We start from the raw sequence: 57,671 nt of genomic DNA on the forward strand, positions 1-57,671 counted from the left end.
CTCCGAACTCAACGCCCGACCCCGCCAAACCCTCGACTGGCGCACCCCAGCAGAAGCACTCAACCAACTACTGTCGAACCCAACAGATCCAATCGGTGTTGCAACAACCGCGTGAATCCGCCGCCGATTTGCCGGTCAAGCCGTCCACTCGGCGAAGCCGCCGCACTTTCTGCAGATCACCGGCGGGAGTTGGTGCGGTCTGTCGGGTCGAGCCAGAAGGTAGATCGCAGCCGCCCTCGATCACCGCAACCGACCGCGTCAGCCTCGGGCCCCGGGTGTGCTTCTCGAATCCGGCCCAGCCGGCAGCACTCCAGACCCGGCTCACTCCTGGCATCACTCCGGGCCGACCCCACTCAAAGCCCCCGGCCCACCGCGCGGACCCGACCCGACCGCCGCGCCTCTCGGCCCCCGACCCGCCCGCAGCATTCGTACTCCCACCGCCGGCAGACCCTCCAACCGCGACCCACCCGCCACGCGCCTCGGACCCGCCGCACCCGCACCGACCCACCCGCCGGCAGGGACCGGGCCCGCACCTCGACTGGCGGCATCACTGGGGACCTGGCCAACCCATAGCCCCGCCCGGAACCGCGGGCCATCGGCAGCACCCGGAAGCCCGCCCCGACTCGCCCGCAGCATCCAGAACCCCGGCCCACCCGCTGCACCCGCTCGGCCGAGCCCGCCGGCCGAACGAGCATCAGCCGCACCCTTCCCACCCCCTGACCGACCCGGCACTTCCGCAGCGACACGCCGCCAGAACGCCTGCTTTTGTGCCGGGTCAGCGGGGTAGTAGTTGTTAGTGCTACTACGGTTCGGTTAAGCTCGCGCATGGACAAGTTGAATTGGGGACTGACCTTCGACGACGTACTGCTGCAGCCAGGGGAGTCGGAGGTGATTCCGTCGCAAGCGGACACCCGGTCTCAGGTGTCGCGGAACATCTCGCTCAAGGTGCCGTTGCTGAGTTCGCCGATGGACACGGTGACCGAGGCTCGGATGGCGGTGGCGATGGCGCGGGTCGGCGGGCTCGGGGTGATCCACCGCAACCTTCCGCTGGACCAGCAGGCTCGGCAGGTGGATCAGGTGAAGCGGTCCGAGGCGGGCATGATCGACGATCCGGTGACCATCTCGCCGGAGGCCAGCCTGCGCGAGGTCGAGGAGTTGTGCGCGCATTACCGGATCTCCGGCGTCCCGGTGGTCGATGCGGACGACCGGCTGGTCGGCATCGTGACCAACCGTGACCTGCGGTTCGAGACCGATCCGCTGCGCCGGGTCGGTGAGGTGATGACGCCGATGCCGTTGATCACGGGGCGGGTCGGCATCGGGCGTACGGAAGCGCTCCGGCTGCTCTCCGCGCACAAGATCGAAAAGCTGCCGCTGGTCGACGACCATGATCGACTGCGCGGGCTGATCACGGTCAAGGACTTCGTGAAGGCGGACCAGCATCCCGACGCGACCAAGGACGAGCAGGGCCGGCTCCGGGTCGCGGCCGCGGTCGGGTTCTTCGGCGACGCCTGGGAACGGGCGATGGCGCTGATCGACGCCGGGGTCGACCTGCTGATCGTCGACACCGCGCACGGACACACCCGCGCCGTGCTGGACATGATCAACAAGCTCCGGGTCGAGCCGCGAGCCGATCACGTAGACATCGTCGGCGGCAACGTCGCGACCGCAGCCGGAGCTCGGGCCCTGGTCGAGGCCGGCGTGGACGGGATCCGGGTCGGCGTCGGCCCGGGGTCGATCTGCACCACCCGGGTCGTGGCCGGGGTCGGGGTGCCACAGGTGACGGCGATCAACGACGTCGCCTCGGTGGCCGGCCCGACCGGCATCCCGGTGATCGGCGACGGCGGCCTGCAGTATTCCGGGGACATCGCCAAGGCGGTCGTGGCCGGTGCCGACACGGTGATGCTCGGGTCACTGCTGGCCGGTTGCGACGAGAGCCCGGGCGAGTTGATCTTCGTCAACGGCAAGCAGTACAAGACGTATCGCGGGATGGCCTCGCTGCCGGCGCTGTCCGGCCGGGGCCGCAGCGGCTCGTACTCGAAGGATCGCTACTTCCAGGGCGACGTGACCGCCGAGAACGATCTGGTGCCGGAGGGCATCGAGGGCCGGGTGCCGCACCGCGGGCCGGTCGCCGCCGTGGCGTACCAACTGGTCGGCGGGCTGCGCCAGTCGATGTTCTACGCGGGCACCGCGACGATCCCCGAGCTCAAGGAGCGCGGCCGCTTCGTCCGGATCACCTCGGCCGGACTCCGCGAGTCCCATCCGCACGACATCCAGCTGACCGCCGAGGCGCCGAACTACTCCGGCCGTTCCTGAGCCGCGCGGGCCAGCCGGTAGCGGGTCAGCGCCACCTCGCGTTCCTCGGCATGATCAACGATCCGTTCCGGATAGCCGTCCGCGTAACCGTCGCCGGCCCGCCACGGTTCGTGGACCGCAGCGCCGGCGAGGTGGCGCAACTCCGGCACCCAGCGCCGGACGTAGTCGCCGTCCGGGTCGAACCGCTTGGCCTGGGTGACCGGGTTGAAGATCCGGAAGTACGGCGCCGCGTCGGTCCCGGTGCCGGCCACCCACTGCCAGCCGTGGTTGTTGGAGGCCAGGTCGCCGTCCAGGAGTTGATCAAGGAAGTACCGGGCGCCGACCGGCCACCAGACGTGCAGGTCCTTGATCAGGAAGCTCGCGGTGATCATCCGCATCCGGTTGTGCATCCAGCCCTCCGCGGCCAGCTGCCGCATCGCGGCGTCGACCGCCGGAAAGCCGGTCCGGCCCTGCTTCCAGGCCGTGATCAACTCCGCGGCGTCGTCGGGATCCGCGTAGTCCATCGCGGCCAGCTCGGGGCGCAGGTCCCGCCAGGCCGACTGGGGCCGGTGCCAGAGCACGTCGGCGTAGAACTCGCGCCAGCACAGCTCGGCGACGAACTTCTCCCGGCCCGAGGTCGACGGCCCGGCAGCGACGTCGGCGAGCAGGGTGCGCGGGTGCAGTTCGCCGTACTTCAGCGGGATCGACATCCGGCTGGTCGCGTCGAGGTCCGGCCGGTCCCGCTCGGCGTCGTAGCGGTCGATCGCCTCCTCGAGATAGCGCCACCACCGCGCCAGCGCCCGCTCCTCACCGGCGTCATGGTCGGCCGGATCGGGAAGCCGACGGTGCGCCGGATCGACGTCCGAACGATGCCAGGTCGGCTCGATCCCCGGCGCGGGCGCGGGCCAGCCGTGGTCCCGCCAGGCCCGGTGGAACGGCGTGAACACCTGGTACGGCCCGCCGCTGCCGGTCCGGACCAGCCCGGGCCCGATCGCGTACGGGCTCCCGGTCATGATCAACTCCAGACCGGACTCGGCCAGCAGGTCGCCCACCCGCCGGTCCCGCCTCCGACCGTACGGGGTGCCGTCCGCGCTGACGTGGACGCGCGTCGCGCCGACCCGGCGAGCGGCGGCCCGTACCTCGACCGCGGGATCGCCGGTCCTGATCTCCAGCGCGCCGCCGGTGGCGTCGCGAAGGGCAGCGACCGAGGCGAGATAGCGGTCCCGGCGCCGGCCCGCGGTCCGCAGCAGCGCCGGGTCGAGCACCACCAGGGGCAGCACCGCACCGTCCTCGGCGGCCCGGCCCAGGGCCGGATGATCACCCAGCCGCAGGTCCCGCCGGAACCACATCACCGCAACGCTCATCCGGCCAACCTAGTCGGCGGGTCAGCGAGCAGAAGAGCCAAGGACCCTACCCGCGGCGGCGTCACGGAGACCATGATCATTGAGCGCGTCGGTGCTGTCCAGGTACTGGTCCGCGGCACCGACCCGGGGCAGGCGGCGCAGCTCCGGGTCGGCGATCGACTCGATCAGCGCGCCGCTGTACCGCCCGCCCTCCGGGACCAGGAACGGCCGGGTGTGGAACGGGACCAGGGCCGGCTCGACCGGCGCGGTCAGGCCGAGCGCGTTGTGGGCGCGCCCGATGGCCAGGTAGGCCTGGTTCAGCAGCCGCTCCCGGTCCGGCCAGTCCCGCGCGGTGAGGGCGCCGGCGAGCAGCGGCTCGACCTCCGCCGCGATCGGCAGCCGGCGGAAGGCGGTGCCCAGCCATTTCGGGTACGGCGGGTAGCGCCGCTCCATCAGCAGGCACAGCTTGATCACGTCCCGGGCCAGCCGGGCCGCGATGATCATGGAACCGACGTCGTCGCCCACCTCGGCACAGCGCCCGGGGAAGGGTTCCTCCTGGCTGATCCGCATCCACTGACAGGCCAGCAGGTACCGCCACACGTCGTCCGGATACCAGGCCAGCGCCTGCCGGACCCGGCCCAGCTCGCCGGATTCGTCGTGGAAGACGGCGCCGCCGGTCACTTCGGCCAGCAGCTGCCCTGGTGCGCCGAGCCAGTCCCGGATCCCGATCCCGGCCCGGGGATCGAACCCGAGCCGCCAGCGCAGCCAGTCGCCCAGCCCGTTGATCACGACCCGGTGATCACCTTCCGGGAACGTCGTCGGGAACCCGCGGAACTGCTCCGGCAGCCATGCCCCGACGGCCTTCCGGACCTCCGCCGTCCGGTCGGCTTGATCATCGGGGAGGAAGATCAACAACCGCGGTCCCCAGTCATGATCGGTGGACCGCTCGGTGTCGTACCCGAGCACTTCGGAACCGGGACCGATCAGTCCCGCCGCGTACGGCAGCCCTGGGAAGTCCGCGGCCAGCCCGTGGCCGACCACGTCCTCGTACAAGAGACGGGAGAGTTCGATCCCGGGCAGGAAGGCTGGCGGCACCGCCCAAGTGTGGCCAGGCTGTCACCGATCCGTCCACGGGATTTCCGGCAGGATGGCCGTTGTGAACCAGGCCGCCGAGGACACCAACCGGCGGATGCTGCGTGCCCGGGACGCGATGGACCGCGGTTACGCCGAACCGCTGGACATCCCGGCGCTGGCCCGGCTGGCGCACGTCTCGGAGGCGCACTTCATCCGTACGTTCCGGGCCACGTTCGGCGAGACGCCGCACCGCTATCTGCAGCGGCGCCGGGTGGAGCGGGCGATGCGGCTGCTCCGGGAGACCGACCGCAGCGTCACCGACATCTGCCTCGAGGTCGGGTTCAACAGCCTCGGCACGTTCAGCCGGACCTTCCGCGACATCGTCGGCGAATCGCCGACCGAGTTCCGGCGCCGGATCGTCGGGCTGCCGCCGATCGTCGCGCCGACCTGCTTCGCCAAGGCCTGGCTCCGACCGAGCAGTTTCGGATAAGCATCCGCACGGTCGCGGACCTTAGGTTCGAGGCATGTTCAACGCCATCACGATTTCCTCGATCTTCGTCCTCGACCAGGACGAGGCCCTCGCCTTCTATGTCGACAAGCTCGGCTTCGAGGTCCGGACCGACCAGGACCTCGGCTTCATGCGCTGGCTCACCGTCGGCGTCCCCGGCCAGCCGGACCGCGAGCTGCTGCTGGAGCGGCCGGGCGCCCCCGCGCACGACGACAGCACCGCCGAACAGGTCCGCGAACTCGTCACCAAGGGAGCCGGCGGTGGCTGGATCGGCCTGGCCACGGACGACATCCACAAGACGTACGAGGAGCTGACGGCCAAGGGCGTCGAGTTCACCGAGCCGCCCACCGAGCGCCCGTACGGAATCGACTGCGGACTGCGCGACCCGTTCGGCAACGCGATCCGAATCAACCAGGCGAAGTAGTGGTCCCGGGCGACCGGCGGCCGGCCACCCAGGTCAGCCAGCCGGTCGCCAGCCCGATCAGCAGCACGGTGATCACGCCGCGCGGGGCGTAGATGTGACTGTTCAGGAACGAGACCGACGCCCCGACCAGGATCAGGCCGGGGATCAGCGCCGGACCCCGGACCCGCCGGAAAACCAGCGCCGCGACCAGCAGCGCCGCCGCCAGGAACGCGATGCTGCCGACCCAGCCGAGGCTGTTGCCGACCTCCAGCAGCCAGTGATCGACATCCCCGCGGACCTGGTTCCGCTGCACCGCGATGCCGGCGCCGATCCCGGCGACCGCGTCCAGGGCGCCGTAGTAGACGACGTACAGGAAGATCAACGCCGCGAGCAGGATCCGGGCCCAGCGCGGCGCGGTCCAGCCCGGGATGAGCAGGGCCAGCCCGAGCAGCGGGAAGATCGGGACCAGCCAGACATGCAACGTGATCCAGTGGCCGGCCGTGGCGGGCGCGAGGTCGTGCGGGTGGACCAGTCCGATGCCGGCCAGGACCAGGCCGGGCAGCGCGCCGGCGATCGCCGGGACCAGGCGGGCCGTCATGTCAGAAGCTCCACCAGCTTCTGCACCGTACGCAGATTGCGCCCGGTCGCGGTGACCCCGATGGCCTTGTCACCGGCGCCGGCGAGCTTGCTCCGGCCGATCCCGTCCCGGTAGTCCACGACGACCTCGTCGCCGACCACCGCGACCGGCTCCGCGTCGGTCGCCAGCCGGGCCATCCGGTCCAGCACGTCGGGCGGCGGTGCGGTCGCGCAGAAGTTGATGATCAGCCGGGACGGGTCGGCGTCCGGGAACGGGTTCGCGGCCAGCACCGCCCGGAGTTGATCAACGGTACGGACGACGACCGGCACCTCGAAGCCGAACCGTTCGGCGATCGCGGGCTCCAGCAGCTTCCGTACCGCCTCGGCCTCGTGATCGCTCGCGATGATCAGATTGCCGCTGTTCAGGTGCGTCCGGACGTCCTCGAAACCGGCCGCCTCGGCGACCTCGCGCAGCTCGGCCATGGCGACCTTGCGCCGGCCGACGTTGATGCCGCGCAGCAGCACTGCGTAACGCGTCATGGGCCCATCGAACCACGGCCGGCCGGTCGACCCGCCGAAGTCTGGACGATCATCAAGATTTCGCTTGTACGGCAGCAAGACGGGACTAAGTTCCCCTACCGCGACGGGTCGCCGAAACCTAGAATGTAGCTCTCTCTTCTGCCGGGTATCTCCCCGGAATCCGGCAGGTCAGGAGTGTGAATCGGCGAAGCTCGTAAGACCGCACTCAACCCCACCTTCTGTGGCCCGTGTGGCCGAGCTACCCGTCCGTGCTGATCACACCCTGATTCGAGAGAGTGACGCCGGGTGGGGCCCTGGTGCCCCACCCGGCGAATCATCCTCGAACCATGTCTTCGGATCGGTTTGGCTTGCGATGGTTACCGGCGAGTAGCATACTTCTGGTTACTGGCGGGTAACTTCGGTCCTGGCGAGGAGTCCCATGGCGCACTACAAGTCCAATGTCCGCGACATCGCGTTCAACCTGTTCGAGGTGCTGCACACCGAGAAGGTGCTCGGCACCGGCTCGTACGCGGAACTCGATCAAGAGACCGCCGAGGCCATGCTGGCCGAGGTCGACCTGCTCGCGCGGACCAAGCTGGCCGAGTCGTTCGTCGACGGCGACCGCAATCCGCCCGTGTTCGACCCGGTGACCCAGACGGCGCCGCTGCCCGAGTCGTTCAAGAAGTCGTACCAGGCCTACATCGACTCGGACTGGTGGCGCGTGGTGCTGCCGGAGGAACTCGACGGCCAGCCGACGCCGCCGAGCCTGGCCTGGGGCCTGGCCGAGATGGTGCTCGGCGCGAACCCGTCGATCTACATGTACGCGGAGGGCCCGCACATGGGCTACGCGGTGTGGCGCAACGGCACCGAGCGGGACAAGAAGATCGGCAAGCACATCGTCGATCGGAAGTGGGCCGCGACGATGGTGCTGACCGAGCCGGACGCCGGCTCCGATGTCGGCGCCGGCCGGACCCGGGCGGTTCCGCAGCCGGACGGCTCGTGGCACCTCGAGGGCGTCAAGCGCTTCATCACCGGCGGCGAGCACGACCTGACCGAGAACATCATTCACCTCGTGCTGGCGCGGCCGTACGGCGTCGAGGGTGAGGGTGGGCCGGGCACCAAGGGGCTCAGCCTGTTCATCGTGCCCAAGTATCACTTCGATCATGAGACCGGCGAGCTGACCGGGGAGCGCAACGGCGTCAACGTCACGGGCCTGGAGCACAAGATGGGGCTCAAGGTCTCCAACACGTGCGAGCTCACCTTCGGCGACGGCGACACCCCGGCCAAGGGCTGGCTGCTCGGCGAGGTGCACAACGGCATCAAGCAGATGTTCGAGATCATCGAGCACGCCCGGATGCTGGTCGGCACCAAGGCCATCGCAACCCTGTCCTCCGGCTATCTCAACGCGCTCGAGTACGCGAAGACCCGGGTCCAGGGCCCCGACCTGGCCAAGGCCACCGACAAGGCCTCGCCGCGGGTGACGATCGTCAACCACCCGGACGTCCGGCGTTCGCTGATGACCCAGAAGTCCGCCGTGGAAGGGATGCGGGCCCTGGTGCTGTACGCGGCCAGCATCCAGGACCGGGTGGCGGTCGCGCGCTCCGAAGGCCGTACCGACGAATTGGCTGAGCGGCTCAACGACCTGATGCTGCCGATCGTCAAGGGCTACGGGTCGGAGCGTTCCTGGGTCCTGCTCGGCACCGAGTCGCTGCAGACCTTCGGCGGCTCCGGCTTCATCGCCGACTTCCCGCTCGAGCAGTACGTCCGCGACGCCAAGATCGACACGCTCTACGAGGGCACCACCGCGATCCAGGGTCAGGACCTGTTCTTCCGCAAGATCATCAAGGACCAGGGCAAGGCGCTCGGCGCCCTGTCCGCGGAGATCGGCGGCTTCGCGGCCGGCCACGACGAAAATGGGCAATTGAAGGAGGAGCGCGAGCTGCTCCAGAAGGGCCTCGAGGACGTCGGCTCGATCGTCGCCGCGATGATCACCCGGCTGCAGTCCTCCGCCGCCGGCGAGCCCCGCGACCTCTACCAGGTCGGCCTGAACACGACCCGCCTGCTGATGGCCGCCGGCGACCTGATCTGCGCCTGGCTGCTGCTGCGCGGCGCCGAGGTCGCCCTGCAGGCCCTGGCCGGCAACGTCTCCGACGCCGACCGTGCCTTCTACGAGGGCAAGGTCGCCGCCGCCCGCTGGTTCGCCCGGACCACGCTGCCCCGACTGACCGCCGAACGAACCATCGCCGAGCAGACCGACAACGCGGTGATGGACCTTCCCGAGTCGGCCTTCTGAGCCGACCGCCCGGACCGCACCGAGCGGGGCGATTCGTACTTCCTTCATCCCCCCGAAGTGAAGGAACCGCCCCGCTCGGTGCCCCGGTCTGAACCGATGGAGCAGTGGCGGGGCTCCTCTGTCGCTCGTATCGTCATCGCATGCGGATCGACCGACCGTCGAGTCGGCCAGAGGATTCCGGCGAGAGTCCCAGCCGGCCGCCCGAGGACGCGCGACCAGGTGCCTCGGAGTTGCTGGACGACAACGGACTGAACCCGGCCGAGTACATCGCCGCGTGGAACAGGAAGGTGGAATCCGGGGAGGCCGACAAGGAAGAGGCCACTGCGGAGCAACCTCGCCGGGATGTTGACTTACGGGATTCCAACGGCATGACTGCGGCTGAGTTGCGCTTCCTGCGCAACAAGCCGATTGACGAAGCCGAGGCCAAGACCGCCGAGGCTGACACTGGCGACGTCGAACCTCGGCGGTCCGTCGTGACCGACGCCCAGGGGCGTACAGGTGCCGAGATCCGATTCCAGGCGGCCAAGCGTGCCGAGGAGGCTGCCAAGGCGAAGGCTCTTGCTGAGGCAGCTGCCGATGAGCCGGAGACCGCTAACGAGGGGCATGATCAGGAGGAAGGGGACCTGCCGGATGCGATTCGTGCGGCCCGTGATCAGCCCAGGGAGTTCGCCGAACAGCGTGCCGCCGAACTCCAGGCGCTCCTTCCGGAGGCGCGGCGTGGACGCATCACGATGGGGGTCGGCGTCGGCACCGACACGGGCGGCGGAGCCCGAGTAGTGATCGGCACGAGCGAAGACAACGGCTACCTGCGCAAACCGCTCCAACTGGCTGCAGGCGAGGAGATCGCCGAGGGCCGAGGCCATGCAGAGACGTCGATCCTTGACCACATGGATGCAAGAGACATCCGCCCATCGCACATCGCAGCGGGTCGCCCCATCTGTCCGCCCTGCGCCGATAGGGTTGCCGCCGCCGGCGCTGAGCCTGCGAGCCCACTGAAGAACGCGAAGGAGGACCAATGACGACGCGACTCGACAGTGTCGAGGGCGACTTGGCCGATCGGATTCGGGCCGCGTCACCGGAACGGCAGCGTGCCGCGGTGGCTGCCGCTGCCGAGTTCGTGATCGGCGCTACCGGCGTCTCGGGCGACGGAGTCGCTGACGCGCTGAACGCGTTGCAGTCGGGCACGGCCGATGCGGACAGGCAACGGCGGTTGGATCAGCTTGCGGAGCGCTTGGACGATGAGGCGTTCGACTTGCAAGACGCGGGCCGAGATGAGGAGTACTCGGCCCGGTTCGCTCAGGCGCGCGCCGTGTCGGCGCTGGCCTACGCGTTCGACCCCGACGCAGAGACCGCAGCGTTGGACGGAATCTACGAGGCGCGGGCCACCGCGCCCGACGGCCAACGCGACGGGATCATTGCGGCGGCGGCGGAACAGCTCCGATAGGACCACTGCGTTTAGGACCACTGCGTTCGGCAGGCCCGACGATCAACAGCTGTCCCGTCTGGGCTCGAAGGATCCGGCTGATCCAGACCCTCGTACCGTCCGAGTGACACAAGATTGCATCTCAACGCCCCGCCGAAGCCGAGAAATCGATCTCCTCTGGCGTTGAAGTGCAATTCCGTGCCACTCGCGCTGGGCCACGGCGGCGGGACCCGGGTGCAGGTGACGTCTGCGCGAATTTCTTCGGAGTGGGTTGCGAACCGGGGCAGGTCGCGAGAGGTTGTCTCCCGGGGAATTCCGCGCCCAGTTGCGGGTGCGTTGGCGGACTCGGAGGAGAACCTAGGTGCAGGTGTCAGGTCACGGCCGCAGGATTCGGATCACGCTCTCATCGCTCTTGGCCGTGGCGCTGGCCCTGGGCCTGTTCCTGACCGCACCACCGGCCCACGCGGCCGAGCCGGTCGCGATCGCCGAGATTCAGGGCACGGGTGACGGCACCTCGCTGGGCGGGCAGGAGGTGACCACCCAGACCTCGGTCGTGACGGCGGTCTATCCCAAGGCGGACAACGGGTTCAACGGGTTCGTCATCCAGACGCCGGGCTCCGGCGGCGAGGACAAGGATCCGGCTGCGGCGTCCGACGCGATCTTCGTCTACGCGGGCAATGTCGCGTTCGACGTCAAGGTCGGTGACGCCGTGACGGTGACCGGCACCGCCGGTGAATACAAGGGGCTGACCCAGCTCGCGCTGAAGTCGGTGACGGTCGCCGAGGCCGAGGCGGAGTTGCCGCAGCCGGTGACGACGGCCTGGGCGGACACGGCGAAGAACCGCGAGAACTTCGAATCGATGCTGTACGAGAGCGACGAGGAGTTCCTGGTCAGCGACACCTACCCGCTGCTGGCGTACGGCGAGCTGGGGCTGACCGCCGGCGACGCGCTGCCGGTGCAGCCGACCGACGTCGGGGCGCCCGGGTCGGACGCCGCCGCGAAGCAGGCCGCGGCCAACCTGGCCGGCCGGGTCAACCTCGACGACGGCACCAACCGCGGCACCGCCGGGCAGACGCTGCCGTACCTGAAGACGGGCGAGGGCGTCACGGTCGGCGACACCCTGGAGCTGACCGAGCCGGTGATCATCGACTGGCGTAACGACAAGTGGAAGCTCAACCCGGCCGGACCGGTCGAGGCGGGCGACGAGCCGGCCAAGATCAACGCGGGCGAGGCGCCGGCGGCGCCGAAGCCGGAGGGCGACTTCTCGATCGCGTCGTTCAACGTGCTCAACTACTTCACCACCACCGGCCAGGGCCGGACGGACTGCGTCGGCGGCAACGAGTCGCTCGACGACACCTTCAACGTGACCTTCGACTGCGACGTCCGGGGTGCCTGGGACGCCGACGACCTGGCCCGGCAGCAGGCCAAGATCATCACCGCGATCAACGAGCTGGACGCGTCGGTGGTCGGGCTGATGGAGATCGAGAATTCGGCCAAGCTCGGCGAGGACGTGGACGAGGCGACCGCCACGCTGGTCGACGCGCTGAACGAGGCCGCCGGCACCGACAAGTGGGCCTTCGTACCGTCCTCGACCCAGCTGCAGCCGGTCGCCGACCAGGACTTCATCACCAACGCGATGATCTACCAGCCGGCCGAGGTGAAGCTCAACGGCAAGGCGTACGCGCTCGGCTCGGCGGCCGGCGACGACGGCGCGTTCGGCAATGCCCGGACCCCGATCGCGGCCAGCTTCACCGCGGCCACGGGCGGCGAGCCGACCCTGGTGGTGGTGAACCACTTCAAGTCCAAGAGCGGTTCCGGCGCGACCGGCGACAACGCGGACACCGGCGACGGGCAGGGCGCCTACAACGGCGACCGGGTCCGGCAGGCCGAGGCGCTGGTGGACTGGCTGCCGACGCTGCGCCGGACGACCCGGGCGAACTCAGTCGCGCTGGTCGGCGACTTCAACTCCTACACGCAGGAGGACCCGATGCGGGTCCTCTACGAGGCCGGGTTCGCCGGGGCGGCGCCGGCCGACCAGTACTCTTACAACTTCTCCGGGCTGGCCGGCTCGCTCGATCACATCCTGGTCAACCGGGCGCTGGCGCAGCGGAAGACCACGGCGGCGGTCTGGAACATCAACGCCGGCGAGTCGACCGCGCTGGAGTACTCGGAATACCGCGCGACCAAGATCGACTACTACACCGACGACGCCCGCCGGGCCAGTGATCATGATCCGGTGATCATGGGAGTTACGTCGGCCCGCGGGGCCACCCCGAAGGTCGCGGCCGCCGGTGAGCTGACCCTGCTCAACCTGAACGACTTCCACGGCCGGATCGCCGAGGAGTCGCCCAACACGGTCGCCCTGTTCGGTACGGTCGAGCAGCAGCGCGAGCAGGCCGGCGAGGACAACACGCTGTTCCTGACCGCCGGCGACAACATCGGCGCCTCGCTGTTCGCATCGTCGATCCAGAAGGACCAGCCGACGATCGACGTCCTGAACGCGGCCGAGCTGGCCGCCGCTGCGGTCGGCAACCACGAGTTCGACCGCGGCTTCGCGGACCTGACCGACCGGGTGATCAAGAACGCCGACTGGACCTACCTCGGCGCGAACGTCTACCGCAAGGGCACCACGACGCCGGCGCTGCCGGAGTACGCGACGTTCGAGAAGGCCGGCCGGACGGTCGCGGTGATCGGCGCGGTCACCGCGGAGACCCGGTCCCTGGTGTCGCCGGACGGCATCGCCGACCTCGACTTCGGGGATCCGGTGGACGCGGTGAACCGGGTCGCGAAGAAGCTCAGCGACGGCGACGAGTCCAACGGCGAGGCGGACGTGATCATCGCCGAGTACCACGAAGGGGCCGTCGAAGGCGAGCCGAACGGGACCCTCGAGGACGAGGTGTCCAAGGGCGGCGCGTTCGCCAAGATCGTCAACGAGACCTCGGCGAAGGTGGCCGCGATCTTCACCGCGCACACCCACCAGGCCTACGCCTGGGACGGTCCGATCCCGGGTGTCGCGGGCAAGACCCGGCCGATCCTGCAGTCGGAGTCGTACGGCGCTCTGCTCGGCAAGGTCACACTGCGCTTCGACGACGCCGGCGCGGTCGCCTCGTACACGGCGGAGAACCTGGAGATCACCGAGACGCCGAACGACGAGTTGATCACCAAGTACCCGCGAGTCGCGAAGATCAACGAGATCGTCACCGACGCCCTGGCGAAGGCCGACGAACTGGGCAGCAAGGTGATCGGCGAGGCCACCGCGCCGATCACCCGCGGCACCGTGGCCACCGACGAGGGACCGCTGGAGGACCGGGCGGCCGAGTCGACGATCAGCGACCTGGTCGCCACCATGTTCCGCGAGCAGCTCGCCGATCCGCAGCGCGGCGGCGCCCAGATCGGGATCCAGAACGCGGGCGGCAACCGGGCCGATCTGGACCAGGGCGACATCACCTACTCCGAGGCGGCGGCCGTGCTGCCGTTCGCCAACACGCTGGTGACGCTGGACCTGACCGGTGAGCAGTTCAAGACGCTGCTGGAGCAGCAGTGGCAGACCAACGCGGACGGTTCGCCGTTCACCGGGTCGAGGCCGTACCTGCAGCTCGGACTCTCCGACAACGTCAGCTACACCTACGACGAGTCGCAGGCGTGGGGCAAGCGGATCACGACGATCATGATCGACGGGAAGCCGTACGACCCCGCCGCGACGTACCGGATCGGCACGGCCAGCTTCCTGGCCGCCGGCGGCGACAACTTCCACGTCCTGGCCGACGCCGCGGACAAGCGCGACTCCGGGCTGATCGATCTTGATTCCTGGACCGAGTACGTGCAGCAGGCCTCGCCGCTGACCCCGTCGTACGCCAAGCGCGGCGTCGCCCTCGGCGGCATCCTGCAGCAGCTCAGCCGGGCCGACTACTCGGTCCTGCAGGTCGGCAGCGCCGACCGGACCACCGGCGGGCCGCTGAACACGCTCGACTTCACCGGGCCCGAGGCACCGAAGAACACCAAGCTGACTGCCAAGATCAACGGCAGCACGGTCGGCACCGCCACGGTCCTGGACGGAGTGGCGAAACTTCGGATGGACATCCCGGCCGACTTCCCGATCGGCGCGTCGACGCTGGTGATCACGGCCGAGCCGACCGGGACGACGATCAGCTATCCGGTCACGATCTACAACAATCCGGACGAGTTCGACCCGAAGATCAAGATGCCGGCCGAGGCCTCCCCCGGCGAGCGGATCAAGCTCGAGTTGTATCAGTTCGAGCTGAATGGCGACACGATCAAGATCAGCCTGGTCCGTGGTGACGCCCCGAACGACAGCGAAGCGGTGCCGCTCGGCTCCGTCGATCCGGACGAGAAGGGCAAGGCGACCGCCTGGGTGACGATCCCGGAGGACACCGAGCTCGGCCCGTACGTGATGGTCGGGTCGGACGGCAAGTCGCAGGCCCGGACCAGGTTCATGATCGTCAAGGGCTCCGACGAGCCCGGCCCGGGCAACGGCGGCGAGAACCCCGGCGACCCCGGCGAGGACCCGGGTGACGGCGGTGAGCTGCCGGACACCGGTTCCGACATCGGCGTCTGGCTGTTGATCGTGGCCGGGATCGCGGTCGTCGGCGGCGGCACGTTGTTGATCATCTCGCTGGTCCGGAAGCGGGTCGCCGCGAACAAGTCGGCGTCCTAGCCACGGAGAAGTAAACAAGAGATAGTTGGGGACATGTCACAACAGCCAGGAGACCCGAACGACCAGGGCCGGACCGAGAACGGGCCGGCGAACGAGCCGGGTCCGGCGCCCTTCGGCCAGTCCAGCGAGACGCCGAGCCGGCCCGATCCCGGACCCGCCGCCGCGCCGAGGCACGCGTTCGAGCAGCCGGACGACAGCCCGGCTCCCGGCTTTGGCTCCGATTCCAGCTCCGGCTTCGGGTCCGCTTCCGGCTCCGGCTCCGGCTTCGGGTCCGATTCCGGCTCCGGGCAGGGTTCGGGTCAGGGATCCGGCTCCGGGCCGGGCCCGGATCAGGGATCCGGCTCCGACCGGCCCCAGTTCGGATCGTCGTCCGGCTCGGCCGCCGACCCGGACGCGACCGTTCTGTCGACGCCGATGCCGGTGCCGCCGAGCGCTGCCGTACCTCCGGTGCCGTCGAACCCGCCGCAGTCGTCCTCGGCGCCGTCGGCCTCCTCGCAGTCCAGCGCGCCGAGCCAGTCCCCGTGGGGCTCGCCGGCCGGTTCCCCGGTCTCCAGCTCGGTGCCCGAGGAGACCCAGCAGCTCGGCGGCCCGGGCCAGTTCGGCTGGGGCGACCAGCAGCAGCAGTACGGCGGTCAGCAGCAGTACGGCGGCCAGCAGTACGGCCAGCAGCAGGGTCAGCCGCAGTACGGCCAGGCGCAGCCCCAGTACGGGCAGGCCCAGCAGCAGTACGGCGACCAACAGCAGCAGAATCAGCCGCCGCAACAGCAGCAGTACGGTGATCAACAGCAGCAGCAGTACGGGCAGGGACAGCCGCAGTACGGGCAGCAGCAGTACGGCCAGCAACAGCAGCAGTACCCGCCGCAGCAACAGCAGCAGGGCTTCGGCTATCAGCCGGTTCCGCAGGACGGCCAGCAGAAGGACCGGCCGGCCGACGCGAACCCGATCGCGGCGCTGTTCGACATGTCGTTCGGCAAGTACGCGACGCCCGGCCTGGCCAAGATCGTGTTCGGCGTGGCGATCGCCGCCGGCGTCGCCTACTGGCTGATCGCGGTGATCGGCAACTTCATGGACAACGGGGTGACCGGCGTCCTGACCCTGTTGCTCGGCCTGATCCCGCTGGTGTTCTGGATCCTCATCGTCCGGGTCGCGCTGGAGGCCGCCGTCGCCAACATCCGGTCGGCGACGGACCTTCGGGACATCCGGGAGAAGCTCGCCGAGAACGACGACGACGAGGACAAGGACAAGACCGACTGACGGTCCCCGACACTAAGTGTTGCGACGGATGATCTCCGGCGGCTCCGGGACACCGGGGCCGCCGATCCGTTTCTGCTCCTCGGCGTCGATCAGGCCCAACTCGTAGAGGATTCGGGCCGATTCGCGGTGCTCGGCCGCGGCCCGTTCGGCGTCGCCGAGATCCCGGTGGGCCCGGCCGATCCCCCAGCGGATCTCGGCATCCAGGAAGGTCTGGGTCCGCTCCGAACGCCGGCTCGCGTCCAGCGCCCGGGCGAACACGGCGAGGGCCTCGGCCGGGTGACCCACCCGGCGGGTCGCCTCACCGAGGTTCGCCAGCACGTTGGCCAGCCAGTTCCGCTCCGGCAGCCGCTCGGCGATCGAAGCCGCCTCGGCGTGGACGGCGAGTTCGGCGTCCGGGTCCCCCATCCGGCGGTACGTCAGCCCGAGGCTGGTCAGGCAGTCGACCAGGGCGGTCCGCCGGGCGATCCGGCGGTTGATCTCGATCGCCCGGGTGGAGTGCGCGACCGCCTCCGGAAGCCGGCCGAGCAACCGGTACGCGGTCGCCATCGCCGCCAGCTGCACGGCCGCCCCGGCCGGATTCCCGGACCGTTCGAAGCCGTCGCAGGCCGACTGCAGATGGTCCAGCGCCTGCTCGGGGTCACCACAGCGCAGCAGGGCCGAGCCGAGGCAGTCGTGTGCGATCGCCCGCAGTTCGTCGTCGTGGTCGGCCGCCGCCAGCACGAGCCGGCCCAGCTGCAGCTTGTCCTGCGCCCGGCCGCGCAGGGTCAGCACCAGGCCGATCGAGGCGCAGAGCGCGCCGGCCAGGTGCGGCCCGTCCCCGGGCAAGGCGGTCGCCTGCCGGAACACGCCGGGCAGGTTGGCCGACTCGGCCCGCAGCCAGGCGTACGCCTCGTCCCGGTCGCGCAGCCCGAGCCCGGCCCGGCGCGGCACCTCCGGCCCGAATCCGGTCCGCCAGGTCGCGTCGGCGTTGAGCAGCAGGCAGGCGGTGCGCGCGGTGGCCAGATAGAAGTGCACGGCCCGCCGGGTCAGCCCGTCCCGCTCGGCCGAGGTCGTACCGGCTTCGAGGTGTTCCCGGGCGTAGAGCCGGATCAGGTCGTGCAGCCGGTATCGGCCGGGCGCCGGACTGTCCACCAGTTGTACGTCGACCAGGCCCTCCAGCTGGGCCTCGGTGGGTTCCGGGCCGGACCCGGCCAGCGCGGCCGCGGTGGGGACCCCGATGTCGACGCACTCGAGCAGGCTGAGCAGCCCGAAGGTCCGCCGCTGCCGCGGGTCCAGTTGGCAGTGGCTGGCCTCGAAGCCGATCCGGACCGCCCGGTCGGCTGTGGCCAGCTCGTCCAGCCGCTGGGCCTCGTCGCGGAGCCGTTCGGCCAGGTCCCGCAGCGTCCAGGCCGGCCGGGAGTTGAGCCGGGCCGCCGCGATGGAGATGGCCAGCGGCAGCCCGCCGCACCAGCGCAGCATCTCGGTCGCCGCGGCGCGGTCCCAGCGGGCCGGGTCGACCAGCGCCTGCGCCATCGCCAGCGCCTCGGCCTCGGCCAGCACGGCCACCGGAAGATGGGTCACGCCGGCCAGCCCGACCAGTGGGGTCCGGGCGGTGATCACGACCCGGCAGGTCCGGCTGGCCGGGATCAACGGCGCGACCTGGGCGGCGTCGCGGGCGTTGTCGAGCACGATCAGCAGCCGGCGCCCCTCGGTCAGCGAGCGGAACCGGGCCGCCGCCTCGTCCGGGTCCGCCGGCACGGACCGTTCGTCGGCGCCGAGCGAGCGCATCATCCTGGTCAGGGCCGCCAACGGCGCGATCGGTTCGACACCCGGCGTCGAGCCGCAGAGGTCGACGTAGAGCCGGCCGTCGGGCAGCTCCGCGGCCGCCCGGTGCGCGGCCTGGACGGCGAGCTCGGACTTCCCGATCCCGCCCGGCCCGGACACCGCCACGACCACGGTCTGGTCCGCCTCGGGGCAGCGCAGGAGCGCGGTCAGGCGGTCCAGTTCGGCGGCCCGGCCGCTGAACCCGGGGCTGGCACGCGGCAGTTCGGACGGCACCACCGACGGGCTCGACCGCGGCGGCTCCGGTTCCGGCTCGGGTTCGGGTTCGGGCTCGGCGAGGATCCGCTGGTGCAGACGGTGCAGTACGGAGCCGGGCTCGACGCCGAGTTCCTCGACCACCGCCGCCCGGCCGTCACGGAAGCAGGCCAGGGCCTCGGCCCGCCGCCCGGTCCGCCAGAGCGCGGTCATCAGCAGGGCGCGCAGTCCTTCCCGGATCGGCGCCGCGGCGACCAGCCGGGCCAGTTCGTCGATCAGCCCGTGGGCGCGGCCGAGCGCCAGTTCGAGGCCGTACAGGCGTTCCGCGATCCGCAGCCGGAGGTCCTCCAGCCGGTGGGCGACCGGTTCCAGGATGTCCAGCTCGACGTCGCCGTACGGCCTGCCACGCCACAGGCCGAGCGCCGACCGGAGCAACCGGACCGCCTCCTCCCGGTCCGCGGCGGCGGCGTCCCGCAGGGCGCGTTCGGCGAGCCGGGCATCGATCCGTACCGCCTCGGGGTCGAGCCGGTAGCCGACGTCGGTCGTCTGAATCGCCTCGGCCGGTGCGCCGGCGCCGGCGAACGCCCGGCGCAGGCCGGACACCTGGATCGACACCTGGGTCCGCGCCGACACCGGCGGGGCAGGGCCCCAGACGGCGTCGATCAACCTGTCGGTCGACACCACATCTCCGGCCTCCGCAGCGAGCACTGCCAGCACTTGGCGCGAACGCCTGCCGGTCAGTGTGACGAGTGCGCCCGACTCCACCGCTTCGAGAGGCCCCAGCACTCGTAGGTCCACCCGGTCAGGCTAAGCAGCGGTCCGGTCAGTGTGGCCGGTCGGACCCATGCCGAGAACCGAATGGCCCGGTTCGGGTCGGTTATAGCCGCTCGATAATCCGCCGATAACGGCCCGGCCTACGCTGCGGAACCTGCTTCGCGCACAGCCTGACTGACGGGAGACTGTGATGAGCCGGACCTCCGCCGGACGATCGCCGCTGCTCGCCGCCGTGCTCACTGCGGCGCTCGTTCTGTTCGGCACCGTGGTCACTACCGGGCCGGCCGCGGCCGAACCGAGAGCGGCCGACTGCGCGCAGACCGGGGCGATCTTCAACCATCCGCACTCCGACCCGCGCCGGATCCACGAGCACCTCGAGTGCCTGATCGACGGGACCCCGGAGGGCGCCGAGATCAGGATGGCCAGCTACCGGTTCGCCGACGGCGAGGTGGTGGCCGCCCTGGACCGCGCCATCGAGCGCGGCGTCAAGCTCAAGATCATCGTCGATCATCGCTTCGTCGCCGACGACGAGCATCCCGACTTCGCCCTGTTCTGGGGCCTGCAGAAGAAGATCGGCAGCGACAAGACCAAGGACTCCTGGGCCGCGCCGTGCCCGGGCGAGGGTGACGACGGGGCCTGCATCGGCAGTTTCAAGATGCACAACAAACAATTCACGTTCTCGGAGACCCATGGCGTTCCGGACGTCACGTTCATCACGTCCTCCAACCTCGAGGACAAGGAGATCCCGGTCGCGGACAATGACGGGATCTTCATGTGGAACAGCGGCTATACGGCCGCGAACGACGCACCCCTCTATGACTGGTTCGCGAATCGCTATTTCACCGATCTCGCCGCCGAACATCCCGCGAACGACGACTATTTCGAGGAACGGAAGCTGCCCGCCGAGGACGGCCTCGGGAATTACAAGGTGTATCACTCGCCGAGGAAGTCCGGGAACACGGTGCTGGACATCCTGGACAAGATCAACTGCCACGGCAGCACCACGGGCGGTACGGACCCGGGGAACCGCACCATCGTCCGGGTCGCGGTCTGGGCGATCAGCGGCAATGAACTGAGCGACCCGGGCGTCAAGATCGCGAAGCGGTTGTGGGATCTCGACAACGAGGGTTGTTACGTCGACATCGTCGCGGACCGCATCGACGCCGATACCGACGGTCCGCTGCGGACCCTGTTGCGCAAGCCGGAACGCACCGAGATCGGGAAGCAGCAGAACTACCACGGCCCGGAGGTCCGGGAGTTCAACAACAAGCAGGACTTCGGCACCCACCAGAAGAACCTGCTGATCGAGGGAACCTACGACGGCCAGAAGAATCAGAAGATCGTCTTCACCGGCAGCGTCAACTTCACCTACCGGTCGGTCCGGGTGAACGACGAGACCTGGCTGCAGATCAACGACGGCGGGGTTTACGACCGGTTCGCCGAGAACTTCGCCGACGTACGCCAGGCCGCACACTCCTGTTGGCAGAGCAGCCGGGACACCAGCTGCACCGGCGAACGCGACCACCCGAAGCCGACGAAGCCGTACACCTGCCACGAGACGGCCGACGAGTACGGCGACTCGGGGAACCTCTACCTCTACCGCGGGGAGACCTGCGCCGGCGACAACGACGCCAAGGATGCCGACAACGACCAGGACTACGGCGACGACAAGGGCGACATCAAGGACTTCGACAACCGGACCGTATCGATCGTCAACACGACCAAGCGGCACGTGAAGTTCTACAACTATCCGCGCTACAACGAGGGACACCCGGAAGGGGACAGCTTCTGCGTACGCCCGGGGCAGTGGGTGAACCGCCTCGCCCCGTACGGCGACGACGACTCCAGTTGGAGCGGCAGCATCAGTTCCCACGAACTCGTCGACGCAGGCGACTGCGACCGTTGGTTCGGCGGCTATCACGAGCCGAATCGATGATCATCTCTTAACCGGAATCACTCCCCATAATCACCGAATTGCCGGGCCGGAGCGGGCCCGGCAATTCGGCCTGTCCGGATCATTTCCGCGCAATTGATCATGGTCCAGAATGCATATCGAACGTGACCCTCTCGTGTGCCAACTTTGTGCGGGAAATGTACTCGGAAATGCCAATGTTGATCACGGTTACGAAATCCGTGATCAGGGGTAAGGAGAGGGAATCAGCATGATCAACAACGACATCGAGAACCGCTCGCGGAGCGGCCGGACTCGGCGCGTTCTGACCCGCGTCCTGGCCGGCGCGGCCGGGGTGGCCGCGACGGCGACGATGCTCTCGATCGGACCGGCGCCCGCCACCGCGGACACCCGGGCGAACTGCGGCAGCGACAGCGGCGGGAAGAACGTCACGGCCAAGTTCGGCAGCAATTACGTCGCCAAGTTCTGCGCCCGCGGGGAGATGCTGCACGTCAGCGACGGGGTGACCGACGGCAAGGCGGCCTACGCCTACGTCCGGGTCCTGCGGCCCGACCCGCACTCGCCGGACGGCTGGATCCACTACGACTCGGACTCGTTCAAGGTGCCGTGGCAGGCCAGCTACGGCCTCGACTCGCCGGACAGCGCCAGTGGGACCCCCGAGGGCTATCCGGTCGGGGTCCAGGTCTGCAAGGGCGCCAAGAAGAAGGATGAGAGCAACTGCTCCAAGATGGTCTGGGGCCGCGCCTGATCCACTGACCCTGGCCCCCGGTCAGCCGGTGCTGGAACGCCGAGTGATCAACTCGGGTTTGATCAGCCGGCGGACCGGGGGCCCGGTCTCGCCCGCGATCCGCTGCAGCAGCAGGGAAACGGCCAGTTCGCCGATCAGCCGGGCCGGGATCCGGACCGAGGTCAGCGCCGGGTTCAGCCAGGCCGAGTACGGGTGGTCGCCATAGCCGGCCAGCCGGACGTCCTCCGGCACCCGTACCCCGCGCTCGGTCAGCGCAGCCAGGGCACCGAGGGCGAAGTAGTCGTCGCCGGCCACGATCGCGTCGTAGTCGAGCCTGCGATCCAGCAGGGCCAGGCCGGCCCGGTGCGCCTCGGTGGCCCGCCAGCGCGGCTCGGCCGTCTCGAACCGCCGGGTCGGCACCAGGATCGTGTGGGCCACGGCGTCCGGCACCTCGGCCATCGCCCGGGCGTACCCCTCGCGGCGATGGTCGATGGTGCTGATCCCGAGGTCCTCCTCGAACTGGACGATGGTCCGGCAGCCCTGGGCCAGCAGATGCCGGACCGCCGCGTACGCCCCTGCGGTGTTGTCGACCGTCACGAAGTCGCACGGCAGTGCGGGCACCTCGCGGGAGGCGAGCACCAGCGGGATGCCGGCGGCCAGGACCTCGGCCCACGGTTCGGTGCGGTTCCGGACCGGGATGACGATCGCCCCGGCCAGGTCGTTGTCGATCATGCGGCGGGCGGCCGCCTGTTCCTGCTCCCCGCTCTCCTCGGTCGTGAAGACGTCGAGCGAGTAGCCGGCCGCACGGGCACCGGCCTCGATCGCACCGATCAGCTCCGACGAGAACAAGTGCGTCGCGGACGGGATCGTCACGGCGACGGTACGGGAGCGCACCCGCTCCGGTGCCGGCGGCTCGGCGGCCGCGACGTAGCCGACCCGGCGGGCCTCGTCCAGCACCAGGGCCCGGGTTCGTTCGCTGACCCCGTCCTTGCCGGCCAGGGCCCGCGACACCGTGTTGACCGACAGGCCGAGCCGTGTCGCAAGATCACCCAGCGTGGTCCGCCGTCCGCCAGTCATCGGCCCTTCCTTGTCCGCCCCGTCCGCAGGATGCAGGCTATTCCTTCAGGGCAAGATAGACCCGCGTCAGGGGCGCCGTCGCACCGCCGGTACGCCGCAGCTCGAGCCGCACCCAGTGACCGAAGTCTCGCAGGGGCAGGGTGACCAGGCCCTCGGCGGGTACGGTGAGCGGCGCCGTCTCGTGATCGATCCAGGCCAGCCCGTCCGGCGAGATCTGGGCCGTGATCGTGATCTCGGAGCCCGGGTCCGGCTGCAGGAACTGGACGTACCAGCGGGCCTCTCCGGCCCAGGCCGTCTCGAACGGCTCCGTCACGAGTTGATCATGGAGCTCAACGCCGCGTTCCAGCACGGCGGTCTGTGATTCGCGCATCGTCGTTGCCTACCAATCCACCGAGATGAGGACCGAGTCCAGGAAGAGGAAGTTGCGCCGGCCGGAGAGCGTACGCACCGAGAAGTAGAAGTTCAGCAGGTTCTCCAGCGAGCCGTACCGGTCCTCGTAGGGCGGCACCGGAACCCCGCGCCAGTCCATCACCCGGTCGTTCAGCTGCAGCTCGACGTTGCTCCGGGTCTCGGTGTTGATCAAGAACCGCAGGTAGTGCCAGTTCACCTTGGTCGGCACCTCGTTGACGCACAGCTCCTGCGGCTCGCCGAAGACCCGCCAGTCGTTCGGGTCCGGCGCGGTGAAGTCGGCCGCGTACGGATAGTCGACCCGGCCCTGGTGATGATCACGGGGCGTCGGCTCGGGCACCACCGGGTAGCGCCACTCCCGGACCAGCCGGCCGTCCTCGTCGGCGTTCTGGTAGCGGGCGACGTTGTGGTAGCGCAGGCCGCCGTCGCCGCAGAGGTCCGTCGCGACCGTGAAGGCGCCGAACTGGGACTCCGACGGATGCTGGTTGCCGTCCCAGGCCATGTCGCCGAAGCTGTTCTCCGACTCGTCGCCGCCGACGTTGGCCTCGGTCTTGAAGGCCAGATAGGCCTCGATCTGGAGCAGGCCGCGGCCGCTCATGGTCAGCCGGCGGATCGCCGTCGCCGTGTGCCCGGGGTGCGGCCGGGTGGCCAGCTTCATCGCGTAGGTGCCGGACATCGCGCCGTGGGTGCCGACGTCGAAGAAGTCGCAGGACGACAGCTGCGGCGGCCGGAAGTCACGGAAGTGACGGTCCAGCGAGTCGTAGTCGCCGCGGCCGTTGTAGTTGCCGCCGAGCTCGACCCAGCCGTGCAGGCCGGTGTTGAAGTCGTCGTGGCACAGGATGCGGGACAGGGGATTGAACCTGGACAAGGCCGGGTCGGCGCCGCGTACGGCGTCCCGGAGCGCGTTCGCGTCCGTTGCGGTAACCATGGCGTCACGTTAGCGATCACGTGATAGAACTGCAAAATTCTTGACTCTTGTGGTGGACCGGACGTAGCTTGATCGGCGACTTGGACCCGAACCGGAGGCAGTGATGGCTCAGCGGAGCAGACCGATCAAATTCCCGACGCTGGCGGCGACCGTCGGCACGGCCCTGGAGTGGTACGACTTCTCCCTGTACGGCACCGCCGCAGCGCTCGTCCTGCCCAAGATCTTCTTCCCCACCGGGGATCCGACGATCGCCGTGCTCTCCTCGCTGGCCACCTTCGCGGTCGGCTTCTTCGCCCGGCCGATCGGTGGCGTGATCATCGGCCTGCTCGGTGACCGGTTCGGCCGGCGGCAGATGCTGCTGGTCACCCTGCTGCTGATGTCGATCTCGTCGCTGCTGATCGGCCTGCTGCCGACGTACGCCTCGATCGGCCTGCTGGCCCCCGCCCTGCTCGTGGTCCTGCGGGTGTTCCAGGGGCTCGGCGCCGGCGGTGAGTACGCCGGCGCGATGCTGTTGTCCGCCGAGCACGCGCAACCGCAGCACCGCGGCCTGAACGCGTCGATCGCCAGCGTCGGCAACGCGGTCGGCTCGGTGGTCGCGACCGCGGTGTTCTTCGGCGTCCAGGCGCTGATGTCGGAGGAGGCCTTCCTCAGTTGGGGTTGGCGGGTCCCGTTCCTGCTCAGCATCGGGGTCGCGGTGGCCGGCGTGCTGATCCGGCTGCGGGTCACCGACAGCCCGGAGTTCACCGGCGCCGTCACCGAGCACGGCGTGGTCCGCTCCCGGTTCCTCGACATGTTCCGCGCCGGCGGCCGGCGGATCCCGCTGGCCATGCTGATGAGCATCGGCCCGAACGTGCTCAGCTACCTGCCTTCCGTGTACGCGCTCAGCTACCTGGCCACCTCGGTGCAGGCGCCGACCTGGATCGGCCTGGTCGGCATCATCATCGCCAACCTGCTCAAGGTGGTCACCATCCCGACTGCGGGCTGGCTGTCCGACCGGTTCGGTGGCAAGCCGATCATGATCATCGGATCGGTCGCCGGCGCCGTCCTGTTCTATCCGTTCTTCTTCATGCTCGACACCGGGACTCCGGTGATCATCTGGGCCGCCCTGGTGATGATCTTCACCCTGTGCTGCGACATGACGCTGGCCTCGCAGGCGGCGATGATGTCCAGTCTGTTCGAGGTGCGGGTCCGCTACACCTCGGTGACGTTCAGCCGGGAGATCACCGGTGCCCTGGTGGGCGGCACCCTGCCGTTGCTGGCGACCTGGCTGACCGGGCTCGGCGGCGGCACCCCGTGGCTGGTCAGCGTCTACTGCGGCGTGCTCTGCCTGATCTGTGCCGCCGGCACCGCCTTCCTCCCGCGCACCGGTCCCGGCCACCCCGCGAATCCGGCCCCGGTCACCCGTCCGGTTCTTCGGTGATCAGGATGACCGACGTGAACCACGGATACTTCGATCCGCTGCCGCGGATCCTGGTCGCGGACGACTTCGATCGCGGCCCGTCCGGCTGGCTCGACCTCCGTCCCAACTTCGTCCGGCCCGGCTTCGCGGTGCACGACGACATCGTGGACCTGCAGCACTGGGGTTCGGTCATGATCAGCAGCGCCACCTTCCCGTTCTCCGGCAGCCACGGCTCGGCCTCCGGGACCTACTCGCTGCGCCTGGCCACCCGGTCCCCGGCGGCGGGTTCGGACCAGCCGCCGGCGGCCGGCAGCATGAGTCTGGCGATCAAGCGGCTGTCCCGGCCGCCACGGGCCCGGCGGCTCCGGGTCGAGGCCCTGTTCGCGTACACCACCGATCAGGACCGGCCCGGCTTCGCCATCGACGCCATGCGGGCCTTCGGCCTGATGATCGATCTGCAGGACGATGATCACCGCTTCATGCCCGGGGTCCGCTACGTCAACGCCACCGGCGGCGAGCCGCGGCGACGCTGGCAGTACTACACCCGGACCGAGGCGGACGACCGGGAGTGGAACTACGGCGAGCCGGGCTGGCACCGCGCCGGCATCGATCCGCAGTGGTTCGGCCGGCGCAGCCCGGACGGCAGTACCGCCGCATCCGCCTGGTTCGACGGCGGTCCGCAGCAGCTGATCTACAACGAGACCGACGACAAGATCAACTGGATGCCGCTGTCGCTGACCGTCGACCTGGCTCGGCGCCGCTACGACAGCTTCCGGTGCGGCCCGCGCGAGTACGTCTTCCCGGACGATGCCGGCCCGACCCTCGCCGATCCGTACGAGAACATCGGCCAGTTGATCAACCCGGTGTTCTTCGTCGAGGCCGACACCGACCGCCGGGTCAACCTCTACCTCGATTCGATCATGATCTCCTACGACTCAGAAGTTGATCACTGATGCGCACCTTTGCGACCAGCGTCACCGACCTGCGCCAGGAGTTCCGCGACTCCTTCGACACCTACCCGTACGAATGTGGCTGGGCGGACGAGGCGATCTACGTCGTCACCGCCGAGGACCAGACCCCCGCCGACGCCCGGATCGACCTCCGGGTCCAGCTCAGCGCCGACGGCATCCGCTGGCTGGACGAGGGCACCACCCTGTCCCTGACCGGCCCCGGCAGCACCTTCGTCCGGCTCACCCACTTCGGCGGCTTCCTCCGCCTCGCCGGCACCACGACCACCTGCACCCTCACCATCCGCCTCATCCTGAAAGGCTGACCGCCCCTCCCCCTCCCCCTCCTCCCAGCCCGCTGACTGGGCACAAAAGCAGGCGTTCTGGCGGCGTGTCGCTGCACAGCTGCCCAGTCAGTGGTAGCCGCGGGACTGGAGCCGGTAGAGCTCCGCGTAGTGGCCGTCGCGGCTGATCAACGCCTCGTGGGTGCCCTGCTCGATCAGCCGCCCGTGGTCCAGCACCAGCACCAGATCGGCGTCGCGGACGGTCGCGAACCGGTGCGTCACCAGCAGCGTGATCGCGCCCCGGTCCGTACCCTCCCGGGCCTGCTCGATGTAGCGCTCGAACAGCTCGTGCTCGGTCTGCGCGTCGAGCGCCGCGGTCGGCTCGTCGAAGACCCGCAGCAGCGGTGATTCCCGGACCATGGCCCGGGCCAGCGCGAGCCGCTGCCACTGGCCGCCGGAGAGATCAACACCGCCGTGCCACTGCGCCCCGAGTTGGGTGTCCAGACCGTCCGGCAGCGCCTTCCGGACGCCGTCGGCGGCGGCCAGCCGGAGCGCGCGCCGGGCGGCGTCGGGGTCGTCGATCCGCTCCGGGTCACCGAAGCCCACGGCCTGCTGAGCGGTCAGCTCGAGCCTGAGATGATCTTGGAAGGCCGCGGTCGCATGCCGCCGCCAGTCGTCGATGTCGAGGTCGGCGAGGTCGACTCCGTCGACGAGGATCCGGCCGCTGCCGGGCCGGTACAGGCCGGCCAGCAGCTTCACCAGGGTCGACTTGCCGGCCCCGTTCTCGCCGACGACCGCGACCACGGAGCCGGCCGGAAGGTGTACTTCGAGATCGGCCAGGGAAGGCCGATCGGCTCCGTGGTACGTGAAGCCGACGCCGTCCAGGGTGATCCCGTGGCGCAGCCGATCCGGTGTCGGCCGGCGGCCGGCGAAGTCGTGGCCGACCGTCGCGGCATGATCATCGAGCCAGATCATCCGGCGCACGTTGCGCAGGATGTCGGCCATCGAGCCGAACTGGCCGACCAGGCCGAACACCGCCCCCTGGATCTGCCGGGCCGCGACCACCGCGACGGCGATGGCCGGCGCTCCCGTACCGGAGCGCAGTTGCAGGATCAGCCAGAGCAGGACCGCCACCAGGACGGCGACGAAGATGATCTCCTCCACGGCCGTGGTGATCGCCCCGCGGCGGGTGGACCAGAGCGTGGGACGGCGCCAGCGCTCCAGATCGGCCACCAGCCACCGGCCCAGGGTCGCCCGGACGCCGAAGGCGCGCAGTTCGCTGCCGGTACTCGGCCGCAGCACCACGCCGCCGAGCTGCCGGGCCCGACGGCCGGGCAGCGCCGCTTCCTCTTCGGCCCGGGCCTTCCAGCGGTTGCGGAGCCGGGTGCCGATGATCGCCGGGATCGCGCTGAGCGTGATCAACAACAGCCGCGGGTCGATCACCGCAGCGATGCTGATCGAGGCGGCGGCCATCGCGATCACGTTGACCGACCAGAGCAGGGAGGCGACCCCGCTGCCGATCAGCCCGCGGGTGGACCGCAGGATCTCCAGTTGATCAAGGTAGTCCGACCGCTCCAGGTGTTCGATGCTGGGGATCGACGCGTTCAGCTTCGCGATCCGGCGATCGAAGGCGAAGCCGAGTTTCTCGGACAGGGTCACCCGTGCTTCGGCTCCGGTCAGGCCGAGCGCCCAGCCGACGGCGATCGTGATCACCATCGCCACCAGCCCGAACCAGATCCGGTCCGGCTGGCGCCGGATCACGCCGTCCACGATGGTCCCGATCCACAGCGCCGTGAAGATCTCGGCGACCGAGCCCAGCACCTCGAGCAGGACCAGCAGGCTCCGTCCCGGCGCAACCCGGACGCTGGTGCTGATCAACAGCCCGAGCGCCCGCAGGGTGTCACGCATCCCGATCACCCTCCTCGGCGGTGACGAAGCGCCGGGCCTGCAGCCGGAACATCCGCGCGTAGGCGCCGTCGGCGGCCAGCAGCGACGCATGATCACCGTCCTCGGTGATCCGTCCGCCGTCGATCACCACGATCCGGTCGGCGTGCCGGACGCTGTTCAGCCGGTGCGACACCAGGATGGAGGTACGGCCTCGGCTGACCTCGAGCAACCGCTCGAACAGCTCGGTCTCGGCCCGGACGTCGAGCGCCGCCGTCGGCTCGTCCAAGATCAACACCTCGGCGCCGCGGTCGAGGGCGTACAGGGCGCGGGCCAGCGCGACCCGTTGCCACTGGCCGCCGGACAACTCGGTGCCGTCCGGATAGCCGGCAGCCAGGACGGTGTCGAGCTTCAGCCGGGACATCAGGTCCTCGGCGCCGGCCGCCGCCAGGGCCGCCTCGATCGCCCGATCATCGTCGGCGTCGTCGCGGAAGGCCACGTTCTGCCGCAGCGTGAGTTCGTACCGGCCGAAGTCCTGGAAGATCACCGCGGCCCGGCGACGCCCCTCCAGTGGCGAGCGGCCGCCGATCGTCACCCGGCCCGCGTTCGGTGTGTGGAGGCCGGCGAGCAGCTTGATGCAGGTCGACTTGCCGGCTCCGTTCTCGCCGACGATCGCCAACGCCTGCCCCTCGGGTACGTCCAGCGAGAAGTCGCGCAGCGTCGGTTCCGTACGACCGGGATAGCGGAAGCTGACCGCCTCGAACGCCGCCGCCGCCGCCGATCGCCCGCCGGGATGATCATGGACCGGCTCGTCCTCCGCCGGCGGGCCGAGGTCCCGCCCCAGGGCGTCCAGCTGCCGCAACGCGGACCCGGCCCGGCTCAGCTGGGCCCCGACGTCGCCGTAACTGCTCAGGCTCTCCAGCCCTTGCGAGGCTTGGATGATCACCACGACCGTGCCCGCGCCCAGCGCGCCGGCGATCGCGGCCCAGCCCAGCCAGCCGAACACCGCCGCGTAGGCGATCAGCAGCGCGAGGATCCCCAGCATCAGCGGTCCGGCCGCACGTCCGCGGCGCCGCCACAAGCCGGCCATGACGGTCTGCCACGACTCGCCGTACCGGGCGTCCAGCCAGGGCACCGCGGCGAAGATCCGCAACTCCTTCGCGCCTGCCGGCTCCATCAGCAGCTTGCGCAGATACTCGGGGCGGCGGCGCTGATCCGCCACCGCCTCGTCAAGATCGGCATAGATCGTGGCCAGCCAGCGCCGGAACATCCCGGTGAAGATCAGATAGCCCGTCACCAGCACCGGCGCGATCCACCAGGAGAACTGGAGCAGCAGGATCGCCGCCGCGACCCCGGAGACCCGCCAGCGCAGCACGGTGAACACGGCGGTCACCGCCACCAGTTGCGCCCCCTCGCGGTGCGCCTCGGCCACGCCGTCGATCCGGCCCTTGAGCCGAGGGTCCTCCAGGTGCCCGATCGTCGACGGCGCCAGCGCCGCCGCGGCCAGGGCACGCTCGGTCTCGACGACGAACCGCCGGGACAGCTCGGCCTGGGCGACGTTGTGGATCCCGGCCAGAACCGGAGTGATCACCGAGAGCCCGCCGAACCAGGCGAGCGCCGTCAACGCCGCGATCACGTCCGCGGCCGCCACCGCGTCGACCAGGCGGCCGGACGTGATCATGACGAACACCGGCAGCACGCCGAGGACCAGCGTGGTCGCCGTACAGGTCAGCGTCGGCCCCGGAGCCACCCGAAGGAAGGCGCGGCCGAGCGTCGCGAGATTCTGCGGCCGCAGCCTGCCGAGCCGGGCCCGCCACCGATCGGTGCCGCCGCTCATGGCGCCTACTGTGCCAGAACGTCTCCGCGCTGTCGGCCGATCGCTCCGGACGGCTCACAACTCGACCCGGCAGCGGGGTGCCGAGCGCTCCCACGACGTGGGGTGCCGCACCTCGCGACCAACCACCGCCGACCGACCGGGCACACGTGCAGCGACACGCCGCTCCTTCGACAGGCTCAGGACAGGCGCCACGCCTGCTTTTGTGCCCGGTCGGCGAGGCGGTTGGGGAGGGTCGGGGCGGGTTAGAAGAGGAGGGCTTGGGCGGGGTCGGTGAGGACGCGGGCTACGTCGGCGAGGAAGCGGGAGCCCTGTTCGCCGTCGACCAGGCGGTGGTCGAAGCTGACGGCGAGGGTGGTCACCCACCGCGGTTCGATGCGTTCGTCCGCACCCGTGCCGACGACCCAGGGGCGGCGCTGGATCGCTCCCATGCAAAGGATTCCGGCTTCCCCGGGGTTGAGGATCGGGGTGCCCCCGTCGATGCCGAAGACGCCGATGTTGGTGATCGTGAACGTACCGCCGCTGGTGTCGGCCGGCTGCGTCTTGCCCTCCTTGGCGACCTTGACCAGCTTGTCGATCCGGCCGGCCAGGGTGACCAGGTCGTCGGCGTGGGCGCCCTTGAGGTTCGGCACCAGCAGGCCGCGCGGGGTTGCCGCGGCGATGCCGAGGTTGACGCCGCGGCGGAGCACGATCTCGCGGTTCGCCTCGTCCCAGGACGAGTGCAGCTCCGGGGTACGGCCGAGCGCGAGCAGGACCGCCTTGGCAACCAGGACCAGCGGCGTCCAGCGGACCTCGCCGAGATCGCGGCGCTGCTTCAGCCGGTCCAGCAGCTCCATCGTCGCGGTCACGTCGCAGGTCAACCACTCGCTGACGTGCGGCGCCGTGAACGCCGACGCGGTGACGGCCGCGGCGGTCGCCTTGCGGACACCCTTGATCGGGATCCGCTCCTCGAGGACCGGGGCATAGGCGTACCAGCCGAACTGCGAGTCGTCCGTGGCTTGCCCTTCGACAGGCTCAGGGGACGTTGTTGTTGCGGCTTGCTCGACGTCGGCGCGGGTGATCACGCCGCCCTCGCCGGTGCCGTTGATCGTGGCCAGGTCGAGACCCAGATCCTTGGCCAGCTTGCGTACCGGGGGCTTGGCCAGGACGGCGCCGCCGGTCGGGGCGGGTTCGGCCGGGGCCGGGCCGGGCTCGGGCAGCGGGCTGCCGCTCGGCTCGGCGGGGGCGGGGCGCAGCGGGGCCTGCTCGTCGGCGCGCCGGGACACCGGGGCCGCGGTCTGGAAGGCCGCCGCGAACTGATCATGGGCCTGGACCGGGCCGGGCTCGGCGGCGGCCGCACCCTTGCGCGGCCGGCGCTTGGTCTCGGACTTCTTCGGTCCGGAGCCGACCAGGTTGGCCACCGGGCCCTCTTCTTCGACCTCCGCGCCGTCGTCGATGATCACGATCGGGGTACCGACGTCGATCAGCTGGCCCTCCGGGACCAGCAGTTCCTTGATCGTTCCCTCGAACGGGCTGGGCAGTTCGACCAGCGACTTGCTGGTCTCCACCTCGACCAGGATGTCGTTGATCTTGACCTGATCGCCCGGCTTCACCCGCCAGGTGACGATCTCAGCCTCGACCAGGCCCTCGCCCGGGTCCGGGAGCAGGAAGTTCTTCATGATCAGACCCCTCTCAGTAGGCCAGCGAGCGGTCGACGGCGTCCAGGATCCGGTCAAGATCGGGAAGGTAGTCCTCCTCGACCCGGCTCGGCGGGTACGGCATGTCGTAGCCACCGATTCTGATCACCGGGGCCTCCAGCGAATAGAAGCACTGCTCGGTGATCCGGGCCGAGATCTCCGAGCCGACGCCGAGGTTGAGCGGCGCCTCCTGCACGGTGATCAACCGGCCGGTCCGCTGCACCGACTCGACGGTGCTCGACAGGTCCAGCGGCGCGATCGTCCGAAGATCGATCACCTCGAGCTCGCGGCCCTCCTCGGCGGCGGCCGCGGCGGCGTCCAGGCAGATCTTCACCATCGTCCCGTACGCGACCAGGGTGGCATCGCGGCCAGGCCGGACCACTTGCGCCGAGTGCAGCGGCGGCGGGGTCGCCTTCTCGTCGACCTCGACGCCCTTCTCGTGGTAGCGCCGCTTCGGTTCCAGGAAGATCACCGGGTCGTCGGAGGCGACGGCCTGCTGGATCATCCAGTAGCCGTCCACCGGGTTGGAGCAGGTGACCACCTTGAGGCCGGGCGTGTGCGCGAAGTAGGCCTCGGGGGATTCGCTGTGGTGCTCGACGGAACCGATGCCGCCGCCGTACGGAATCCTGATCACGATCGGCATCTTGAGCCGGCCGGCGGACCGGTAGTGCAGCCGCGCCACCTGGCTGACGATCTGGTCGAACGCCGGGAAGACGAAGCCGTCGAACTGGATCTCACAGACCGGCCGGTAGCCGCGCAGCGCCATCCCGATCGCGGTCCCGATGATGCCGGCCTCGGCCAGCGGGGAGTCGATCACCCGGTGCTCGCCGAAGTCCTTCTGCAGGCCCTCGGTGACCCGGAAGACGCCGCCGAGCTTGCCGATGTCCTCGCCGGCCAGCACCACCTTCGGGTCGGCCTCGAGCGCCCGCCGCAGACCGGCGTTCAACGACTTCGCCAGACTCATCCTGGTCATGCCTGCCCCCCTTCGGCTGCGTCGGCGAACGACGCCTGATACTCCTCGAACCCGGCGCGCTGCTCGTCCAGGTAGGGCGTCGTGTCGGCGTACACGTTGTCGAACAGCGGGCCCAGTTCCGGATCGGGCAGGCTCAGGCAGGCCTCCCGCAACTCGGTCGCGACCTGCTGCGCCTCCGCGTCGACGGCGTCGAAGAAGTCATGATCAACAGCGCCGGACCGGGTCAGGTACGCCCGCAGTCGCTCGATCGGGTCCTTCAGCCGCCAGTGCTCGACCTCGTCGCTGAGCCGGTACTTGGTCGGGTCGTCGGCCGTGGTGTGCGCGCCCATCCGGTACGTGTACGCCTCGATGAACGTCGGGCCGTTGCCGGAGCGAGCCCGCTCCAGCGCCTCGGTGGTCACCGCGTGGACCGCCAGCACGTCGTTGCCGTCGACCCGTACGCCCGGGAAGCCGAAGCCGGAAGCCCTGCGATACAAGGGAATCCTGGACTGCCGCTCGATCGGCTCGGAGATCGCCCACTGGTTGTTCTGGCAGAAGAACACCACCGGCGCGTTGTACGAGCTGGCGAACACCATCGCCTCGCTCACGTCGCCCTGGCTGGTCGCGCCGTCGCCGAGGTAGCTGATCACCGCAAGATCACGACCGGGCTCGCCGGTGCCGACCAGGCCGTCCCGCTCGACCCCCATCGCGTAGCCGACCGCGTGCAGGGTCTGCGCACCGATCACGATCGTGTAGAGGTGGAAGCGCGACTCGACGGTGTCCCAGGCACCAAGATCAACTCCACGGAACATCGCCAGCAGCCGGACCGGCGGTACGCCGAGACAGTAGGCGACGCCGTGTTCGCGATAGGTCGGGAAGACGAAGTCCTTCGCTCCCAGGGCGCGGCCGGAGCCGACCTGCGCCGCCTCCTGGCCGAGACAGGAAGCCCAGAGGCTCAATTCGCCCTGCCGCTGCAGGGCCGTCGCCTCGGTGTCGATCTTGCGGGTCATCACCATGTCGCGGTAGTAACCCTTGATCATTTCGTCATCGCCGGTGAACGAATACCGGGGATGGCTGATCCGGTCGCCTTCTGGGGTCAGGAGCTGTACCAGCTCGACCTCGGCGTCACTGACCTCGGTCACGTCGTACATCCTCTCGTCGGGACACGTCGGTATCCGTGCTTTCCGGCACCCGGTCGTGGGGTGGCCGCGTCCGGGTGAACTTGAGGGATTCCGCGGCCGCGGAATCGGGCCGTGATCATGCGAGGGTGGTGCATCGACCCCGACCGTTCCCACAACGTACATCGTGGCTGCCGGGTGCAGGAAAACTCCTCGGGTGTCCTAGTGGTGAAGCTGGTCTGAACGGGCACCAAAACGCCCGACCGACACGCCGTCGACCATTGCGAAAAACCGTAGCCGCGTAAAAGACTGACGTATGACCCTCGTCACGCGGAGTGATCAAACATCCCGGACCACCCCTCTACGAGCTGCGCTGACCGTGCTCTTCACCGTCGCGGTCGCGCTCGCCGGACTCGCCGCACCAGGGCGGGCCCAGGCGGCCACCACAAGCGTCGCCACCGCGATTGCGGGCCAGGACGGCTCGACGGCCTCCGTCACCGGCTACGTCGTCGGCCAGCCGGTCGGCAGCGATCAGGTCCTCAGCACCGGCTTCCCGAACGACTACGCCCTCGCCCTGGCCGACACCGCCGGCGAGACCGACCCCGCCGCGATGCTGTACGTCCAGCTGAGCAGCGCCTTCCGCGCCGAGTGGGGCCTGAGCTCCAACGCCGGCCTGCTCGGCGACCGGATCGCGGTGACCGGCACCCTGACCCCGTACTTCTCCCCGCACGCCGGGCTGAAGAACCCGACGGCGATCACCGCCGCCGGCTCGGGCGAGCCGGATCCCGACCCCGGTGATCCCGGAGATCCCGATCCGGGTGCGGGCGACGACTACTACCAGCCGGCGGAGGGCAAGACCGGGCCGGAGCTGCGGGCCGCCCTGCACGACATCATCGACGGCCACACCCAACTGTCCTATGACCAGGTGTGGGACGCCCTGAAGCAGACCGACGAGGACCCGGCCAACTCCTCGAACGTGATCGAGCTCTACTCCCGCCGCTCCGTACCGAAGTCGTCCAACGGCGGCGACCCGGACGACTGGAACCGGGAGCACACCTGGGCCAAGAGCCACGGCGACTTCGGCACCTCGGCCGGTCCCGGCACCGACATCCACCACCTGCGGCCGACCGACGTCAGCGTCAACGCGGACCGTGGCAACCTCGACTTCGACCTCGGCGGGTCCGCGGTCGACGAGTGCTCCGGCTGCCTGCGCGACGGCGACTCGTTCGAGCCGCCGGACGAGGTGAAGGGCGACGTGGCGCGGATGTTGTTCTACATGGCGATCCGGTACGAGGGTGACGACGGCAAGCCGAACCTGGAGCTGAACGACCGGGTCGGCAACGGCTCGGAACCCCTGCACGGCAAGCTCTCCGTGCTGCTGGCCTGGCACGCCGCCGACCCGGTCTCCGCCGGCGAGCAGCGCCGCAACGAGATCATCTACACCGACTACCAGCACAACCGGAACCCGTTCATCGACCACCCCGAGTGGGCCGAGTCCATCTGGTAACCGGACCTTGGGTGAATTTCCGCCGGTCAGTCGCGGCGGAAATTCACCCAAGACTTCGTTGGCGGGCTCGGTAGGCGGTGACGTGCATGCGGTTGGCGCAGTTGCCGGTGTCGCAGAAGCGCTTGGAGCGGTTGCGGGACAGGTCGACCAGGACGTCCTCGCAGTCGGTCGCGGCGCAGAGCTTCAGCCGGGACCACTCGTCGGTCCGGATCAGGTCGAGGAAGGCCATCGCGGTCTCGGCCGCGATCCGCTGCTCCAGCGGCTGGTCGGCCCGGGTCAGGTGCAGGTGCCAGTCGAGTTCGTCGTGCCGGATCAGGTACGGCCTCGCGTCGCACTCGGCCAGCAGTTCGTTGACCAGGTCCGCGGCCCGGTCCCGGTCCTCGACGTCCCAGAACCGGCGCAGCCGCGGCCGCAGCGCGCGCACCTGCCGGAGCTCCTCGGCGGTGCCCAGGATGTCGCCGGAATACCGCTCGGCGGTGAGGAACTCGTCCAGTTGGGCGCGCTCGGTGAGCCGGTCCCCGTCGGTCGGGCTGAGCGAGTTGACCAGCCAGACGGCAGCCCGCAACACGGTCTCGGTGTCATGGGCGAATATCACATTGACTCCTGACATGGCCGGGACATACTGTCATGGGCGTACCCACACTTCACTCCTTACAGCCTAGGCAGCCCATGTCCACCACCGAAGCGGCCCTCGAAGCGGGGCGCAAGCAGGCCACGCGGGCCGGCCTCGCGCTGGCGCTGTTCTCCGCGATGGCGTTCGGCCTGTCCGGGTCGTTGGCCAAGCCGCTGCTGGAGACCGGCTGGTCGCCCGCCGCCGTGGTCGCGGTCCGGATCGGCGGTGCCTTCCTGGTGCTGCTGGTGCCGTGCCTGCTGATGCTGCGCCGGTACGGAACGCAGGGCCGGCTCTGGCGACCGACCGGGCGGCAGGGGCTGCGCATGATCGGGTACGGGACGACCGCGATGGCGCTGGCCCAGCTGTGCTATTTCAGCGCGGTGCAGTACGTCTCGGTCGGGGTGGCGCTGCTGCTGGAATACCTGGCCCCGGTCTTGTTGATCTTCTGGCACTGGGCCAGGACCCGGGTCCGGCCGGAGCCGCGCCGCTTCCTCGGCGCCGGGCTCGCCGTGCTCGGCCTGTTCCTGGTCCTGGACGTGGTGCGCGGTGCCGCCGTGCATCCGCTCGGCCTGCTCTGGGGTCTCGGCGCCGCCGCCTGCCTGTGCTGCTACTTCATCCTCGGTGACTCCGGTGCCGACGCTCCGGTACCGCCGCTGGTGATGACGACCGTGGGCACCGGAGTCGGGGCCACCCTGATTCTCGGCCTCGGCGCCCTGGGCGTCCTGCCGCTGGCCGCCGCGGCGGCCCCGATCCACATCCTGTCGGCCGCCGAACTGCCCTGGTGGGTGCCGGCCCTGTTGTTGATCTTGATCACCTCCGTGTCGGCGTACCTGTCCGGCATCGTCGCCGTCCGCCGGCTCGGCGCCCCGATCGCCTCGTTCGTCGCCCTGACCGAGGTGATCTTCGCGGTGATCTTCGCCGCCGTCCTGCTGAGCGAGTCACTGAGCCCGGTCCAGCTGCTCGGCGGCGCCCTGGTGATCGCCGGAATCACTGTGGTGCAAGGGATCCGACGGCCCGGACGGCGCCGGTTCGACCCGCCGGCGACCAGCCTGACCACCTGACGTCTCCGGGGCTGTGATCAGCCGCCGAAGTTCTGCACCCAGCTCCCCTTGCCGTAGTCCGGCAGGACGGTTCCGCCGTCGTACCCGACGCCGAGCTTCGTGTACGCGCAGTTCAGGATGTTCGCGCGGTGGCCGGGGCTATCCATCCAGCCTTCCATCACGTCGGCGGCGGACCGTTGGCCGACGGCGATGTTCTCGGCCATGGCGCCGCCGGTGAAGCCGGCGGCTTTCATCCGGTCGAACGGACTGCTGCCGTCCAGGCTCTCGTGGGCGAAGTAGTGCTGGTCCACCATGTCTGAAGCGTGCGCCTCGGCCGCTTCCGTCAGCGACTTGTCGACCTTCAACGCGCCGCAACCGGCCTTGGCCCGTTCCTTGTTGGTCAGTTTCAGCACCTCGGACTCGGGGCTGCCGGAGGTGTCGGCGGGCGGTTCGGAGCTCCGGGTCGGCTCCTCCGTCGGTTCCGGTTTCCGGGTGGTCGGCGTCGGCGTCGGTCGCGGCGTGGAGGTACTGGGGCGGCGGGTGGTCGGTGTCTCGGTGGGAGCGGCCGTCGACCGGTTCGGCTTCGGCGTGCGGGTGAGCTTGGGAGTCGGGGTCGGGCTCGGCTTGCGCGTGGCACTCGGCGTACGGGTCGCGCTCGGCGTACGGGTGGCACGCGGGGTCGGAGACGCGGTCGGAGTGCGCGTCACGCTCGGACTCCTCGACGGGACCTCCCAGGCGTCGTTGACCTCGGAGGTGTCGTTTCCGGCAGGGGTTTGCTCGCTCGTCCGCAAGCTGTTGCCGGGGTCGCGCAGGACGAACCAGCCGAGGCCCATCACCAGGACGAAGGCCGCCAGCGACGCGATCAGGGGACCGGGAATTCGGATCCGTTTCCGGCGCCTCGGCCTCGTCATTGGTGCACTGTAGTGCGCTGCTCACCGCCGCAGGTGAACTTCGCAGATTTCTCTCAGGACCCGGCGAGCCAGCGTTCGGCGTCGGGCAGCCAGCCTTGGCGGAGCATTCCGGCGCCGACCAGGGGACGCAGCCAGGCCTGCTCGTCCGCAGTGAGCGGCCGGCGGTCGGTGTAGGCGGCCAGGAAGAGTTGCTGGGCTTCCGAGGTGATCGGCTGCCAGTCGCGATACCAGGTGCCGAGCAGGACCAGCGCGTGGGCCAGATCGATCACCGGCGCCGCCAGCCGGGCCTCCTCGAAGTCGAGCACGCCGGTCAGCCGGCCGTCGAGCCAGAGCAGGTTGGCGCCGCGGAAGTCGGTGTGCACCGGCTGCCGGCCGGGGGGATCCGGCAGGTCGGCGGCCAGCCCGTCCAGCCGTGCCTTGAGTTCCGGTGCGGCTGCGGCACTGTGCTCGGGTACGGCCAGGAAGTCGGCCCGTCCGTCCGGCGGGCCGTCGACGCCCCAGCGGTTCCCCGGCTGCAGGGTGGCCTGTTCGGGCCAGGCCGCCAGGTCCTCGTGCAGCGAGGCCAGGACCGCCCCGGCGGCCCGTACCTGATCATGGTCGGAGCCGTCCAGCAACTCGCCCGGCAGGACCGGCTGGACGCCGATCGACCAGCCGTCCCGGACCACCTGCATGTCACCCGCGGTGGTGGCGACCGGCCGGGCCACCGGCTGCCCGCGATCGGCGAGCCAGTCGACCAGGGCGGCGCGGGCCAGCAGCCAGTCGTGCCCGCCACCGAACCGGCAGATCTTGATCATCAGCCGGCGGTCGTCGGCGGTCACCCAGATCATCAGGTTCTGGGCGCTCAGCACCACCCGGTCGACCGAGCCGACGGAGAGGCCGTACGTGTCGGCGAGCAGGGCGGTCGTCCAGGCGCCCGCGGCGTCGGCGCCGTCGAAGCCGAACCGGCGGGCGAGCTCCGCGACCGGATCGCTGCCCTCCCAGAGCATCTCGGGGGCCGGCGCGGTGATCATGACTGGCCGAGCTTCGACGGGACGACCTTGAGCAGGGTCTTCGTGTAGTCGTGTGCCGGCTCCAGCAGCACCTGCTCGACCGGCCCGGACTCGACGATCTTGCCCTGGTGCATCACCAGCACCCGGTCGGCGATGTTCCAGGCCAGCCCAAGATCATGAGTGATCACGAGTGCGCCCAGGCCGAGGTCGCGCTTCAGTTGCAGCAGCAGGGCCAGGATCTCGCCGCGGACCGAGGCGTCCAGGCTGGCCACCGGTTCGTCGGCGACCAGGAAGGACGGCTCCAGGGCCAGCGCGCCGGCGATCACCACCCGCTGCCGCTGGCCGCCGGACAACTCCTGCGGAATGGCGCCGAGGAAGCGCTCCGGCGGGGTCAGCTCGGCCTGGGTGAGCGCCCGGGCGACCCGTTCGGCCTCGTCGCCCGGCAGCCGGTGGATCCGGATCCCCTCCGCGACGGCCTCGTACACGCTGTGCTTGGGATTCAGCGACGCGCTCGGGTCCTGCAACACGAACTGCACCGTGCGCCGGTACGCCTTCAGGCCGGCCCGATCGGTCGGCATCGGCCTTCCCTGGTACGAGATCCGGCCCGAGGTCGGCCGTTGCAGGCCGAGGATGGTCCGGGCCAGCGTCGTCTTGCCGGACCCCGACTGTCCCACCAGGGCGACGATCTCGCCCGGGTGGCAGGCCATCGACACGTGATCGACGGCGCGGGTGTGCCGGCCGCGAGCGTGGAAGTCGACCACCAGGTCCTCGACCTCGAGCAACGGCCCCGACGACTGCTCGTCGCCGGCTGTGGGCGAGCCCGGCGCGAACCGGGAGCCCGGGTCGCCGATGATCGGGAACGCGGCGGCCAGCTCGCGGGTGTGCTCGTGCTGCGGGTTGGTGATCACGTCGTGCGCCGGGCCCTGCTCGACGATCCGGCCGTCCCGCATCACGACGATCCGCTCGCACACCGCGGCCAGCACGGAGAGGTCGTGGCTGATCATCATCAGGGTCAGCTGGCGGTCCCGGACCAGGCCGCTGAGCACGTCCAGCACCTGCGCCTGGATCACCACGTCCAGCGCCGTGGTCGGCTCGTCGGCGATGATCACGTCCGGGTCGCAGGCCAGCGCCATCGCGATCATGACCCGCTGCTTCTGCCCGCCGGACAACTCGTGCGGGTACGACTCCGCCCGCGCCGCCGGCAGTTCGACGAGGGCGAGAAGCTCCGCCACCCGGGCCGCCCGCGACTCCTTCGTCGAGTCCTTCCCGCCGTGCAGTTCCAGCGCCTCGACGATCTGCCGGCCGACCGTACGCACCGGGTTCAGCGAGTGCATCGCGCCCTGGAAGACGATCGCCGCCTCGGTCCAGCGGACCGCGCGGAGCCGGCCCCAGCGCATCGACCCGGTGTCCTCGCCGGCCAGCTCGATCGACCCGCTGATCTCGGCGTTGCGCGGCAGCAGCCGCAGCACCGACATGGCCAGCGTCGACTTGCCGCAACCGGACTCGCCGGCGATGCCGACCGTGCCGCCGGCCTCGATCGCCAGCGACACCCCGTCCACTGCGGCGATCTCGCCGGACTCCGAACGAGCCGTCCGATAGGTGATCCGGACGTCCTTCCACTCCAGGGCCGTGGTCATCAGCGCGCCCGCAGGGTCGGGTTGAAGACCGCTTCCAGGGCGCGGCCGACCAAGGTGAAGCAGAGCACGACGGCGACGATGGCCAGGCCGGGCGGGATGACGTACCACCAGTAGCCGGCGGTCGCGGCGCCGGTGTCCAGGGCGGTCTTCAGCATCGAGCCCCACGATACGGTCCCCGGATCGCCGAGGCCGAGGAAGCTCAGCGTCGACTCCGAGATCACCGCCGAGCCGACGGTCAGCGTGGTGTTGGCCAGCACGATCGGCAGCACCGCGGGCAGCACGTGCCGGCCGAGGATGTGGCCGTCGCCGGCGCCGAGCGCCCGGGCCCGTTCGATGTAGGGCCGGGCCTCGATGGTCAGCGTCTGCGAGCGGACCACCCGAGCGGTGCCGGCCCAGCTGGTCACGCCGATCGCGATGATGATCGTCCAGACCCCGCGGCTGAGCACCGAGGACAACACGATCGCCAGCACCAGACCGGGGATGACCAGGAAGAAGTCGATGATCCGCATGATCACCGCCTGCACCATCCCGGTGAAGTGACCGGCCGCCATCCCGACCACGGTGCCGATGATCATGGAGACCGCCGTCGCGGCGAAGCCCACCAGCAAGGAGATCCGGGATCCCCAGAGCAGCATGCCGAGCACGTCCCGGCCGGCCGGGTCGGTGCCGAGCAGGTGGGCGGCGGTGGGCGGTTCGTTCTGTGCGGCGGTGATCTTGGTGACGTCCAGCGTCTCGGCCGGGACCAGGATCGGCGTGATCACCGAGAGCATGATCACGATCAACAGCAGCACCGCGCCGACCAGTCCGGACCGGGTCCGGGTGAACTCGGTCCAGTTGTCCTTGAACTGCAGCTTGCGCCGCTCGGCGACGGCGCTGCCGCGGGAGATAATCGGGGTGCTCATGCGGCCTTCAATCTCGGGTCGAGCAGCCGGTAGACCAGCTCGGCGACCAGGTTCATGATGATCACCAGCGCGGAGAAGACGACGAAGGTGCCCTGCAGCAGCGGCAGGTCCGGCGCATCGAGTCCCTTGAAGGTCAGGAAGCCCAGGCCCGGCCAGGAGAACACGGTCTCCACCGTGACCGCGCCGCCGATCAGCCCGCCCGCGGTGAGGAAGATCAACGTCACCGTCGGCAGCAGGGCGTTCGGGACCGCGTGCCGGGTCCGTACCTTGTCCTCGGGCAAGCCCTTCGCCCGGGCCGTAGTCAGGTAGTCGGCCGTCATCTCCTCCAGCACCGAGGCCCGCATCACCATCAGGTACTGGGCGTAGACGACGGCCACCATGGTGAGCACCGGCAGCACCAGGTGCCAGGCCACGTCCAGCACCCAGGCCAATCCGGTCGCCGTAGTCCCGGCGGTCACCATGCCGCCGGCCGGGAACAGCCTCAAGCCCCCGCCGAAGATCAACAACAGCAGCAGCCCGAGCCAGAACGTCGGCACCGACCAGAAGATCAACGCCAGCCCGGTCTGCCCCTTGTCGAACAGGCTGCCCCGCTTCCAGGCGGCCCGCTGGCCGATCCACAGGCCGAGCACGATCGACACCACCGCGGCCGTACCGGTCAGCAGCAGGGTCGGCGGGATCCCTTCCAGGATGAGCTCTCCGACCGGCCGGTTGTAGACGTACGACCAGCCGAGATCACCGCGGAACAGGTCGCCGACGAAGTCGAAGAACTGGATGATCAACGGCTGGTCCAGGCCGAACTGGTGCCGCAGCCGCTCCACCTCCTCGGCACTGACCCGGCGGCCCCTGGTCATGTTGATCGCCGGATCGGAGCCGGGCAGGATCCGGAACGCGAAGAACCCGACGACGACCACCATGGCCAGGCTGACCAAGGCACCGCCGGCCTTGGTCAGCAGGTAGCGCGGCAGGGTCGAGCCGCGCGGACCCTCCTCCTCGACGACCAGGGTTTCGCCGGCCGGGGTGATGCTCAAGCCGTCACTCCCGGTCGTCGGCGGTACGGCGTCCGCGCAGCACCAGCAGCACCGCGCCGCCGGCGATCACGACCAGCACGGCGATGCCGACGCCGATCGCCCAGCCGGGCACGCCGCCACCGGTCGCACCGGGAGCCCCGGGCTCGCCCTCGGCGGCGACCGGAGTCGCGCTGTAGAGACCCCAGTAGCTGTTCTGGCCGGTGATCGGCCCCTGGCCCTCCGGCTGCCGGATGAACCCGGTGAACTTGTCGCTGCGGTAGGCCTCCAGGCTGTCGGCGTACCAGAGCACCATGTTGACGCCCGACTCGTGGATCATGCTGAAGGCCTGCTTGACGATCTCGCCCCGCTTGGCCGGATCCTGCTCCGTGTGCTGGGCCTGGTAGAGCTTGTCGAACTCCGGGTCGCACCAGTTGTTCTCACTCGTGTTGCCGGAGCCGTCGGCGTTCGGCCGCGAGTTGCACTGGTTGATCGACAGCTGGAAGTCCGGGTCCGGCCCGATCCCCCAGCCGGTGAAGTAGAGGTCGTACTTGCCCAGTGTCGAGTCGTCGTTCACCTGCTGCGGCGTCACCATCGAGACGGTGATCTCGACCCCGATCTCCTTCAGCCACGGCTTGAGGAAGTCGGCGATCAGCTGGTGCGAGGGCTCGGTGTTGCGGCCCATCAGGCGCAGCTTGAGCGGCTTGCCCTCCTTGTCGAGCCGGATGCCGTCCGGTCCCTTGGCGTAGCCGGCGTCGTCGAGCGCCTTGTTCGCGGCGGCGGCGTCGTACGGGTATGCCTCGGTGCCCGGCGCGAAGCCGTAGTACTGCGGATAGACGGTCGGCATCTCGGTCTCGCCGAGCTTGCCCAGCCCGTGCAGCACTCGGTCGAACAGGGTCTCCCGGTCGATCGCCATCATGATCGCCTTGCGCAGCACGGGATCCTTCAGCGCCGGATGGCCGTCGCCCATCGGCTTGCCCTCGGCGTCGATGGTGCCCGGGTTGATCGCGATCGAGCTGTAGCGGCGGCCGGCGCCGGTCACGGTGGAGATGCCCTGCTCGGTCTTCAGCGACTCGAACTGGGCCGCGGTCAGGCCGCTGACGATGTCGACCTCGCCGGTCTTCAGCGCCTGCACGGCGGCGTCGCCGTTCTTGTAGTAGACCCAGGTCAGCCCGGACAGCTTCGCCGCGCCGCGCCAGAAGTTCGGGTTGGCGACCAGTTGGACGCTCTGGCTCTGCGTGTAGGACTTGATCGTGTACGGGCCCGAGCCGACCGTGTCCGTGTCGTTCTCGTAGGTGGCCGCGTCGACCGTCTCCCAGACGTGCTTGGGCACGATCGGCAGTTCGCCGCCCGGGTTCGCGGCCTGCGGCGCGGTGAGCACGATCTCCAGCGTCTGCGGATCCTTGACGTTGACCGAGGCGACGTTCTCGACCAGGCCGCCGTTGGCCTGCTGCAGCTTGTTGTCGTTCTTGATCGCGTTGAAGGTCCAGGCCGCGTCCTCCGCGGTCAGCGGCTTGCCGTCGGACCACTTCCGGTCCTCGGGGATGTGGAAGGTCCAGGTCTTGCCGTCCGGCGAGGTTTCCCACTTGTCCGCCAGGCCGGGCACGGTCTCGTTGTTCGTGCCCCAGGTCACCAGGCTCTCGTACTGGAAACGCAGGATCGCCGTGCTGGAGGCGAGGATCGCCTGGAACGGGTTGAAGGTGTCGATGTCGGTGGTGATGGCCACCTTCATCACGGCCGCGGGATCGTCGGCGGCAGCCCGCGGCGCCACCGGCCCGGCCAGGGCCGTGGTCACCGTGAGCGCGAGCGCGGCCGCGAGGCCCGCCAGGATCCGCTTCGGCTTCACTTTCATGTCCGCCCCTTCGCAACGTCGGAGAAAGAAACAAACGACAACCTACGGCCTGTGACCCGGGTCGGCAGACCGTTCGACGGTCCGCGGGTGAAGATTTACATAGGCGTGACAGATTGCGGAAGACTCTGCCCCGCCTGAGCACCTTTCAGCCCAGCCGACGGACCTCGGGCCACGCCTCCGCCCAGGACCGGCGCGGCTCCGCGCAGAGCCGGAACGGGGCGCCGTCCTCCTCGTTGTCCACGCCCGGCGGCGAGGCGTACCGGAGCAGCAGGGTGCAGCTGCCGAACCAGCGGGCCAGGTCGGCCTCGTCGAAGTCGCCGACCACCAGTGCCATCCGTACGGTCTCGGGCGGCGGACCCCAGGCGCCGAAGGCGTTGTGCCCGGAGTAGACCGGCGGCAGCGCACCGGCCGGCCCGGCCGGGGTGGCCAGGTCGAGCCGCCGGGCGCGGGCCAGCGCACCCGCCTCGCCGTAGTTCGCGGTCAAGATCATCGCCGCGTCGGGCTGCTCCCGTGCGAGCCGGACCGCGGTCTCTGTGAAGCCGTCCCAGTCGACCGTCTCGGCGGCGTCCGGGTTGACCGCCGTGGCGACCTGGAACACCGGCGAACCGGCCGGAGCCAGCGGCAGCGCGAAGACCGCGGTCGGCACGGCGAAGATCACCAGCAGCGTGATCGCGAGGGCCCGGCGCCAGGCGATCCGGGCCAGCCAGTCCGACAGCGCCAGCACGCCGAGCGCCAGCGCCACCGGGAAGAAGCCGGCCAGGTAGTACGGCTTGCCGCCGGTGATCACGACCATGATCAACATCAGCAGGTACGCGAGCGCGATCCACCGGTGATCACGCAGCCGACGCAGGGTGAAGGTGGCGACCAGACCGGCGATCGCGAGCACCGCGAGCAGCGGGCCGATCAGCAGCAGGTGCAGCGGAACGATCATGATCCGGTCCGCCGACGACGTCGAGCCGCCGGCCGCGATGCTGGCGGCGATCTCGCGCATCGGGAAGCCGTGCCCGGCCTGCCAGATCAGGTTCGGCGCGGCCAGCAGCAGGGCGATCCCGGCCGCCAGCCATGGACCGGGCCGGGCCAGCGGCGCGCGCGGCCCGAACACCAGCAGGCCGATCAGGCAACAGGCGAGCACCAGGGCGGGGAGCACCTTGACCTCGAGGGCGACGCCGGTGATCACGCCCAGCAGCAGCCAGCCGGCCAGCCGCTGCGGGGTTCGGAGGGCCCGGATCAGGAGCATGATCACGGCGGCGGTGAGCAGGAAGTCGAACGTACTGATCGAGAACAGGTGGCCGACCGCCATCGGGAACGAGCTGAGCGCCGTGACGAGCGCCGTCAGGGTCTGCTGGCGCCCGGTGCCGCCCAGGGTCCGGGCCGTCGCGGCGGCGATCAGGATCGCGCCGGCACCGGCCAGGGCGGGCAGGATCCGGAACAAGATCAGCTGGCCGCCGACCAGGTCGTGCCACGCTGCCGCGAGCAACGGGACCAGGATCGGGTTGTCCGGCTGCGCCCAGTCCGGATGCCGGCCGCCCTCGATGAAGTAGAACTCGTCGCGATGGAATCCGTACCGGGCGGACACCAGCATCAGCGCCACGAACAGCAGCCCGGCGACGATCCAGGGACCGCGGGGACGCTCCGACACCGGCCCACCCCCGCTCACTCGATCCCGATGTCTGCATTCAACGCGGCCCGGGGCGGCCGCGCAAGATCATCGTGGCTCGGCGTCCGCGCGGTCCAGCTGGTCGGTGAGCAGGTGCCGCAGGACCTGCCGGACCCGCCGCGGCGTCAGCCGGTCGGGATAGTGCACGCCATTGAAGGCCAGCCCGTCGATCACGGCCGCGATCGTCTCGGTGCGCAGCGCCGGCTGGTCGACGCCGGCCCGGTCCACGATCCGCCGGATCAGGGTCCGGGTGCCGTCGAACAGCCGCTCCACCGCCGGCCGGAGCGAGGGCACGGTGCGGGCTCGCTCGACCATGGCCAGCCAGACCGTGACCTCGCCGAGCCGGCGCTCGTCCAGCGGCAGCAACTCCTCCAGCATGTCCAGCGCCACCTGGTAGCGGCCGGCCCGGTCACCGGGCGGCGGCAGCCGGTCCAGGTGCTCCAGCAGCCGGTCCGTGATCCGCTGCACCAGGGCCTCACCGGCCGCGGTCAGCAGGTCGTCGTAGTCGGCGAAGTAGTGCCGGACCGAGCCGATGTTGAGCTCGGCCTCGTCGGCGACGTTGCGCAGCGAGGCCCGCTCGACCCCGTGGTCGCGGACGAGTCGGAAGAAGGCGTCGATCACGACGCCGCGGCGCTCCTGCGCGTCGACCACTTTCGGCATTCGACCATTTTATCTCACCTGTGCTAACTTTGTTATATCGCACTAGTGATAAATAAAGGAGTGCCTCTTCCATGCGCGAGATCCTGATCCCGGTCCTGATCATCGGCCTGGTGATCTACACCATCGCCCGGCGGTTCCGGGGCGAGCCGCTGGTCGCCAAGGACCTGGTCGCGTCGCCGCTGATCATGCTCGGCATCGGCGTCTACAGCCTGACCAAGGTGACCGGCTGGACCGGCCTCGACGTCGGCTGGCTGGCGCTCGGCGTCGGCACCGGGCTGATCCTGGGCGCCGTGCGAGGGGCGTCCAGCGAGCTGTTCGTGCGGGACGGCGTGCTGCATCAGCGCTACACCTGGAAGACGCTGGTGGTCTGGGCCGCCTCGGCCGTGATCAGCTTCGGGCTCGGCTTCGCCGGCACCGCGCTCGGCGTGCACCCCGAGACGAAGCCGTACCCGCTGGCCCTCGGCATCGGCCTGTTCGGCGAGATGATCACCTGCGGCCTGCGCGCGCTCCGGACGGGCGAGGCGTTCGCGCCGCCGCGCCAGAACGTGCGCTGATCCGTCGCTGTTCGCCGTACCCTCGTGATCATGAGCGTCGATCCGGCCGACTTCCTGCCTCGGCTGGGCGTGCCCGAGCCCACATCGGTCGAGGCGGTGTCCGGCGGGGCGGACGGGCTGCTCTGGCGGGTCCGGTCTGGTGCGCTGACGTACGCGCTCCGGGTGCTGGGCCCCGATCGGCAGGCGCAGGCGAACCGCGAGGTGACCATGCTGCGGTCGCTGGCCGGCAGCGAGATCCCGGTGCCCGGCGTCCGCGCGGTGGCGATCGAGGCCGACCGTCCGGCGTACCTGATGGACTGGATCGACGGCCGCCCGCTGGCGGAACGACTGCTCGACCCGGCCGCGACCGACGCGGTCCGGAGCCGGCTGATGATCGAATTCGGACGCCTGCAGGCCCTGATCAACGCCCGGACCGGACCCGCGCTGGACGACGGTCCCGACTGGATCGCCCGGCGCGGTGACCCCGTGCCCGGTGCGACCGGACCGGCCCGGCTGCTGCACCTGGATTACCACCCGCTGAACGTGATGGTCCGCGACGACCGGATCGTCGCCGTCCTCGACTGGGCCAATGCGACCCTGGGCGACCCGCGCTACGACCGCGCCCGGACCGAATCCATCCTCGCCCTGATGCCCGATCCGGACGGCACGCTGGAGCCGCTGCTGGCCCAGGGCATCGCCGACTGGCGGGCCGGTTACGGCGACCCGACCCCGCCCGGCCCCGAGTTCCGCCGCTGGGCCGGCGCGGCGATGGCCGCCGATCTCGCCCCCCGCGTCGGCGACCCTGGCGTCCCCTGGCTCACCCCCACCCACCTGGCCCGCATCCGCGCCTACCGCTGAACAGTGTGGAACTTCGGTGCCACCAGACACGGCGGAAGTTTCCACAGACCGGGTGTTGTCCGCTGGGGTATCCACAGATTTGTTGTGGGGCGGCTGGTGTGGGGGCGGTCGGGTCAGAGTCCGGGGCATGAAGAAGCGCAACGTGCCTTCCGCGGCGCTGCGAGAACTGGCCGCGGCTCAGGCGGGAGTGATCAGCCTCGACCAGGCCGACGCAGGTGGACTGAGTCGGCACTCCGTGGCCCGGCTGGTCGAGGACGGGCACTGGCGACGCCTCGATCGATCGGTCCTCTATCTGTACGGGCAGCCCCCGCCGTTTCAGGCGATGGCGTGGGCCGGGATCCTGCTCGGCGGACCGGAGGCTCGCGTCGGCGGTGAGGCGGCGGCGTCTCTGCACGGTCTGACGGACGATCCGCCGGACCGGATCACGATCATGATCCCGGCTGCCCGACGACTGCGCGACCGGTGGCCCTGGACCTTCCAACGGGAGCGGCCCGGGATCCGGTCCGACCGCTCGCCAGGCAGCCCGCCTCGCCTCACCGTGGAAGACACCGTCCTCGATCTGTGCCTGGACCAGCGGTCGACGCTGCATTGGCTCACCACGGCCGTCCAGCGCCGGCGCACCACCGCCGCGCGGCTCCGCCACACCGTCGGCGAACGACGGCGGCTGACCGAGCGAAGGCTCGTGCTCGATCTGCTCACCGATGCCGGGGACGGCGTCGAGTCGCCGCTCGAACACCACTATCTGCAACGGGTCGAGCGCCGCCACGCGTTGCCGCGCGGGCGACGGCAGGTGCGCCGTCACGGTCGGCGGGGCAAGCACGACGTCGGCTACCCGGACTACGGAGTCCTGGTGGAACTGGACGGGCACCGGGGTCACACGGGTTCGGGCCGGTTCCGGGACATGCAGCGGGACAACGAGGCGATCGTGGACGGACTGGTCACGCTCCGGTACGGCTGGAGCGACGTCATCGAACGCCCCTGCGCCGTGGCCACCCAGGTCGCCGCCGTCCTCACGCGCCGTGGCTGGCCGGCGGTCCCGACCTCTTGCCCGACCTGTCCCGGCACTTAGCGTGGAACTTCGGTGCCACCAGACCCGGTCGAGATTTCCACGGTCTCGGAAGGGTCAGTACGTGCAGGGCCCCCACTGTGCAGGCTGGGTCACGTCCCGCTTCAGGTAGGCGGCGGTGACCCAGCTCTTTCGGTCGGAGAGCAGGAACCACTCGTTGTTGCCGTCGACGGCGGCGGGCGACTTCACGGAGCAGATCACGAGGATCCGGGTGCCCTTCGGCAGGGTGCCGAGCCTGGTGTCCTTGAGGTGCGGGCCCTGGCGCCGGTTGACGGCCGCGGTGGTGCTGCCGGTCCCGCCGCCGGTGGTGTCGTCGACCGGGCAGTACCTCGGCACCTTGCCGATGTTCGTCACGTAGCGTGCCGCGAGCCAGCCCTTGCCGTTGTCCAGCCGGTACCAGAGCCGGTTGCCGCCGACCGAGGTGGCGTGCACCTTGCAGGCGATCGTGACCGTCGTCCCCTTCGCCACGAGGCCTTCGTTCCTGGCGTGCGTCGTCGGCGCCGACCTGATCGTCAGGCCTCCGTTGGCGATGACCTTTCCCTTGTACCTCATCCACCCCGGGTCCGCCGAAGCCGCGAGCGCCGTCGTCGCCATCGCGACACCGGTCGCCAGTGCGAGAGCCGTCATGCGCCGAATCACCCTTGAAACACGCATCGTTCCTCCTTGGTTGGTGTACTCCCTTGCCCCTACTACGCCGCCGCCGGATCGGCGGTTACCTGGCGGAGGCAGGAGCTTTCGAAACCCGGGGTGGAACTTCGGGGTCGTCGGCACCGGTAGCGTCTGCGGTGTGAACGAGGTTGGGTTGGCCGGGTGCGCCGTGCTCGTGGTCGGTGGCGGCGCCGGGGTGTTGGCGACCGTGGCGGAGCTGCGCGAAGCCGGGGCGGCGGTCACGGTCGCGGCCGAGGACGTCGCGGTCAGCCTGGAGGACCTCGCCGACCGCGGGCTGCTCCGCTGGCACCGCGGACCGGTCACCGAGGAGTTGATCGAGGCCGCGGCCCTGGTCGTCGCCGCCACCGGAGACCCCGACCATGATCAGGAGCTTGCCGAACGGTGCCGGCACGCGGGCCGGCCGGTCCGGCGGCTGGAGGTTGATCGCGAACTGTCCAGCCCGGAGCCGGCGCCGACAACCACCGACGGCGCGGGCGGCGAGGTGATCCTGGTCGGCGGCGGCCCGGGGGATCCGGGCCTGCTCACGATCGCCGGGCTGGCCGCAGTGCGCCGCGCCGACGTGATCATCACCGACCGGCTGGCGCCGCTGGCCAGTCTCGCCGAGGCCCGGCCCGGGGCCGACGTGATCGATGTGGGCAAGGTGCCGGGCGGGCGCTCCACCCGGCAGGAGTCGATCAACGCGCTGCTGATCGAACACGCGCGGGCCGGTCGGGTCGTGGTGCGCTTCAAGGGCGGCGACAACTTCGTGTTCGGCCGCGGCGGCGAGGAGTGGGAGGCCTGCAGCGAGGCCGGGATCCCGGTCACGATCGTGCCCGGGGTGAGCTCCGCGACGGCCGTGCCCGGCCTGGCCGGCGTCCCGGTCACCCACCGCGACCTGGTCCAGGGCTTCACCGTGGTGACCGGGCACGTGCCGCCCGATCACCCGGGCAGCACCCTGGACTGGGCCGGGCTGGCCCGGTCCGGCACCACGCTGGTGATCATGATGGGGGTCGCCACGCTGCCGGCGATCACCGCCGAGTTGATCAAGCACGGACTGCCGGCGGACCTGCCCGCCGCCACCATCGCCGATGGTGGGCTGCCCAGCATGAAGGTGGTCCGCGGCCCGCTGGACCGGATCGCCGAACTGACCGCTGAGGCCGGGCTCAGGCCGCCCGCGATCACCGTGGTCGGCGCCGTAGCGGGCCTCACCTTCCGATGACCAGCGGCGACGGGCCGCCGACGCTGCACCGTCCAACCGGAGGCCGGCCGGCACCGCGCTGCCGAACGGCTCGGCGAGAACAGCCCGCCCGTCGCTTCCGGACCGTGACCCTCGACGATCAACGCCCGAGCGCGTCCCCTGATCGAGGCTTACCGATGATCAGCATCCCGCGATCGAGGACCGGCACGACTGATGGGTCGGTGGCGGCGCCATGATCAACCGCCACGGGCGGCCATCGCGGACCGCCCCGATCCGGATCACCTGCCTCCTCGTCGATGATCATCCCGCGACCGACCTCCGGAACGGTGAGGTTCTCCGGTGAAGGGCTGCCGATGATCGGGCATCCGCTGGTCCGGAGCTGGGTTCGGCGGCATCCCGACCGGGAGTTCGAGCAGGCGGCCGACGCCCCGGCGGTCCGAAGGCTGCTCCGGGAACTTGACCTTGGTCCCGACGCGTACGACCTGAGCGGTGAAGATCATCTCAATCTCCGGGTCGGCGGCGGCCGGCTGGTGCTGCGCAGCTACAAGCCGTTCATCACCCGGCCCCGGATCCTCGACCTGCAACGGATCCGGGCCGGGCTGGCCGAGCAAGGTCTGCGGGTGGCGGTCCCGATCATGATCGGCGGCCGGTCGGTGTTCCGGTGCGGCAGCCGGTGGGCCGAGGTGGAGCCCTATCTGGATCACCAGCCGACCCGGGGCCGGCCCGAGGAGCTGTTCGCCGCGCTCGGCCGACTGCACCGTGCCCTGCTCCGGCTGGCGCCGCCGACCACCAGCGACCTGCGCGCGACCTACGTCGATCCGAGCACGCTGCGCCGCTGGCTCCGCCGCAACACGGCCGAGGGCGCGATCGCGGACCCGGAGGAGCTCGAGCCGATGATCAACGAACTCGGCCGGCGCTGGGTCCCGGCCGAGCGGGTCCAGCCGATCCACGGCGACCCGCACGGCGAGAACCTGCGGCAGACCGCGGACGGCCCGGTCTACTTCGACTTCGGCGGCCTGGCCACGGCACCGCGCACCTGGGACCTGGCGGTGGCGCACGCCTACCTGCTCCGCACGCCGGGGCCGCGGCCCGACCCGGCCGCCCTGGACGACGCCTATCAGCGTGCGGCGCAGTCCGACCTCACCGACCGGGAGCGCTCAGCCCTGCGGGTCTATCCGGTCGCAGTCGCCCTGATGTACGCGATCTGCGGCTGGGGCGAGGGCTGGCGCACGATCGCCCGCAACCTGCTCAACGATCACCGCTGACCCGGAGCGTGGTCAGCGCGACCAGCCGGGACACCACCAGCGCGACGTAGCCCAGCCCGGCCAGCTGTTCGATCATGACCACGGAACGGGCGTGGGCGGTGACCGGCACGATGTCGGACAGGCCGGTGCTGGACAGCGTGGTGAAGCTGAGGAACAGCAGCTCGGTCCAGGTCCGCGGCTGGTCCGAGTCGACGGCGGCGATGAAGCAGCCCGGCTGCAGCACCTGCAGCAGCACGAAGAGGTACGCGAAGCCCCAGGCGACCAGGGTGAAGGTGGCGCCGACCGCGAACAGCTCGTCGGTGGTCACCTTCCGGTCGGCCAGCATGTAGCGGAGCAGCACCACCGTGGCCCAGAAGTAGAACGCCGCATGCAGCGCCGCCGACGCGACCTGGAGCACCGGGTTGCTCCAGAAGATGTCGATGATCGCCAGGCCCGCGGCCGACGAGGCCAGCGTGATCACCACCCAGGTCGGGCCGGGCAGCTCGCGGACCGAGAAGATCGCCAGCAGCAGCACCAACAGCCCGAACGTCTCGAACGCCAGCCGTCCCGGTGTCGAGGAGTCCATCGCCGGATAGAGCAGGACGCCGATCAACTGGACCGCAAGCAGCACCGCGGACGGGTGCCGACGGATCTGGTCGAACGCCGAGTTCACGGTTACCGCTTCAGGCCGCGCTCGATCGCGTTGATCAACTGCGGCCGCAACTCCTCCGGGCTGATCACCGCGTCGACGGAGCCGACCTCGACGGCCCGCTGGATGCTGTGCACCTGGTCGAACTCGTCGGCGACCTCACCGATCTTCTCCGTCCGTACGGCAGCGCGCAGCTCCGCCAGCTCGGCCGCCAGCGCGGCCCGGCCGGCATCGTCGGCCGCCGCCAGCCGGGACTCCAGGTCCACCACCCGCGGGTCCCCGGCGGTCCGCCGCCGCACGTCGCCGGCGAACACCACGGCCGCGGCCGGCGCCCCGCCGATCACCGAGGCGAACGACCCCTCGACCGCGAGCACGGTCATCTTCGGATTCAGCGCCTTGGAGAACACGACGAACGCGCCGCCGTGATAGCGGGAGATCACGCAGAACACGATCGGGCCGCGGAAGTTGACGATCGCCCGGCCGATCTCGGCGCCGTACTCCAGCTGCAGGTTGCGCATCGAGTCCGGCGACCCGTCGAACCCGGACAGGTTCGCCAACACGACCAGCGGCCGGTTGCCGCTGGCCCCGTTGATCGCCCGGGCCACCTTCTTCGATGATCTTGGGAACAGGGTGCCGGCGGTCCAGGTGTCCGGGCCGTCGGTGGGCGGGAATCCCCGCCGTGGCACGGGTTTCGACTCGATCCCGAGCAGGCAGACCGGCAGGCCGCCGATCCGCGCGTCCTGCACCACCGCCGTCTCGGCGTCGGCCATCCCGGCCCACCGTTCCAGCACCGGATGATCAAGATCGGAGACGGCCCGCATCACCGTCCTGATGTTGAACGCCTTCTTCCGGTCCGGGTTCGTGGCGGGCGAGAAGATCTCCCCCACGGTCCGGAAGCCGCCCTCGGCCGGGTCGTGCGGATGGGCCGTCACGTCCCGGTCGTACGGGTCGGTCGTCTCGGCCCGCCGCGGCGTCGACTCGCCCGGCGCCAGATACGTGTAGTCGTAGTGCGAGAGCAGGATGTCCCGCGCCCCGGCGAGGTCCGGCGCCCAGTACTGCGCCTGCCCGTTCGGGCCCATCACGCGGTCGTACCCGCCGATGCCGAAGTTGTCCTCGGCCGACACCCCGCCGGAGAAGTCCAGCGACTGCTTGCCGGTCAGCACCATCGCGCTGTCCGGGGTCATGATCAAGATCCCCTTGGTGTGCATCAGCATGGTCGCCTCGGCGTTCCAGTACGGCTGCGCACCGACGTTGATCCCGGCGACGACGATGTTGATCTCCCCGCCGGCCTGGGTGAACTCGACGATCCGCTTCAGCGCCTTCGCGACCCAGTCCATGTTCTCGGTGCCGGAATCCATCGAGATCTTCGCGCCGGAGGACAGCGCGAACCACTCGACCGGCACCTTGAGCTTGGTGGCCAGGTCCAGCGCGGCGATGATCCGGGCGCATTCCGGCTCGGCCAGCGCGCCGAGTGCCTTGGTCGGGTCGCCCAGCAGCACCACCCGGGTCAGGCCCTTCGGGTACCGCCGGGTCGGGGTGCTGACCACCCCGGCGATGATCGCCGCGGTGTTCTGGCCGCGCGGCCGCTTCACCGGCGCCAGGGTTCCGTTCGGCTTCAGATCATGCTCGACGAACGAGCCGCCGGTGCCGGCGATCATGCCGGCCAGCTCGTACGGGTACACGGTGTTGCGGCGCCGGGCCCGGACCACCTTCTGAGCGTAGTCGTCCAGTGGCAGCAGCGGCTCGGTCTGCGGCCGCTCCACGACCGTCTGCACGCCCGCGCCGGGCTGGTTGTAGAACCGGCCGACCACCGGCAGCGGGTCGCCGTGCGATCCGGTCACCCGGCCCTGGATCAGCACCTCCTCGATGCCGGCACCGACCGTCAGCGGGGTGATGTTGCGTTCCAGGGCAGTGAGTTCGGCGACCTCGGCGTCGATCACCGGCCAGACCGTCACCCAGACGTGGTTCATGTCCAGCTTGGCCCCGTCCGGCCGTTCGGTACGGGCCCGGCGGATCCCCTCCAGGCAGTTGGCGATCGCCCGCTCCACGTGCGGCAGCGAGGTGATCAGGCCGTCGTCGTCGCGGACCACGGCGAACTGGCGCACCTGGGCCAGTGCGACCAGCCGGACGTCGGCCGGATTCTCCCGGGCCACACAGTGATAGAGCAGGACGTCCTCGGGCGCGTCCAGCCTGGTGATCATGAAATCGCGGAGCCGCCACAGGTTGAGCCGGCGGCCCACCATCGGGTGCACGCCGCGGACGTTCTGGTCCTCCACCAGGTCCCGCCGCTGCGGCCGGTAGGTGAAGTAGAAGACGGGCCGGCCGTCACCGGCGGCCACCGCGATCGCGATCCGCCGCATCCGCTTCCGGAACGGCAGCGCCGCCACCAGTTCGCGGAGCACGTCCGAGGCCTCCTGGACATCCGTCGGCGCCTCGGGCCAGTGCAGGTAGAGATCGGCCACCGTCTCGTAGCCGGACGGCCGGCCGCCGACCACGGACTTCAGGTCCCGGACCAGCGTGCTGCGGCCGCTGGCCAGTTCCTCGACGGTGCCGACCGTGCTGACCAGGTACGTCTTCCGGCCGTCCAGCTCGTAGCCGGCCATGGTGAACGGGCGCCCGTGCAGGTTCTTGTTCGCGACCTCGTGCAGGCCGTACTCGAGATAGTGCCGCCGGATCAGCACCTCGAGCATCGGCTCGGTCCGCGGCACGCCGCGTTCCAGCCGCTCGGTGAGGAACCTGATCAACTGCTCCGGGATCGTCGCCAGCGCCTCGACCCGCTCCGCGTAGTCGCGCGCCTGCGGATGCTCGGCCAGGTCGGCCAGCTCGGACCGGACGCCGGACAGCACCTCGGCCCGCGCTTCGTCCACCTGCGGTTGGTCGAACCAGCGGAACCGGACCGACCGGGCCAGGTCGCCGATCTCCGGGAACCGGAGCTGGGTGGACAGCACCAGATGATCAAGGACCGCGTGGGTCTCCTCGGTCCGGTCCGGGGCCGGCCGCGGCTCCGCCAGCCAGCGCTCCAGCAGCGACTTCACCAGCCGTACGTCCGGCGCCACCCGCTGCTGGGCCAGGAAGACCCGGAACACCGCGTCGACCAGCGGTTCGCTGCGGTCGAGGTCGGTGATCCCGTAGTGGCCGAGCACCTGGGACAGCCGGTCGACGAACGACTCCGGCAGCGCGGCCCGCTCCACGTCCAGGGTCTGCAGGTAGGTGTGGAACAGCTCCCGCGGCGTGTGCACCCGGAGCTCGGTGTCCAGTTCCTCGCCGGCCGGCCGGTTGCGGCTCAGGTCGGCGAAGTCGGCGAACAGCCGGAGCAGGGCACTGTCGGAGTCCATCGGCGGCTCGGGCAGCTCGGACCGGGCCGCGAAGTACTCGGCCAGCGCCCGGCCCTCGTCGCGCGGATCAAGATCGAATCCGAGCAGCATGCTGCGCAGGTCCTCGTACCCGCGGGTCAGCCGTTCGGCCGGCGCGGGTTCGGTCGCCGGCGCCGGCAGTTCAAGATCAACCGAGGCCGACGACTCAGCGGCCAGGTCCTCCTCACCGAGCGGCTCCAGCCGGATCAGCGGCGCGCCGGTCTCGACCTGGCTGCCGGTGCTCACCGACAGCTCGCGGACGACCGCCCGGAACGGCGCCGGGACCACCGTCTCCATCTTCATGCTCTCCAGCACCAGCACCGGGGCGCCGGCCTCGACCTCGGTCCCGACCGCGGCCGGCGTCGCGACCACCAGGGCCGGCACGGGGGACCGCAGCACGCCGCCCTCGTCCCGGGTCACCCGGTGGGTCACCCCGCCCACCTCGACGAAGTGGACCGGGCCGTGGGTCGCGGTGATCAACCGGAACCGCTGCCCGGCCACCAGCAGCCGGGCCTCGTAGCTGTCGTACCGTTCCAGCTCGGCGTCGACCGTGCTGAGCTCGTCGCCGCTGTGGACCGTGACCCGGTAGCGGCGCGGCCCGATCCGGGCCACCGCCAGCCGGTACGAGGCTCCGCGCAGCTTCACGTCGATCGCCCGGCCGGCCTCGTGCTGCACCTGGGGACGGCCGCCGAACGCGGACACCAGCAGCTGTTGGCGTTCCAGCGCCTCGGCCTCCTGGTAGGCCTCGATGCCGGCCGCGACCAGTGCGATCCCGGAGTGCCGGTGGGTGATCAACTCGCCCTGCGCCCGGACCCGGTCGATCCACCCGGTGTCGGCCCAGCCGGTGCCGCCGCCGGTGACCACCTCGGGCCGGCTCAGCAGCTCGAGGATGAAGCTCTTGTTCGTCGTACCGCCGTCGAGCACCACCGTCGTGTCGGCCACCGCGCGCCGCAGCCGGCCCAGTGCCTCGTCGCGGGTGCGTCCGTACGCGATGATCTTGGCGATCATGGAATCGAAGTCGGCCGGAATGGTGTCCCCCTCGCCGACGCCGGTG

45 protein-coding genes and 1 pseudogene (1 of these 46 running past the window's edge) are annotated in these 57,671 nt (G+C 70.2%); 21 read left to right on the forward strand and 25 right to left on the reverse strand.

Going from position 1 to position 57,671, the window contains the following annotated elements:
- The first annotated feature begins 825 nt into the window (after positions 1-825).
- Positions 826-2,313, forward strand: a complete 1,488-nt coding sequence (guaB, locus tag ACFQU4_RS36635) for an IMP dehydrogenase (protein WP_377501892.1) — start codon at positions 826-828, stop codon at positions 2,311-2,313.
- Here the strand turns inward: guaB and ACFQU4_RS36640 are convergent.
- Both ACFQU4_RS36640 and ACFQU4_RS36645 read right to left on the reverse strand, forming a co-directional pair.
- Positions 2,295-3,656, reverse strand: coding sequence for a cryptochrome/photolyase family protein (locus ACFQU4_RS36640; RefSeq protein WP_377501895.1), 1,362 nt, complete (start codon positions 3,654-3,656; stop codon positions 2,295-2,297). The genes guaB and ACFQU4_RS36640 overlap by 19 nt on opposite strands.
- Before the next feature lie 21 nt (positions 3,657-3,677).
- Positions 3,678-4,730, reverse strand: a complete 1,053-nt coding sequence (locus ACFQU4_RS36645) for a DUF4037 domain-containing protein (protein WP_377501897.1) — start codon at positions 4,728-4,730, stop codon at positions 3,678-3,680.
- 52 nt (positions 4,731-4,782) lie between these two features.
- On the opposite strand from ACFQU4_RS36645, the gene ACFQU4_RS36650 reads away from it, so the two are divergent.
- Positions 4,783-5,199, forward strand: coding sequence for a helix-turn-helix domain-containing protein (locus ACFQU4_RS36650; protein WP_377501899.1), 417 nt, complete (start codon positions 4,783-4,785; stop codon positions 5,197-5,199).
- Positions 5,200-5,233: 34 nt separating this feature from the next.
- The gene (locus tag ACFQU4_RS36655) at positions 5,234-5,641 is read left to right on the forward strand and encodes a VOC family protein (protein ID WP_377501901.1); all 408 of its coding nucleotides are present in this window, start codon (positions 5,234-5,236) and stop codon (positions 5,639-5,641) included.
- On the opposite strand, the gene ACFQU4_RS36660 is transcribed toward ACFQU4_RS36655, so the two are convergent.
- A complete protein-coding gene (locus ACFQU4_RS36660) occupies positions 5,625-6,218 on the reverse strand; it encodes a hypothetical protein (RefSeq protein WP_377501903.1) in 594 nt (197 codons plus the stop codon). The two genes, ACFQU4_RS36655 and ACFQU4_RS36660, sit on opposite strands and share 17 nt — an antisense overlap.
- The gene (locus tag ACFQU4_RS36665; protein ID WP_377501904.1) at positions 6,215-6,736 is read right to left on the reverse strand and encodes a DUF1697 domain-containing protein; all 522 of its coding nucleotides are present in this window, start codon (positions 6,734-6,736) and stop codon (positions 6,215-6,217) included. The genes ACFQU4_RS36660 and ACFQU4_RS36665 overlap by 4 nt, the downstream gene beginning before the upstream one ends.
- A 418-nt stretch (positions 6,737-7,154) precedes the next feature.
- On the opposite strand from ACFQU4_RS36665, the gene ACFQU4_RS36670 reads away from it, so the two are divergent.
- From ACFQU4_RS36670 to ACFQU4_RS36690, 5 genes are all read left to right on the forward strand, one after another.
- Entirely contained in the window at positions 7,155-9,008 is a 1,854-nt protein-coding gene (locus tag ACFQU4_RS36670; protein ID WP_377501906.1) for an acyl-CoA dehydrogenase, read from the forward strand.
- 230 nt (positions 9,009-9,238) lie between these two features.
- Positions 9,239-10,027: a hypothetical protein gene (locus ACFQU4_RS36675; protein WP_377501908.1), complete on the forward strand. Its 789-nt coding sequence runs from the start codon at positions 9,239-9,241 to the stop codon at positions 10,025-10,027.
- Complete coding sequence (locus ACFQU4_RS36680) at positions 10,024-10,452, forward strand: hypothetical protein (protein WP_377501910.1); 429 nt, start codon at positions 10,024-10,026, stop codon at positions 10,450-10,452. Before ACFQU4_RS36675 ends, ACFQU4_RS36680 begins: the two co-directional genes overlap by 4 nt.
- A 397-nt stretch (positions 10,453-10,849) precedes the next feature.
- Positions 10,850-15,106, forward strand: coding sequence for an ExeM/NucH family extracellular endonuclease (locus ACFQU4_RS36685; protein ID WP_377501912.1), 4,257 nt, complete (start codon positions 10,850-10,852; stop codon positions 15,104-15,106).
- 33 nt (positions 15,107-15,139) lie between these two features.
- On the forward strand, positions 15,140-16,360 hold the full coding sequence (locus ACFQU4_RS36690; RefSeq protein WP_377501914.1) for a DUF4282 domain-containing protein: 1,221 nt from the start codon (positions 15,140-15,142) through the stop codon (positions 16,358-16,360).
- Between the two features lie 12 nt (positions 16,361-16,372).
- Here the strand turns inward: ACFQU4_RS36690 and ACFQU4_RS36695 are convergent, their stop codons facing one another.
- Complete coding sequence (locus ACFQU4_RS36695; RefSeq protein ID WP_377501917.1) at positions 16,373-19,174, reverse strand: BTAD domain-containing putative transcriptional regulator; 2,802 nt, start codon at positions 19,172-19,174, stop codon at positions 16,373-16,375.
- 166 nt (positions 19,175-19,340) lie between these two features.
- Between ACFQU4_RS36695 and ACFQU4_RS36700 the strand changes: the two genes are divergently transcribed.
- Positions 19,341-21,086 carry a phospholipase D-like domain-containing protein gene (locus ACFQU4_RS36700; RefSeq protein WP_377501920.1) on the forward strand — a complete coding sequence of 582 codons (1,746 nt, stop codon included), beginning with the start codon at positions 19,341-19,343 and terminating at the stop codon, positions 21,084-21,086.
- A gap of 226 nt (positions 21,087-21,312) precedes the next feature.
- Positions 21,313-21,810, forward strand: coding sequence for a hypothetical protein (locus ACFQU4_RS36705; RefSeq protein WP_377501923.1), 498 nt, complete (start codon positions 21,313-21,315; stop codon positions 21,808-21,810).
- A gap of 21 nt (positions 21,811-21,831) precedes the next feature.
- On the opposite strand, the gene ACFQU4_RS36710 is transcribed toward ACFQU4_RS36705, so the two are convergent.
- From ACFQU4_RS36710 to ACFQU4_RS36720, 3 genes are read right to left on the reverse strand one after another with little or no spacing between them, the layout of a single operon-like run.
- Positions 21,832-22,866 carry a LacI family DNA-binding transcriptional regulator gene (locus ACFQU4_RS36710; protein ID WP_377501926.1) on the reverse strand — a complete coding sequence of 345 codons (1,035 nt, stop codon included), beginning with the start codon at positions 22,864-22,866 and terminating at the stop codon, positions 21,832-21,834.
- A gap of 37 nt (positions 22,867-22,903) precedes the next feature.
- Positions 22,904-23,236 carry a DUF6385 domain-containing protein gene (locus ACFQU4_RS36715; protein ID WP_377501929.1) on the reverse strand — a complete coding sequence of 111 codons (333 nt, stop codon included), beginning with the start codon at positions 23,234-23,236 and terminating at the stop codon, positions 22,904-22,906.
- Positions 23,237-23,245: 9 nt separating this feature from the next.
- Positions 23,246-24,202 (reverse strand): DUF6772 family protein, encoded by a 957-nt coding sequence (locus ACFQU4_RS36720; RefSeq protein ID WP_377501932.1) that lies wholly within the window; start codon positions 24,200-24,202, stop codon positions 23,246-23,248.
- A 103-nt stretch (positions 24,203-24,305) separates the two neighbouring features.
- Between ACFQU4_RS36720 and ACFQU4_RS36725 the strand changes: the two genes are divergently transcribed.
- The 3 genes from ACFQU4_RS36725 to ACFQU4_RS36735 are packed head-to-tail and all read left to right on the forward strand — an operon-like array spanning position 24,306 to position 26,874.
- Positions 24,306-25,622 (forward strand): MFS transporter, encoded by a 1,317-nt coding sequence (locus ACFQU4_RS36725; protein WP_377501935.1) that lies wholly within the window; start codon positions 24,306-24,308, stop codon positions 25,620-25,622.
- A 5-nt stretch (positions 25,623-25,627) separates the two neighbouring features.
- Positions 25,628-26,554 (forward strand): DUF6772 family protein, encoded by a 927-nt coding sequence (locus tag ACFQU4_RS36730; RefSeq protein ID WP_377501938.1) that lies wholly within the window; start codon positions 25,628-25,630, stop codon positions 26,552-26,554.
- Positions 26,554-26,874, forward strand: coding sequence for a hypothetical protein (locus ACFQU4_RS36735; protein WP_377501941.1), 321 nt, complete (start codon positions 26,554-26,556; stop codon positions 26,872-26,874). Before ACFQU4_RS36730 ends, ACFQU4_RS36735 begins: the two co-directional genes overlap by 1 nt.
- A gap of 87 nt (positions 26,875-26,961) precedes the next feature.
- Here the strand turns inward: ACFQU4_RS36735 and ACFQU4_RS36740 are convergent, their stop codons facing one another.
- From ACFQU4_RS36740 to pdhA, 5 genes are all read right to left on the reverse strand, one after another.
- On the reverse strand, positions 26,962-28,740 hold the full coding sequence (locus ACFQU4_RS36740) for an ABC transporter ATP-binding protein (RefSeq protein ID WP_377501944.1): 1,779 nt from the start codon (positions 28,738-28,740) through the stop codon (positions 26,962-26,964).
- Positions 28,733-30,553 carry an ATP-binding cassette domain-containing protein gene (locus ACFQU4_RS36745; RefSeq protein WP_377501947.1) on the reverse strand — a complete coding sequence of 607 codons (1,821 nt, stop codon included), beginning with the start codon at positions 30,551-30,553 and terminating at the stop codon, positions 28,733-28,735. Before ACFQU4_RS36745 ends, ACFQU4_RS36740 begins: the two co-directional genes overlap by 8 nt.
- A gap of 242 nt (positions 30,554-30,795) precedes the next feature.
- Entirely contained in the window at positions 30,796-32,208 is a 1,413-nt protein-coding gene (locus tag ACFQU4_RS36750; RefSeq protein ID WP_377501950.1) for a dihydrolipoamide acetyltransferase family protein, read from the reverse strand.
- 13 nt (positions 32,209-32,221) lie between these two features.
- On the reverse strand, positions 32,222-33,199 hold the full coding sequence (locus ACFQU4_RS36755; RefSeq protein ID WP_377501953.1) for an alpha-ketoacid dehydrogenase subunit beta: 978 nt from the start codon (positions 33,197-33,199) through the stop codon (positions 32,222-32,224).
- Positions 33,196-34,329, reverse strand: a complete 1,134-nt coding sequence (gene pdhA, locus ACFQU4_RS36760; protein ID WP_377501956.1) for a pyruvate dehydrogenase (acetyl-transferring) E1 component subunit alpha — start codon at positions 34,327-34,329, stop codon at positions 33,196-33,198. The genes ACFQU4_RS36755 and pdhA overlap by 4 nt, the downstream gene beginning before the upstream one ends.
- Before the next feature lie 283 nt (positions 34,330-34,612).
- Between pdhA and ACFQU4_RS36765 the strand changes: the two genes are divergently transcribed.
- Positions 34,613-35,803 carry an endonuclease gene (locus ACFQU4_RS36765; RefSeq protein WP_377501959.1) on the forward strand — a complete coding sequence of 397 codons (1,191 nt, stop codon included), beginning with the start codon at positions 34,613-34,615 and terminating at the stop codon, positions 35,801-35,803.
- A gap of 43 nt (positions 35,804-35,846) precedes the next feature.
- Here ACFQU4_RS36765 and ACFQU4_RS36770 read toward each other — a convergent pair whose 3' ends face one another.
- Positions 35,847-36,413, reverse strand: a complete 567-nt coding sequence (locus tag ACFQU4_RS36770) for a CGNR zinc finger domain-containing protein (protein WP_377501962.1) — start codon at positions 36,411-36,413, stop codon at positions 35,847-35,849.
- Positions 36,414-36,472: 59 nt separating this feature from the next.
- On the opposite strand from ACFQU4_RS36770, the gene ACFQU4_RS36775 reads away from it, so the two are divergent.
- The gene (locus tag ACFQU4_RS36775) at positions 36,473-37,477 is read left to right on the forward strand and encodes a DMT family transporter (protein WP_377501965.1); all 1,005 of its coding nucleotides are present in this window, start codon (positions 36,473-36,475) and stop codon (positions 37,475-37,477) included.
- 17 nt (positions 37,478-37,494) lie between these two features.
- On the opposite strand, the gene ACFQU4_RS36780 is transcribed toward ACFQU4_RS36775, so the two are convergent.
- From ACFQU4_RS36780 to ACFQU4_RS36815, 8 genes are all read right to left on the reverse strand, one after another.
- Positions 37,495-38,367, reverse strand: a complete 873-nt coding sequence (locus ACFQU4_RS36780) for a CAP domain-containing protein (protein ID WP_377501968.1) — start codon at positions 38,365-38,367, stop codon at positions 37,495-37,497.
- A gap of 53 nt (positions 38,368-38,420) precedes the next feature.
- Positions 38,421-39,377 (reverse strand): phosphotransferase, encoded by a 957-nt coding sequence (locus ACFQU4_RS36785; RefSeq protein WP_377501971.1) that lies wholly within the window; start codon positions 39,375-39,377, stop codon positions 38,421-38,423.
- Positions 39,374-40,993 carry a nickel ABC transporter ATP-binding protein NikE gene (gene nikE / locus ACFQU4_RS36790; RefSeq protein ID WP_377501974.1) on the reverse strand — a complete coding sequence of 540 codons (1,620 nt, stop codon included), beginning with the start codon at positions 40,991-40,993 and terminating at the stop codon, positions 39,374-39,376. Before nikE ends, ACFQU4_RS36785 begins: the two co-directional genes overlap by 4 nt.
- Entirely contained in the window at positions 40,993-41,895 is a 903-nt protein-coding gene (locus ACFQU4_RS36795) for an ABC transporter permease (protein WP_377501977.1), read from the reverse strand. The genes nikE and ACFQU4_RS36795 overlap by 1 nt, the downstream gene beginning before the upstream one ends.
- Entirely contained in the window at positions 41,892-42,923 is a 1,032-nt protein-coding gene (locus tag ACFQU4_RS36800) for an ABC transporter permease (protein ID WP_377501980.1), read from the reverse strand. The genes ACFQU4_RS36795 and ACFQU4_RS36800 overlap by 4 nt, the downstream gene beginning before the upstream one ends.
- A 4-nt stretch (positions 42,924-42,927) precedes the next feature.
- Positions 42,928-44,751 carry an ABC transporter substrate-binding protein gene (locus ACFQU4_RS36805; protein ID WP_377501983.1) on the reverse strand — a complete coding sequence of 608 codons (1,824 nt, stop codon included), beginning with the start codon at positions 44,749-44,751 and terminating at the stop codon, positions 42,928-42,930.
- A 145-nt stretch (positions 44,752-44,896) separates the two neighbouring features.
- Positions 44,897-46,390 (reverse strand): glycosyltransferase family 39 protein, encoded by a 1,494-nt coding sequence (locus ACFQU4_RS36810; RefSeq protein WP_377501986.1) that lies wholly within the window; start codon positions 46,388-46,390, stop codon positions 44,897-44,899.
- Between the two features lie 66 nt (positions 46,391-46,456).
- Positions 46,457-47,068, reverse strand: coding sequence for a TetR/AcrR family transcriptional regulator (locus ACFQU4_RS36815; RefSeq protein WP_377501989.1), 612 nt, complete (start codon positions 47,066-47,068; stop codon positions 46,457-46,459).
- 71 nt (positions 47,069-47,139) lie between these two features.
- On the opposite strand from ACFQU4_RS36815, the gene ACFQU4_RS36820 reads away from it, so the two are divergent.
- From ACFQU4_RS36820 to ACFQU4_RS36830, 3 genes are all read left to right on the forward strand, one after another.
- A complete protein-coding gene (locus ACFQU4_RS36820) occupies positions 47,140-47,622 on the forward strand; it encodes a hypothetical protein (RefSeq protein ID WP_377501992.1) in 483 nt (160 codons plus the stop codon).
- A 30-nt stretch (positions 47,623-47,652) separates the two neighbouring features.
- On the forward strand, positions 47,653-48,459 hold the full coding sequence (locus ACFQU4_RS36825) for a phosphotransferase family protein (RefSeq protein WP_377501995.1): 807 nt from the start codon (positions 47,653-47,655) through the stop codon (positions 48,457-48,459).
- Positions 48,460-48,586: 127 nt separating this feature from the next.
- Positions 48,587-49,528, forward strand: a complete 942-nt coding sequence (locus ACFQU4_RS36830) for a type IV toxin-antitoxin system AbiEi family antitoxin domain-containing protein (protein ID WP_377501998.1) — start codon at positions 48,587-48,589, stop codon at positions 49,526-49,528.
- 54 nt (positions 49,529-49,582) lie between these two features.
- Here the strand turns inward: ACFQU4_RS36830 and ACFQU4_RS36835 are convergent, their stop codons facing one another.
- Positions 49,583-50,152 (reverse strand): SH3 domain-containing protein, encoded by a 570-nt coding sequence (locus ACFQU4_RS36835; protein WP_377502001.1) that lies wholly within the window; start codon positions 50,150-50,152, stop codon positions 49,583-49,585.
- Here ACFQU4_RS36835 and ACFQU4_RS36840 point away from each other — a divergent pair.
- The 3 genes and pseudogenes from ACFQU4_RS36840 to ACFQU4_RS36850 form a co-directional block, all read left to right on the forward strand.
- Positions 50,151-50,597: pseudogene (locus ACFQU4_RS36840) on the forward strand (NAD(P)-dependent oxidoreductase); the annotation flags it as partial. The gene ACFQU4_RS36835 and the pseudogene ACFQU4_RS36840 overlap by 2 nt on opposite strands.
- 27 nt (positions 50,598-50,624) lie before the next feature.
- Entirely contained in the window at positions 50,625-51,392 is a 768-nt protein-coding gene (cobA, locus tag ACFQU4_RS36845) for a uroporphyrinogen-III C-methyltransferase (protein WP_377502073.1), read from the forward strand.
- Positions 51,393-51,667: 275 nt separating this feature from the next.
- A complete protein-coding gene (locus ACFQU4_RS36850) occupies positions 51,668-52,636 on the forward strand; it encodes a phosphotransferase enzyme family protein (protein ID WP_377502004.1) in 969 nt (322 codons plus the stop codon).
- On the opposite strand, the gene ACFQU4_RS36855 is transcribed toward ACFQU4_RS36850, so the two are convergent.
- Positions 52,620-53,288, reverse strand: a complete 669-nt coding sequence (locus tag ACFQU4_RS36855; RefSeq protein WP_377502007.1) for an ion channel — start codon at positions 53,286-53,288, stop codon at positions 52,620-52,622. The genes ACFQU4_RS36850 and ACFQU4_RS36855 overlap by 17 nt on opposite strands.
- Before the next feature lie 2 nt (positions 53,289-53,290).
- Positions 53,291-57,671, reverse strand: the 3' portion of a protein-coding gene (locus ACFQU4_RS36860) for a carboxyl transferase domain-containing protein (protein ID WP_377502010.1). The gene runs 1,118 nt beyond the window's last position; the window shows 4,381 of its 5,499 coding nt (coding positions 1,119-5,499); its start codon lies off the right edge, out of view — the gene reads right to left on this strand; the stop codon is at positions 53,291-53,293.

Origin of the sequence: Microlunatus sp. GCM10028923, from assembly GCF_042666975.1 — a bacterium.
Classification (GTDB): Bacteria; Actinomycetota; Actinomycetes; order Propionibacteriales; family Propionibacteriaceae; genus Microlunatus.

What these genes read in the sequence shown, in the direction of transcription:
- ACFQU4_RS36705 (WP_377501923.1), top strand. Translation starts at nt 21,313, where the DNA reads ATGATCAACAACGACATCGAGAACCGCTCGCGGAGCGGCCGGACTCGG.
- ACFQU4_RS36665 (WP_377501904.1), bottom strand. Translation starts at nt 6,736, where the DNA reads ATGACGCGTTACGCAGTGCTGCTGCGCGGCATCAACGTCGGCCGGCGC.
- ACFQU4_RS36730 (WP_377501938.1), top strand. Translation starts at nt 25,628, where the DNA reads ATGACCGACGTGAACCACGGATACTTCGATCCGCTGCCGCGGATCCTG.
- ACFQU4_RS36745 (WP_377501947.1), bottom strand. Translation starts at nt 30,553, where the DNA reads ATGAGCGGCGGCACCGATCGGTGGCGGGCCCGGCTCGGCAGGCTGCGG.
- ACFQU4_RS36715 (WP_377501929.1), bottom strand. Translation starts at nt 23,236, where the DNA reads ATGCGCGAATCACAGACCGCCGTGCTGGAACGCGGCGTTGAGCTCCAT.
- ACFQU4_RS36640 (WP_377501895.1), bottom strand. Translation starts at nt 3,656, where the DNA reads ATGAGCGTTGCGGTGATGTGGTTCCGGCGGGACCTGCGGCTGGGTGAT.
- ACFQU4_RS36830 (WP_377501998.1), top strand. Translation starts at nt 48,587, where the DNA reads ATGAAGAAGCGCAACGTGCCTTCCGCGGCGCTGCGAGAACTGGCCGCG.
- ACFQU4_RS36765 (WP_377501959.1), top strand. Translation starts at nt 34,613, where the DNA reads ATGACCCTCGTCACGCGGAGTGATCAAACATCCCGGACCACCCCTCTA.
- guaB (WP_377501892.1), top strand. Translation starts at nt 826, where the DNA reads ATGGACAAGTTGAATTGGGGACTGACCTTCGACGACGTACTGCTGCAG.
- ACFQU4_RS36655 (WP_377501901.1), top strand. Translation starts at nt 5,234, where the DNA reads ATGTTCAACGCCATCACGATTTCCTCGATCTTCGTCCTCGACCAGGAC.
- ACFQU4_RS36720 (WP_377501932.1), bottom strand. Translation starts at nt 24,202, where the DNA reads ATGGTTACCGCAACGGACGCGAACGCGCTCCGGGACGCCGTACGCGGC.
- ACFQU4_RS36755 (WP_377501953.1), bottom strand. Translation starts at nt 33,199, where the DNA reads ATGACCAGGATGAGTCTGGCGAAGTCGTTGAACGCCGGTCTGCGGCGG.
- ACFQU4_RS36825 (WP_377501995.1), top strand. Translation starts at nt 47,653, where the DNA reads ATGAGCGTCGATCCGGCCGACTTCCTGCCTCGGCTGGGCGTGCCCGAG.
- ACFQU4_RS36775 (WP_377501965.1), top strand. Translation starts at nt 36,473, where the DNA reads ATGTCCACCACCGAAGCGGCCCTCGAAGCGGGGCGCAAGCAGGCCACG.
- ACFQU4_RS36725 (WP_377501935.1), top strand. Translation starts at nt 24,306, where the DNA reads ATGGCTCAGCGGAGCAGACCGATCAAATTCCCGACGCTGGCGGCGACC.
- ACFQU4_RS36740 (WP_377501944.1), bottom strand. Translation starts at nt 28,740, where the DNA reads ATGCGTGACACCCTGCGGGCGCTCGGGCTGTTGATCAGCACCAGCGTC.
- nikE (WP_377501974.1), bottom strand. Translation starts at nt 40,993, where the DNA reads ATGACCACGGCCCTGGAGTGGAAGGACGTCCGGATCACCTATCGGACG.
- ACFQU4_RS36820 (WP_377501992.1), top strand. Translation starts at nt 47,140, where the DNA reads ATGCGCGAGATCCTGATCCCGGTCCTGATCATCGGCCTGGTGATCTAC.
- ACFQU4_RS36780 (WP_377501968.1), bottom strand. Translation starts at nt 38,367, where the DNA reads ATGACGAGGCCGAGGCGCCGGAAACGGATCCGAATTCCCGGTCCCCTG.
- ACFQU4_RS36735 (WP_377501941.1), top strand. Translation starts at nt 26,554, where the DNA reads ATGCGCACCTTTGCGACCAGCGTCACCGACCTGCGCCAGGAGTTCCGC.
- ACFQU4_RS36770 (WP_377501962.1), bottom strand. Translation starts at nt 36,413, where the DNA reads ATGTCAGGAGTCAATGTGATATTCGCCCATGACACCGAGACCGTGTTG.
- ACFQU4_RS36650 (WP_377501899.1), top strand. Translation starts at nt 4,783, where the DNA reads ATGGCCGTTGTGAACCAGGCCGCCGAGGACACCAACCGGCGGATGCTG.
- ACFQU4_RS36710 (WP_377501926.1), bottom strand. Translation starts at nt 22,866, where the DNA reads ATGACTGGCGGACGGCGGACCACGCTGGGTGATCTTGCGACACGGCTC.
- ACFQU4_RS36785 (WP_377501971.1), bottom strand. Translation starts at nt 39,377, where the DNA reads ATGATCACCGCGCCGGCCCCCGAGATGCTCTGGGAGGGCAGCGATCCG.
- ACFQU4_RS36670 (WP_377501906.1), top strand. Translation starts at nt 7,155, where the DNA reads ATGGCGCACTACAAGTCCAATGTCCGCGACATCGCGTTCAACCTGTTC.
- ACFQU4_RS36690 (WP_377501914.1), top strand. Translation starts at nt 15,140, where the DNA reads ATGTCACAACAGCCAGGAGACCCGAACGACCAGGGCCGGACCGAGAAC.
- ACFQU4_RS36815 (WP_377501989.1), bottom strand. Translation starts at nt 47,068, where the DNA reads ATGCCGAAAGTGGTCGACGCGCAGGAGCGCCGCGGCGTCGTGATCGAC.
- ACFQU4_RS36680 (WP_377501910.1), top strand. Translation starts at nt 10,024, where the DNA reads ATGACGACGCGACTCGACAGTGTCGAGGGCGACTTGGCCGATCGGATT.
- ACFQU4_RS36660 (WP_377501903.1), bottom strand. Translation starts at nt 6,218, where the DNA reads ATGACGGCCCGCCTGGTCCCGGCGATCGCCGGCGCGCTGCCCGGCCTG.
- ACFQU4_RS36835 (WP_377502001.1), bottom strand. Translation starts at nt 50,152, where the DNA reads ATGACGGCTCTCGCACTGGCGACCGGTGTCGCGATGGCGACGACGGCG.
- ACFQU4_RS36850 (WP_377502004.1), top strand. Translation starts at nt 51,668, where the DNA reads ATGATCATCCCGCGACCGACCTCCGGAACGGTGAGGTTCTCCGGTGAA.
- ACFQU4_RS36700 (WP_377501920.1), top strand. Translation starts at nt 19,341, where the DNA reads ATGAGCCGGACCTCCGCCGGACGATCGCCGCTGCTCGCCGCCGTGCTC.
- pdhA (WP_377501956.1), bottom strand. Translation starts at nt 34,329, where the DNA reads ATGTACGACGTGACCGAGGTCAGTGACGCCGAGGTCGAGCTGGTACAG.
- ACFQU4_RS36805 (WP_377501983.1), bottom strand. Translation starts at nt 44,751, where the DNA reads ATGAAAGTGAAGCCGAAGCGGATCCTGGCGGGCCTCGCGGCCGCGCTC.
- ACFQU4_RS36750 (WP_377501950.1), bottom strand. Translation starts at nt 32,208, where the DNA reads ATGAAGAACTTCCTGCTCCCGGACCCGGGCGAGGGCCTGGTCGAGGCT.
- ACFQU4_RS36795 (WP_377501977.1), bottom strand. Translation starts at nt 41,895, where the DNA reads ATGAGCACCCCGATTATCTCCCGCGGCAGCGCCGTCGCCGAGCGGCGC.